At 72.3% G+C, this 47743-nt stretch carries 49 protein-coding genes and 1 pseudogene; 16 read left to right on the plus strand and 34 right to left on the minus strand.

Going from position 1 to position 47743, the window contains the following annotated elements; genetic code table 11:
* A pseudogene (locus ACFOY6_RS12910) lies at nt 1-106 on the minus strand (IMP dehydrogenase); the annotation flags it as partial.
* Between the two features lie 396 nt (nt 107-502).
* Between ACFOY6_RS12910 and rsfS the strand changes: the two are divergent.
* Together rsfS and ACFOY6_RS12920 are read left to right on the plus strand one after the other, a co-directional pair.
* On the plus strand, nt 503-949 hold the full coding sequence (gene rsfS / locus ACFOY6_RS12915) for a ribosome silencing factor (protein ID WP_379651099.1): 447 nt from the start codon (nt 503-505) through the stop codon (nt 947-949).
* A gap of 11 nt (nt 950-960) precedes the next feature.
* Complete coding sequence (locus ACFOY6_RS12920; RefSeq protein ID WP_379651101.1) at nt 961-1413, plus strand: 23S rRNA (pseudouridine(1915)-N(3))-methyltransferase RlmH; 453 nt, start codon at nt 961-963, stop codon at nt 1411-1413.
* Nucleotides 1414-1429: 16 nt separating this feature from the next.
* Here the strand turns inward: ACFOY6_RS12920 and ACFOY6_RS12925 are convergent, their stop codons facing one another.
* Nucleotides 1430-1951, minus strand: a complete 522-nt coding sequence (locus ACFOY6_RS12925; protein ID WP_379651066.1) for a TetR/AcrR family transcriptional regulator — start codon at nt 1949-1951, stop codon at nt 1430-1432.
* A gap of 91 nt (nt 1952-2042) precedes the next feature.
* On the opposite strand from ACFOY6_RS12925, the gene ACFOY6_RS12930 reads away from it, so the two are divergent.
* Nucleotides 2043-2726: an NnrU family protein gene (locus ACFOY6_RS12930; RefSeq protein WP_379635376.1), complete on the plus strand. Its 684-nt coding sequence runs from the start codon at nt 2043-2045 to the stop codon at nt 2724-2726.
* Nucleotides 2727-2833: 107 nt separating this feature from the next.
* Here ACFOY6_RS12930 and ACFOY6_RS12935 read toward each other — a convergent pair whose 3' ends face one another.
* Nucleotides 2834-3949, minus strand: coding sequence for an AbrB family transcriptional regulator (locus ACFOY6_RS12935; protein ID WP_379651068.1), 1116 nt, complete (start codon nt 3947-3949; stop codon nt 2834-2836).
* Nucleotides 3950-4014: 65 nt separating this feature from the next.
* Between ACFOY6_RS12935 and ACFOY6_RS12940 the strand changes: the two genes are divergently transcribed.
* From ACFOY6_RS12940 to lpxK, 3 genes are read left to right on the plus strand one after another with little or no spacing between them, the layout of a single operon-like run.
* Nucleotides 4015-4731, plus strand: a complete 717-nt coding sequence (locus ACFOY6_RS12940) for a lysophospholipid acyltransferase family protein (protein WP_379651070.1) — start codon at nt 4015-4017, stop codon at nt 4729-4731.
* A gap of 4 nt (nt 4732-4735) precedes the next feature.
* The gene (locus ACFOY6_RS12945; RefSeq protein ID WP_379651072.1) at nt 4736-6052 is read left to right on the plus strand and encodes a 3-deoxy-D-manno-octulosonic acid transferase; all 1317 of its coding nucleotides are present in this window, start codon (nt 4736-4738) and stop codon (nt 6050-6052) included.
* Between the two features lie 23 nt (nt 6053-6075).
* Nucleotides 6076-7065 (plus strand): tetraacyldisaccharide 4'-kinase, encoded by a 990-nt coding sequence (gene lpxK, locus ACFOY6_RS12950; protein ID WP_379651074.1) that lies wholly within the window; start codon nt 6076-6078, stop codon nt 7063-7065.
* A 62-nt stretch (nt 7066-7127) separates the two neighbouring features.
* On the opposite strand, the gene ACFOY6_RS12955 is transcribed toward lpxK, so the two are convergent.
* From ACFOY6_RS12955 to ACFOY6_RS13015, 13 genes are all read right to left on the minus strand, one after another.
* Complete coding sequence (locus ACFOY6_RS12955) at nt 7128-8717, minus strand: ABC transporter substrate-binding protein (RefSeq protein WP_379651076.1); 1590 nt, start codon at nt 8715-8717, stop codon at nt 7128-7130.
* A gap of 94 nt (nt 8718-8811) precedes the next feature.
* Nucleotides 8812-10236: a M20 family metallopeptidase gene (locus tag ACFOY6_RS12960; RefSeq protein ID WP_379635384.1), complete on the minus strand. Its 1425-nt coding sequence runs from the start codon at nt 10234-10236 to the stop codon at nt 8812-8814.
* 132 nt (nt 10237-10368) lie between these two features.
* Complete coding sequence (locus ACFOY6_RS12965; RefSeq protein ID WP_379651103.1) at nt 10369-11877, minus strand: carboxypeptidase M32; 1509 nt, start codon at nt 11875-11877, stop codon at nt 10369-10371.
* Nucleotides 11865-12554: an SURF1 family protein gene (locus ACFOY6_RS12970; protein WP_109516647.1), complete on the minus strand. Its 690-nt coding sequence runs from the start codon at nt 12552-12554 to the stop codon at nt 11865-11867. The genes ACFOY6_RS12965 and ACFOY6_RS12970 overlap by 13 nt, the downstream gene beginning before the upstream one ends.
* Nucleotides 12555-12708: 154 nt before the next feature.
* Nucleotides 12709-13560 carry a cytochrome c oxidase subunit 3 gene (locus ACFOY6_RS12975; RefSeq protein ID WP_109516646.1) on the minus strand — a complete coding sequence of 284 codons (852 nt, stop codon included), beginning with the start codon at nt 13558-13560 and terminating at the stop codon, nt 12709-12711.
* 123 nt (nt 13561-13683) lie between these two features.
* On the minus strand, nt 13684-14340 hold the full coding sequence (locus ACFOY6_RS12980) for a cytochrome c oxidase assembly protein (RefSeq protein ID WP_109516645.1): 657 nt from the start codon (nt 14338-14340) through the stop codon (nt 13684-13686).
* A 23-nt stretch (nt 14341-14363) separates the two neighbouring features.
* The gene (locus tag ACFOY6_RS12985; protein WP_181378081.1) at nt 14364-14522 is read right to left on the minus strand and encodes a hypothetical protein; all 159 of its coding nucleotides are present in this window, start codon (nt 14520-14522) and stop codon (nt 14364-14366) included.
* Nucleotides 14519-15475, minus strand: coding sequence for a heme o synthase (locus ACFOY6_RS12990; protein WP_379651078.1), 957 nt, complete (start codon nt 15473-15475; stop codon nt 14519-14521). The genes ACFOY6_RS12985 and ACFOY6_RS12990 overlap by 4 nt, the downstream gene beginning before the upstream one ends.
* A 15-nt stretch (nt 15476-15490) precedes the next feature.
* Nucleotides 15491-17104: a cytochrome c oxidase subunit I gene (gene ctaD, locus ACFOY6_RS12995; protein WP_109516643.1), complete on the minus strand. Its 1614-nt coding sequence runs from the start codon at nt 17102-17104 to the stop codon at nt 15491-15493.
* Between the two features lie 42 nt (nt 17105-17146).
* The gene (gene coxB / locus ACFOY6_RS13000) at nt 17147-18061 is read right to left on the minus strand and encodes a cytochrome c oxidase subunit II (protein ID WP_456316314.1); all 915 of its coding nucleotides are present in this window, start codon (nt 18059-18061) and stop codon (nt 17147-17149) included.
* Between the two features lie 299 nt (nt 18062-18360).
* On the minus strand, nt 18361-18687 hold the full coding sequence (locus ACFOY6_RS13005; protein ID WP_379635391.1) for an ArsR/SmtB family transcription factor: 327 nt from the start codon (nt 18685-18687) through the stop codon (nt 18361-18363).
* Nucleotides 18688-18700: 13 nt separating this feature from the next.
* Nucleotides 18701-19432 carry a class I SAM-dependent methyltransferase gene (locus ACFOY6_RS13010; protein ID WP_379651081.1) on the minus strand — a complete coding sequence of 244 codons (732 nt, stop codon included), beginning with the start codon at nt 19430-19432 and terminating at the stop codon, nt 18701-18703.
* 144 nt (nt 19433-19576) lie between these two features.
* Nucleotides 19577-20458, minus strand: a complete 882-nt coding sequence (locus ACFOY6_RS13015; RefSeq protein WP_109516639.1) for a DMT family transporter — start codon at nt 20456-20458, stop codon at nt 19577-19579.
* A gap of 132 nt (nt 20459-20590) precedes the next feature.
* Between ACFOY6_RS13015 and ACFOY6_RS13020 the strand changes: the two genes are divergently transcribed.
* Nucleotides 20591-21061: an L-2-amino-thiazoline-4-carboxylic acid hydrolase gene (locus ACFOY6_RS13020; protein ID WP_109516638.1), complete on the plus strand. Its 471-nt coding sequence runs from the start codon at nt 20591-20593 to the stop codon at nt 21059-21061.
* Nucleotides 21062-21107: 46 nt separating this feature from the next.
* On the opposite strand, the gene ACFOY6_RS13025 is transcribed toward ACFOY6_RS13020, so the two are convergent.
* Nucleotides 21108-21848 carry an SIMPL domain-containing protein gene (locus ACFOY6_RS13025; RefSeq protein ID WP_109516637.1) on the minus strand — a complete coding sequence of 247 codons (741 nt, stop codon included), beginning with the start codon at nt 21846-21848 and terminating at the stop codon, nt 21108-21110.
* A gap of 176 nt (nt 21849-22024) precedes the next feature.
* On the opposite strand from ACFOY6_RS13025, the gene ACFOY6_RS13030 reads away from it, so the two are divergent.
* From ACFOY6_RS13030 to phnE (ACFOY6_RS13050), 5 genes are all read left to right on the plus strand, one after another.
* Nucleotides 22025-22930 carry a DMT family transporter gene (locus ACFOY6_RS13030; RefSeq protein WP_109516636.1) on the plus strand — a complete coding sequence of 302 codons (906 nt, stop codon included), beginning with the start codon at nt 22025-22027 and terminating at the stop codon, nt 22928-22930.
* Nucleotides 22931-23030: 100 nt separating this feature from the next.
* Nucleotides 23031-23846, plus strand: coding sequence for a phosphonate ABC transporter ATP-binding protein (gene phnC, locus ACFOY6_RS13035; protein ID WP_379635398.1), 816 nt, complete (start codon nt 23031-23033; stop codon nt 23844-23846).
* 96 nt (nt 23847-23942) lie between these two features.
* Nucleotides 23943-24911: a phosphate/phosphite/phosphonate ABC transporter substrate-binding protein gene (gene phnD / locus ACFOY6_RS13040; RefSeq protein ID WP_109516634.1), complete on the plus strand. Its 969-nt coding sequence runs from the start codon at nt 23943-23945 to the stop codon at nt 24909-24911.
* A 192-nt stretch (nt 24912-25103) separates the two neighbouring features.
* Nucleotides 25104-26000: a phosphonate ABC transporter, permease protein PhnE gene (phnE, locus tag ACFOY6_RS13045; protein WP_109516633.1), complete on the plus strand. Its 897-nt coding sequence runs from the start codon at nt 25104-25106 to the stop codon at nt 25998-26000.
* A gap of 1 nt (nt 26001) precedes the next feature.
* Nucleotides 26002-26853 carry a phosphonate ABC transporter, permease protein PhnE gene (gene phnE / locus ACFOY6_RS13050; RefSeq protein WP_245906283.1) on the plus strand — a complete coding sequence of 284 codons (852 nt, stop codon included), beginning with the start codon at nt 26002-26004 and terminating at the stop codon, nt 26851-26853.
* 78 nt (nt 26854-26931) lie between these two features.
* Here phnE (ACFOY6_RS13050) and ACFOY6_RS13055 read toward each other — a convergent pair whose 3' ends face one another.
* The 10 genes from ACFOY6_RS13055 to ACFOY6_RS13100 all read right to left on the minus strand — a co-directional run bounded on the left by ACFOY6_RS13055 (nt 26932) and on the right by ACFOY6_RS13100 (nt 38606).
* Nucleotides 26932-27513 carry a GcrA family cell cycle regulator gene (locus ACFOY6_RS13055; RefSeq protein WP_109516631.1) on the minus strand — a complete coding sequence of 194 codons (582 nt, stop codon included), beginning with the start codon at nt 27511-27513 and terminating at the stop codon, nt 26932-26934.
* A 200-nt stretch (nt 27514-27713) separates the two neighbouring features.
* Complete coding sequence (locus ACFOY6_RS13060; RefSeq protein ID WP_379651084.1) at nt 27714-28700, minus strand: acetamidase/formamidase family protein; 987 nt, start codon at nt 28698-28700, stop codon at nt 27714-27716.
* A 68-nt stretch (nt 28701-28768) separates the two neighbouring features.
* Nucleotides 28769-30652, minus strand: coding sequence for an ABC transporter ATP-binding protein (locus ACFOY6_RS13065; RefSeq protein WP_109516629.1), 1884 nt, complete (start codon nt 30650-30652; stop codon nt 28769-28771).
* 76 nt (nt 30653-30728) lie between these two features.
* The gene (locus ACFOY6_RS13070) at nt 30729-32738 is read right to left on the minus strand and encodes an Ig-like domain-containing protein (RefSeq protein ID WP_379651105.1); all 2010 of its coding nucleotides are present in this window, start codon (nt 32736-32738) and stop codon (nt 30729-30731) included.
* A 218-nt stretch (nt 32739-32956) separates the two neighbouring features.
* Nucleotides 32957-33946, minus strand: a complete 990-nt coding sequence (gene corA / locus ACFOY6_RS13075) for a magnesium/cobalt transporter CorA (RefSeq protein WP_109516627.1) — start codon at nt 33944-33946, stop codon at nt 32957-32959.
* A gap of 49 nt (nt 33947-33995) precedes the next feature.
* Nucleotides 33996-34712 (minus strand): acireductone synthase, encoded by a 717-nt coding sequence (mtnC, locus tag ACFOY6_RS13080; protein WP_379635418.1) that lies wholly within the window; start codon nt 34710-34712, stop codon nt 33996-33998.
* 11 nt (nt 34713-34723) lie between these two features.
* Entirely contained in the window at nt 34724-35263 is a 540-nt protein-coding gene (locus ACFOY6_RS13085; protein WP_109516625.1) for a 1,2-dihydroxy-3-keto-5-methylthiopentene dioxygenase, read from the minus strand.
* The gene (locus ACFOY6_RS13090; protein WP_379651087.1) at nt 35260-35883 is read right to left on the minus strand and encodes a methylthioribulose 1-phosphate dehydratase; all 624 of its coding nucleotides are present in this window, start codon (nt 35881-35883) and stop codon (nt 35260-35262) included. Before ACFOY6_RS13090 ends, ACFOY6_RS13085 begins: the two co-directional genes overlap by 4 nt.
* Entirely contained in the window at nt 35880-37907 is a 2028-nt protein-coding gene (locus ACFOY6_RS13095) for a TRAP transporter permease (protein ID WP_379635420.1), read from the minus strand. Before ACFOY6_RS13095 ends, ACFOY6_RS13090 begins: the two co-directional genes overlap by 4 nt.
* A 420-nt stretch (nt 37908-38327) precedes the next feature.
* Nucleotides 38328-38606: a twin-arginine translocase TatA/TatE family subunit gene (locus tag ACFOY6_RS13100; protein ID WP_099095528.1), complete on the minus strand. Its 279-nt coding sequence runs from the start codon at nt 38604-38606 to the stop codon at nt 38328-38330.
* Nucleotides 38607-38967: 361 nt separating this feature from the next.
* On the opposite strand from ACFOY6_RS13100, the gene ACFOY6_RS13105 reads away from it, so the two are divergent.
* The gene (locus ACFOY6_RS13105; RefSeq protein ID WP_109516621.1) at nt 38968-39948 is read left to right on the plus strand and encodes a TerC family protein; all 981 of its coding nucleotides are present in this window, start codon (nt 38968-38970) and stop codon (nt 39946-39948) included.
* A gap of 39 nt (nt 39949-39987) precedes the next feature.
* Here the strand turns inward: ACFOY6_RS13105 and ACFOY6_RS13110 are convergent, their stop codons facing one another.
* The 4 genes from ACFOY6_RS13110 to ACFOY6_RS13125 form a co-directional block, all read right to left on the minus strand.
* The gene (locus ACFOY6_RS13110; protein ID WP_379651089.1) at nt 39988-40974 is read right to left on the minus strand and encodes a Bug family tripartite tricarboxylate transporter substrate binding protein; all 987 of its coding nucleotides are present in this window, start codon (nt 40972-40974) and stop codon (nt 39988-39990) included.
* A 64-nt stretch (nt 40975-41038) separates the two neighbouring features.
* A complete protein-coding gene (locus tag ACFOY6_RS13115) occupies nt 41039-41512 on the minus strand; it encodes a CHAP domain-containing protein (RefSeq protein WP_379651091.1) in 474 nt (157 codons plus the stop codon).
* Between the two features lie 84 nt (nt 41513-41596).
* Nucleotides 41597-42496 carry a hydroxymethylglutaryl-CoA lyase gene (locus ACFOY6_RS13120; protein ID WP_379651093.1) on the minus strand — a complete coding sequence of 300 codons (900 nt, stop codon included), beginning with the start codon at nt 42494-42496 and terminating at the stop codon, nt 41597-41599.
* Nucleotides 42493-43716, minus strand: a complete 1224-nt coding sequence (locus ACFOY6_RS13125; RefSeq protein ID WP_379651095.1) for a CaiB/BaiF CoA transferase family protein — start codon at nt 43714-43716, stop codon at nt 42493-42495. Before ACFOY6_RS13125 ends, ACFOY6_RS13120 begins: the two co-directional genes overlap by 4 nt.
* 408 nt (nt 43717-44124) lie before the next feature.
* On the opposite strand from ACFOY6_RS13125, the gene ACFOY6_RS13130 reads away from it, so the two are divergent.
* On the plus strand, nt 44125-44493 hold the full coding sequence (locus tag ACFOY6_RS13130; protein ID WP_109516616.1) for a CidA/LrgA family protein: 369 nt from the start codon (nt 44125-44127) through the stop codon (nt 44491-44493).
* Nucleotides 44493-45212, plus strand: a complete 720-nt coding sequence (locus ACFOY6_RS13135) for an LrgB family protein (RefSeq protein WP_379635432.1) — start codon at nt 44493-44495, stop codon at nt 45210-45212. The genes ACFOY6_RS13130 and ACFOY6_RS13135 overlap by 1 nt, the downstream gene beginning before the upstream one ends.
* Nucleotides 45213-45266: 54 nt before the next feature.
* Here ACFOY6_RS13135 and ACFOY6_RS13140 read toward each other — a convergent pair whose 3' ends face one another.
* Complete coding sequence (locus ACFOY6_RS13140; RefSeq protein WP_379635434.1) at nt 45267-46013, minus strand: superoxide dismutase; 747 nt, start codon at nt 46011-46013, stop codon at nt 45267-45269.
* A 123-nt stretch (nt 46014-46136) separates the two neighbouring features.
* Here ACFOY6_RS13140 and ACFOY6_RS13145 point away from each other — a divergent pair, with 123 nt between their 5' ends.
* On the plus strand, nt 46137-46466 hold the full coding sequence (locus tag ACFOY6_RS13145) for a DMT family transporter (RefSeq protein WP_109516613.1): 330 nt from the start codon (nt 46137-46139) through the stop codon (nt 46464-46466).
* Nucleotides 46467-46477: 11 nt separating this feature from the next.
* Here ACFOY6_RS13145 and ACFOY6_RS13150 read toward each other — a convergent pair whose 3' ends face one another.
* Together ACFOY6_RS13150 and ACFOY6_RS13155 are read right to left on the minus strand one after the other, a co-directional pair.
* Complete coding sequence (locus ACFOY6_RS13150) at nt 46478-46873, minus strand: GFA family protein (RefSeq protein WP_379651097.1); 396 nt, start codon at nt 46871-46873, stop codon at nt 46478-46480.
* Between the two features lie 27 nt (nt 46874-46900).
* Nucleotides 46901-47686 (minus strand): ABC transporter permease, encoded by a 786-nt coding sequence (locus ACFOY6_RS13155; protein WP_379636165.1) that lies wholly within the window; start codon nt 47684-47686, stop codon nt 46901-46903.
* Between the last annotated feature and the right edge of the window lie 57 nt (nt 47687-47743).

Genomic DNA, 47743 nt, shown 5'->3' on the forward strand with positions numbered 1-47743 from the left:
CCATGCCGCTCTCGAACTTCTTCACCTGCCGCACCTGCGCGGCCTGGTCTTCCGGCGTCAGGTTCTTGTGGATGACCCCGATGCCGCCGGCCTGCCCTCCCGCGACACCGCGCCCAAGGCTGCCACCAGCCGCACGGCCAAGCCCACCTCACGCACCGGCGCGGCCAAGAGCACCGCGCGCAGCGCCACTCCCCCCGCCAGGGCGCCCCGCGACGCCGCGGCCAGGCCCGCTCCCCGCACCAGCGCGGCCAAGGGTGCCACGCGCGGCGCCGCGCCCGCCGCCAGGGCACCCCGCGCCGCCGCGCCCAAGGCCAACACCGCCCGCGCCACCACCAGCAAGGCCGTGACACCGGCGAAGAAGGCCGAGCCCAAGGCGAAGCCCGCCGCCACCGTGAAGACGCGCAAGCCGCCGAAGCGCACCAAGCTCAGCCCGCCGCAGATCGAGCTGATCGTGCAGAGCGCGGTGAAGAGCCTGGAGGACGACAAGGCGGAGGATGTGGTGGTGCTGGACGTCGCCAGCCGCGCCGCCTTCGCCGACCGCATGATCGTCGCCACCGGCCTCGCCGACCGGCAGATCCAGGCGATGGCGACGCATCTGGAGAAGGCGCTGGCCGAGCACGGCATCCGCCGCATCCGCACGGAGACCTCGCCGGACTGGGTGCTGCTCGATGCGGGCGACCTGATCGTGCACCTCTTCAAGCCGGAGGCGCGTGCCAACTACCGGCTGGAGAAGATGTGGGGCCCCGACAGCCCGCCCGCCGGCGACGCCCCCCTGGCCGGGCCGGAGGAGGCGCCCATCCCCTCCCTCACCGAGGCGGAGTGGATGCAGGACGAGGAGGAGGAGGAGGAGTCCGGCGAGTTGGTGGACGGGCTCGGGGATGACGACATCCTCGACGCCGACGAGGCCGACGAGCCGGACGAGCCGGATGACGGGGAGGCCCGCGGCTGAGCCGCGCGCCCCTGCTCATCGCCGTCGGGCGGCTGAAGCCGGGGCCGGAGGCGGATCTCTTCGCCCAGCACAATGCGCGGCTGCGGCCGCCCCTGCAGGTGCGGGAGATCCCCGAGGCGCGCGGCTCGGCGGCCGAGGTGCGGCGCCGGGAGGGGGCGGCCCTGCTCGCCGCCCTGCCCGAGGCCGCGCTCGCCATCGCCCTCGACCTCGGCGGCCACATGCCGGACAGCGAGGGCCTGGCCGCGCTGCTGGAACGCTGGGAGGGCAGCGGCCGACCGCTGGCCTTCCTCATCGGCGGCGCCGAGGGGCTGGACCCCGCGGTGCAGGCGCGAGCCGAGCAGCGCCTCTCGCTCGGCCCGATGACCTGGCCGCACTTCCTGGTGCGCGGCCTGCTGGCCGAGCAGCTCTACCGCGCCCAGGCGATCCGCGCCGGCCACCCCTACCACCGCGCCTGGCGGCCCTGAGGAGGGCGCCGCCGCCTCAGCCTTCCTCGCGCAGCACCGCCTCGGCCAGGGCGGCGCCCGGTTCCGGCCAGTGGCAATCGGCGCGCAGCTGGGCGATGCCGTGCACCAGCGCCCAGGCGCGCAGCGCGGCGGCGCGGTCCGGCCTGCGCGCCGCCAGGGGTGCGAAGGCCGCCTCGGCGGCGGCGGCCAGCGCGGCATGCGCCGCGCGCGAGGGCCCCTGGCCGAACATCAGCCGGTAGAGCGCCGGGTTCGCCTCGGCGAAGCCGAGATAGGCGCGGCCGAGCGCCGCCATGCCTGCCCCCGCCCCCTCCAGCGCCGCGGCCAGCCGCCGGAAGCCTTCCGCCGCCAGCGCGGCCAGCAGCGCCTCGCGGCTGGCGAAGTGGCGATAGGGCGCGTTGTGCGAAACCCCCGCCGCCCGCGCCACGGCCCGCAGCGAGAGGTCCTGCGGCCCCTGCGCGGCCAGCATCGCCTCGGCGGCGCGCAGCAGGGCCGCGCGCAGGTCACCGTGGTGATAGGGGTCCGGCGCCGATGTTGACATCGCCAACAGACTATCCTCTGATGTTGTCACTGTCACCATCCGGCCCTCCCCCCTGCCTGGCAAGCCCCGGACCGACGAAAGGAGTCCCGCCATGCTGCCCCTGCTCCTGGCCGCACTGCTCTGGCTCGCCCTGCATCTCGGCCTCGCCGGCGGGCCCTGGCGCGGGGCGGTGGCGGCGCGGCTCGGCGAGGGCGGCTTCCGCGCCGCCTTCTCGCTGGCCTCGGTGCTGGCGCTGGCATTGCTGGTGCAGGGCTGGCGCGCGGCCGGGACGGTGCCGCTGTGGTTCGCGCCCGGCTGGCTGCGCTGGCTGATCGTGCTCGGCATGCTGCCGGCCTTCCTGCTCTTCGTCGCCTCCGTGCTGCGGCCGAACCCGACGGCGGTGGGCGGCGAGGCGGCGATGGCCCAGGGCGCGCGAGGCATCCAGCGTGTCACCCGCCACCCCATGCTGTGGTCCTTCGCGCTGTGGGCGCTGCTGCACATGCTGGGCAATGGCGACAGCGCCAGCCTGGTCTTCTTCGGCACGCTGGGCGCCACCGCCCTGGCCGGCATGCCCTCGATCGACGCCAAGCTGGCCCGGCGCGACCCCCAGGCCTGGGCGCGGCTGGCGGCGGAGACCTCCATCCTGCCTTTCGGTGCCATCGCCGCCGGGCGCAACCGGCTGGCCTGGCGGGAGATCGGCTGGCTGGCGCCGGCCCTGGCGCTGCTGGCCTGGGCGGCACTGCTGCACGCACATGGCTGGCTGTTCGGCGTCTCGCCGCTGCCGACGGGCGGCTGAGCCCTAGAGCCTTTTCCGTTCGTACTGGCTCACGGAAAAGGCTCTAGATCATTACTTTTGCGAGCATTTTCACGCGATCAGGCGAAGCAGCCTGCTCGCGATCTGCTCTAGAGCAACCCCCAGCGGCGCAGCAGCACGCTGCAGGGCTGCACCAGCATCGCCGTCAGCGCGATGCGCACGAGGTGGAAGGCCACCACCACCGGCACGTCCAGCAGCAGCGTCTTGGCGGTGATGGACATCTCCGCCACGCCGCCGGGCGCGGTGGCCAGCACCAGCGTCGGCAGGTCCAGCCCGAACAGCGCCGCCAGCAGCCAGCCCAGCAGGGCGCAGAGGCCGGTGAGCAGCAGCACGTGCAGCACCGCCGCCCCCAGCAGCCGCCCGCCGCCCAGGAAGGCCGCGCGCTCGAACTGCACGCCGAGCTGCGCGCCCATCGCCACCTGCGCGATGGCCGAGACCCAGCCCGGCACCCCGGTCAGCGCCTGCCCCGCGGCGGTAAGGCCGAGGCTGACGAACAGCCCGCCCAGCAGCCAGGCGTTGCGCACGCGCAGGCGGATCAGCAGCCAGGTCATCGCCGCGCCCAGCGCCAGCAGCAGCGCCAGCCCCGGCAGCCAGAGCGGCCGCGCCACGAAGCTGGAGGAGATGTGCCCGGAAATGCCCAGCAGCGCGAAGCTGCTCGGCACCAGCACCACCACCCCCACCACGCGGAGCAGCTGCACGATGGCCACCGTGGTGGGGCGGGCGCCATAGGCCTCGCCCAGCACGCTCATCTCGGCCACGCCGCCGGGAATGGAGCCGAACAGCGCGCTGGCGCGGTCCATCCGCCCGAGCCGCGCCAGCAGCGGCGAGAGGGCGACGCCGATGGCCAGCGTCAGCAGCGCCGCGCCCACCACCAGCCAGGCGCGCTCGGCGAGGTGCCGGGCGGCCTCGGGCGTGAAGAACAGGCCCAGCGCGCAGCCCACCACCAGCAGCCCGGCATTGCGCGCCCGGCGCGAGGCCTGCAACCGCAGCCCCATGAGCTGCCCGGCGGCGACGAAGCTCAGCGCCCCCAGCAGCCAGGGCAGCGGCGTGCCCAGCAGAAAGAACAGGCCGCCCCCCAGCCCGGCCAGCAGCAGGCAGAGCAGGAAGGGCGCGGCGCGGCGCGCCAGGGTGGCAGGGCGGGGCATCCGGGCCAGCCTAGCGGCGTGGCGCGGCATGGCAACGCCCGCCATGCTGCGGCGCGTCATGCGCGGGGAATTTCCGCTGCGCGGCCAGCCGTGCTAGGGGCGCTCCCCGACATGTCGCGCACCCCATGCTCCGCAAGCTGATCCGCCATCCCGCCACCCAGGCCGTCCTGGCGCGGCTGCTCAGCGCCTACCTGGCCTTCTGCTACCGCACCACGCGGTGGACGATGGTGGGGCACGAGCACATGGCGCCGCTCGCCGGCCAGGGCCGCCCCGCCATCATCGGCTTCTGGCACGAGCGCCTGCCGATGATGCCGATGCTCTGGACCGCCGTGCACCGCATCTTCCCCGAGGCGAAGGACTGGCAGCCGCATGTGCTGGTCTCCCAGCACCGGGATGGCCGCTTCATCGGCGAGGTGGTCTCCCGCTTCCGGCTGGTGATGGTGCATGGCTCGACCTCGCGCGGCGGCGCCAGCGGCATGCGCGCCCTGCTCAAGGTGCTGCGCGAGGGCAGCCCGGTGGCGATCACGCCCGACGGCCCGCGCGGCCCGCGCCGCAAGGCGGCGGACGGGGTGGCCAGCCTCGCCGCCATCGCCGGGGTGCCGGTGCTGCCCGCCGCCGCCGCCGCCACCCGCCACCGGCTGCTGCCGAGCTGGGACCGGATGATGCTGCCCCTGCCCTTCGGCCGCGCCGTGCTGGTCTGCGGCCCGCCCGTGCATGTCCCGCGCGACGGCACGCAGGCGGCGGTGCCCGCCATCGAGGCGGCGCTGAGCGCGGCCTGCGACATGGCCGATGCCTGGGCCGCAGGCCGCCTGCCGCCGGGCATCGAAAGCCGGGCGCTCTAGCCGCATGAGCCTCGGCGGGGCCGTCACGCACTGGGCCGGCGCCGGGCTGGCGCCGTTGCTGCCCTTCTGGCTGCGGCTGCGCGCCGGCCGCGGCAAGGAGATCCCCGAGCGGCTGGCGGAGCGGCGCGGCGCCGGGGCGGAGCGGCCGGAGGGGCCGCTGCTCTGGCTGCACGCGGCCAGCGTCGGCGAATCCCTCTCGCTGCTGCCGCTGATGGCGGCGCTGATGGAACGCCGGCCCGCGCTGCGGCTGCTCGTCACCACCGGCACCGTCACCGCCGCCACCCTGCTGGCGCAGCGCCTGCCGCCCGACCTGGCCGGGCGGGTGACGCACCGCTTCGTGCCGCTCGACGTGCCGCGCTGGGCGGAGGCCTTCCTCGATGGCTGGCGGCCGGACGGGGCCATCTTCGTCGAGAGCGAGCTGTGGCCGAACATGACGGCGGCGCTGGCGCGGCGCGGCATCCCGGCGGTGCTGGTCAATGCCCGCATGTCGCCCCGCTCGGCGCGGATGTGGCGCTGGGCGCCCGGCCTCGCGCGCGAGATCCTCTCCCGCTTCCGCCTCATCTTCACCCAGACGGAGGAGGATGCGGCGCGGCTGCGCGCGCTCGGTGCCGGCGCGGTGCAGTCCTGGGGCAATCTGAAGGCCGCCGCCGAGCCGCTGCCGGCCGATCCGGTGGAGTTGCGGCGGCTCTGCGCGCTCCTCGGCGGCCGGCCGGTCTTCCTCGCCGCCAGCACCCAGCCGGGCGAGGAGGCGGTGGTGCTGGAGGCGGCGGGCCTCGCCCGCGCCAACCTGCCGGAGCTGCTCACCATCATCGCGCCCCGCCACCCCGAGCGCGGCGCCGAGGTGGCGGCGCTGGCCGCCGGCACCGTGGGAGAGGCGGCCGTCAGCCGGCGCGCCGCGGGCGGCCAGCCCGGCCCCGGCTGCCAGGTGCATGTGGCCGACACGCTGGGCGAGCTGGGGCTGTTCTTCCGCCTGGCGGGGGTGGCCTTCATCGGCGCCTCGCTGGTGCCCAAGGGCGGGCACAATCCGCTGGAGCCGGCGCGGCTCGGCTGCCCCATCCTGTTCGGCCCGCACACCGAGCATGTGGAGGCGCTGGCCGGCGCGCTGGAGGCCGCCGGCGGCGCCATCCGGGTGGCGGATGGCGCCACGCTGGCCGAGGCGGTGACAGACGTGCTATCCACGCCGGGCCGCGCGCAGTCCCTGACCCGCGCCGCGGCGATGGTTGCCGCCGATGCGTCCCACCTGCCGGGAAGGTTGGCCGCGGCGATCCTGGAGATCTTGCCCATCGACGCCGGCGGTCCGCCGGCCGCGCGCGGGGCCTAGGGAGAAGGACAGGTTCGAGCCGAATGCGTGCCCCCGGCTTCTGGAGCGGGGGCAGCGGGGGAATCGCGCCCCTGCTGCTGTCCCCCATCGCCGCGATCTACGCGGCCGCCACCGCGCGCCGCGTGGCCCGCACGGGCTGGCAGGCGCCCGTGCCCGTCATCTGCTGCGGCAACGCCACCGCCGGCGGCGCCGGCAAGACCACCGTGGCGCTCGACCTCGGCCAGCGCCTGGCCAATCGTGGCGTCGGCAGCGTGTTCCTGACGCGCGGCTATGGCGGCCGGGTGAAGGGCCCCCTGATGGTGGACCCCGCCCTGCACGACAGCCAGGCGGTGGGCGACGAGGCGCTGCTGCTGGCCGCCACCCGCCCCACCTGGGTGGCCGCCAACCGCGAGGCCGGCGGCCGCGCCGCCGTGGCGGCCGGCGCCCAGGCCATCATCATGGATGACGGGCTGCAGAATCCGGGGCTGGAGAAGGACCTCTCGCTGCTGGTCATCGACGGCAATTACGGCTTCGGCAATGGCCGGATCATCCCCGCCGGACCGCTGCGCGAGCCGGTGCGCGCCGCCGCCGCGCGCTGCCGCGCCGCCGTGCTAATCGGCGAGGACGAGACGGAGGCGCTGGCCCAGCTCCCGCCCGAGATGACGGTGCTGCGCGCCCGGCTGGTGCCGGGGCCGGAGGCGGAGCTTCTGACCGGCCAGCCGGTCTTCGCCTTCTGCGGCATCGCCAACCCGCGCAAGTTCTTCGCCACGCTGCAGGAGGCGGGCGCCGTGCTCGCCGGCCGCGTCTCCTATGCCGATCACTATCCCTTCGACGCCGGCGACCTGCGCGAGCTGCTGGAGCAGGCCGAGGCGCTGCGCGCCATCCCGGTGACGACGCGCAAGGACTATGTGCGCATCCCCCCCGCCTTCCGCAGCCGCGTGACGGTGCTGACGGTGAAGCTGGAATGGGAGGACCCGGTGGCGCTGGAGACTTTGCTGGAGCCGCTGGCGCAGCGGGTGCCGGTGCCGGCCTAGGCCAGAGAAAGGCCAAGGGAAGGCCAGGGGAAGGAATTCCCCTGGACCCCTTCTTTTTCCTGTCAGTTCTCGCGGCGGATGCCCATCGCCAGGGTCTGCTCGTCCATGCGCGGCTCGTAGGTGAGCGGGCGGCGCGCGGCCCAGGCATTCTTGAACAGGATCATCGGGATCAGCGCCAAGTCGTCCACCGAGGCCTTCACGGCGGCGGCCACGCGCTGCTCGCGCAGGGCCGGGTCCATGGTGGAGAGCGCCTCCGCGATCTGCGCGTCCAGCGCCGCGTTGGCGTAGCGCGTGTCGTTGCTGGCGCCGAGGCGGCGCGGCTGGTCGTAGCTGTGCACGATGTTCAGCAGCACGCTGCCGGCCTCGCCCGTGGAGCTGCCCCAGCTGTTCTGCACGATCGAGTATTCCTGCTTCGCCATGCGCGTCAGGTAGGTGGCGAAGGGCAGCGTCTCGACCGTGGTGGCGACGCCGATGCGGCTCCACATCTGCGCCACGGCCTGGGCGGTCTGCGCGTCGGCCGGGTAGCGGTCGTTGCTGGCGTGCAGCGTGATGCGGAAGCCCTGCGGGTAGCCCGCCTCGGCCAGCAGCGTGCGGGCGCGCGCCACGTCGAAGGCCGGCACCGGCACGGCCGGGTTGTGGCCGAAGGCGCCGGGCGGCATCCACTGGCCGGTGGCCTCCGCCATGCCCTGCTGCACCCGCTCCGCCAGCCCCTGCCGGTTGATGGCGAGGGAGAGCGCCTGCCGCACCTTCAGCTCGCGCAGCGGGTTCGTGGGCAGCGGCTTGCCGTCATTGTCGGTGATGTAGGGCGACTCGCCGGTGCGGCTGAAATCCGGCGAGAGGAACAGCGCGCGCGAGCCCTGCCGCTCGAAGATGCGGATGTTCGCCTCCTGCCGCAGCCGCGGCAGGTCGGAGGAGGAGGGCGCCGCGATCAGCTCCACATCGCCCGAGAGCAGCGCCGCGGTGCGCGCGCCGGGGTTGGGGATGATGCGGAAGGTGACCTTCTCCCAGTCCTGCCGCGGTCCCCACCAGCCATCGAAGCGCGAGACCTCGATGCTGGAGCCGGAAGCGTAGCTGACCAGCCGGTAGGGGCCGGTGCCGATGGCGGCCTTGCCGCTGTTGTAGTCGGCCGTGCTGGCCCCCTCCCCCGCATGGCGGGAGACGATGGCGATGGCGGCGAGGTCGATCGGCAGGTTGGGCGTCGGCGCCGAGGTGGTGATGCGCAGCGTCAGCGGGTCCACCGCCTCCACCGCCTTCACCGTGCGCAGGCTGCCGCCGAAGCTGGCCGGGCTGTTCGGCACGTTCGGCGCGCGGCCGAAGGTGAACACCACGTCGTCGGCCGTGAAGTCGCGCCCGTCATGCCACTTCACGCCGGGGCGCAGCCTGATCTCCCAGAGGTTGTCCTCCAGCGCGGTCCAGGAGAGCGCCAGGTTGGGCACCGGGCGGCCATCCGGCGCGCGCACCACCAGCGGGTCGAAGATGTGCCGCGCGAAGGAGGAATTGGGCGCCGCATTGGCGAAGTGCGGGTCGATCGAGGTGACCGGCGCGGAGAGGCCGACGCGCAGCTCCTGCGCGCGCAGCGGCGCCGGCGCGGTGCCGGCAGCCAGCGCGGCCAGGGGAACGGCCAGCAGGGTGGCGGTGCGGAAGGTGGTCATGGGTCCGGTGTTCCGGTTTCGGGATGGAAGGGCGCGCGGGAACAGGGCTCCGGAGCCGCCCGCCGGGTTGGGCGGCGCCGGAAGGGGCGGCCGGTCAGTGGCCGGCGGCCATGTCGAGCGGCGGCGGCACGTCCTTCGGGATCGGGAAGACGTCCGGCATCTCGGCGGTGCGGGCGGCGTGGTCGGCGCGGGCGCGGGCCAGCAGCTCGGGGTTGGTCAGCACGTCCAGGGCGGTGCCGGCCATCACCTTGGCCACATGCTCCAGCCCCTTGTGCGCGGCCGGCGCCTTGCCCTGCGCCACGAGCTGCCAGCTATGCCCCGGCGTGCCGATGGCATAGGTGGCGCCGCGCGCCTGCACCGTGGGCACCTTCCAGGAGACGGTGCCGACATCGGTGGAGCCCACGCCGGCCGGCTCGGGCGCCGAGAGCGGCACCAGCCGCTCGGCCAGCGCTTCGCCGGGGATGGGGTCGAGACCGGCGCGGCGATAGGCGGCGGTGATCTCGTCCGGCGTCAGCGTCGCCTGGATCTGGCGGGCGAAGGCCTTGTCGTCCTCGTCGAAGCGCGGCGGGCCGAGGCGGAGGAAATTCTCCTCCATGGCCTGCTCCAGCGGCGGGTTGGCCACCAGCTCGGCATCGGCGCTGAGCACGCGGTGGGTGACGCTGGTCTCGGTCATCAGGCTGGCGCCCTGGGCGATCTTCTTCACCCGCTCCAGCAGGGAGAGCACCTCGGCCATGGTCAGCGAACGCACCAAGTAGCGCACCCGCGCCTTGCCCTGCACCACATTGGGGGCGATGCCGCCGGCATCCTGCAGCGCGTAGTGGATGCGCGCATGGCTCGGCATGTGCTCGCGCATGTAGTTGACGCCGACATTCATCAGCTCGACGGCATCGAGCGCGCTGCGCCCCAGATGCGGCGCGGCCGCCGCATGGCTGGAGCGGCCAACAAACGAAAAGTCGACCTCCATGCAGGCCAGCGAGCGCGGCTTGTTGACGCCGGAGAAGGGCGCCGGATGCCAGCAGATGGCCACGTCCACATCGTCGAAGGCGCCGTCGCGGACCATGAAGCCCTTGGCGGACCCGCCTTCCTCGGCCGGGCAGCCATAGTAGCGGACGCGGCCCTTGAGGCCGCGCTCGGCCAGCCAGTCCTTCACCGCCGCCGCGGCCAGCAGCGAGGCGGAGCCGAGCAAATTGTGGCCGCAGCCATGGCCGCTGCCATTGGCCTCGATGGGGCGGTGCTCGGCGACGCCCGCCTCCTGGCTGAGCCCCGGCAGCGCGTCGTACTCGCCGAGGATGGCGATGACCGGGCCGCCCTCGCCCGCCTCGCCCATCACGGCGGTGGGGATGCCGGCGATTCCGGTGGTGACGCGGAAGCCCTCCTCCGCCAGCACCTCGGCATGGGCGGCGGCGGAGCGGTGCTCGGCGTAGTTCAGCTCGGGCGTGGACCAGACCTGGTCCGAAAGCGCGGTGTAGCGGGGGAGCTTGCTCTCCACCCGGCGCCAGATGTCGTCACTGTTCTGCATGGCGGCCCTTCCGCGGCCCCCTTCATTCCGGGGGCCGACTCTCTCTGGCAGCCTTTATGCGCGCGGGGCCAAACCACATAAAGGCCGGAGGGAGAAGGAATTCTCCCTCCGGACCTCCCTCATCTTCTTCTGTCAGTCGGTGAGGTAGCGGTCGTTGAGGTGGGCCATGAAGTCGGAGGGGTCGAGCGGCTTGCCGGTCGCCGCGCGCAGCAGGTCCTGGAAGCCGAGGCGCGAGCCCTGGCCATGCACCTTCTCGCGCAGCCAGCCGGTGAGCGGGGCGAAATCGCCCTTGGCCAGGGCCTCGTCCAGGCCGGGCACGGCCGCGCGCGCGGCCCGCATCAGCTGCGCCGCCGCCATGGCGCCCAGCGTGTAGGAGGGGAAGTAGCCGAAGGCGCCGTCATGCCAGTGGATGTCCTGCAGGCAGCCACGCGCATCGTCCGGCGGCACCATGCCGAGCAACCGGGAAAAGCCCTCGTTCCAGGCGCCGGGGAGGTCGGCCACGGCAAGCCCGCCGCCGATCAGCGCCTGCTCCAGCCGGAAGCGCAGGATGACATGCGCCGGGTAGGTCAGTTCGTCGGCATCGACGCGGATGAAGCCGCGCTCCACCCGGCGCCAGAGCCGCGCCAGGTTCTCCGGCGCATAGGCCGCCGCCTCGCCGCCGAAGCCCTCCGCCAGACGGCCGCCGAGGAAGCCCAGGAAGGCATCCGAGCGCGCCGCCTGCATCTCGATGATCAGGCTCTGCGATTCATGCGCCGCCATGCCGGCGGCCTCGCCCACCGGCTGGCGGGCATGGTGCGCCGGCAGGCCGCGCTCGTAGAGGGCGTGCCCCGTCTCGTGCAGCACGCCGAGCAGCGCCTGGGCCAGGCTCTCCTCCGTGTAGCGCGTGGTGATGCGCACGTCGGTGGGGATGCCGCCGCAGAAGGGGTGCAGGCTCTCATCCAGCCGCGCATGGGCGAAATCCAGCCCGACGCGGCCGGCCATCTCGTGGCACAGCGCCTTCTGCGCCGGCACCGGGAACGGCCCGCGCAGGGCGATGGGCGCCGGGCGGCGGGCCTGGATCTCCTCGGCGCGCGGCAGCGCCTCGGCCAGGAAGGTCTCGTAGGCGGCGAAGATGGGTTCCACGTCGGCGGCGCCGATGCCGCGCTGGTAGCCCTCCATCAGCGCGTCATAGGGGGCGAGGCCGGTGGCGGCGGAAAGGGCCGCGGCATTCTCCCGCTGCAGCCGCACCACCTCGGCCAGGTAGGGCTGCACGCGGGCGAAGTCCGAGGCGGCGCGGGCCTCGCGCCACACCGTCTCGCAGGCGGCGTTGGCGCGGGCGGTGGCCTCCACCAGCGCGCCCGGCAGGGCGGTGGCGCGGGTATGGGCGTGGCGCATCAGCTCGAGGTTGGCGGCGTCCCACTCCCCTTCCGCCGTGGCGGCGGCCAGCTCCTCGGCCACCACGGGGGCCACCAGCAGTTCGTGCGAGAGGCCGGCCAGGGTGGCGAGCTGCTCGCCGCGCGATTCGGCGCCGCCGGGGGGCATCATGGCGGCGGCGTCCCAGTGCAGCATGGCCTGCGCCTCGCCCAGCGTGGCGATGCGGGCGAAGCGCGTCTTCAGGCGCTCATAGGCGGTGCTCGGGGCGGCGGTGCTCACGCGGCGGATTCCTTCAGGCGGGCACGGGCCCAGACGACAAAGACGCCCATCAGCGCCAGCGCCAGCCCGTACCAGGTGATGACATAGCCCAGGTGGTTGTTGGGCGGCTGCGGCAGGCTGCGCGCCGGCTGCGGCAGGGCTTGCGGGGAGAGGCCGGGCGGCGCCAGCGCCACCAGGGCGAAGGGCGCGAGGCCGCGCACATCCAGCGCCGGGCCGATGCGGTTGATGTCGAGCGTGTAGAAGCGGCGGGCCGCCGGGTCGTCCTCGGCGCTGAACAGGCCGCGCGGCTCGTCGGGCCGCACATAGCCCTCGACGCGCACCACACCCTCCGGCCGCGCGATGCTTTGCGGCCGGTCCAGCGGCACCCAGCCGCGGTTGACCAGCACCGGCGGACCATCGGGGCGGGAGAGCGGCGTCAGCAGGTTGGCGCCGAGCACGGTGCCGCGCACCTCCAACCCCAGCAGCGATTCCTGGCTGTGCAGGAAGGTGCCGTTGGTGAAGACCTTGCTCCAGGGCTGCGGCTCCGCGCCGAGCGGGCGCGCGGGGCCGGACTGGGCGGCCGACAGCTCCGCCAGCAGGGCGGTCTTCCAGTGCAGCCGCTGCAACTGCCAGGTTCCGAGGCCGATCAGGATGGCCAGCACGGGCAGGGCGACGAGGATCGGCAGAAAGAGGCGGCGCCAGGGCATCGGGAGGCGACTTTCGCGGCCGCGGCACGGGCCGGTCGGCAAGGCGGCACCCGAATCAGGCCGTGGCGGCTGTTGGTACGAGAAGAAGCGAGGCAGCCCTACGGGCTGCCTCGGGACATGACCCCGCCCGGAAGGGGGCGGGGCCGCGTATCACTCAGTGCTGGGCAATCTCGCCGGCGCCGAGGACATAGATGCAGACGAAGAGGAACAGCCACACCACGTCCACGAAGTGCCAGTACCAGGCCGCCGCCTCGAAGCCGAAATGGCGCTGCGGCGTGAAGTGGCCCTTCCAGGCGCGGAACCAGCACACCGCCAGGAAGATGGTGCCGACGATGACGTGGAAGCCGTGGAAGCCCGTGGCCAGGAAGAAGACCGAGGGATAGATGCCGCCGCCGGAGAAGGCGAACGGGGCCTCAGCATACTCCACCGCCTGGAAGAAGGTGAAGGTGATGCCCAGCAGCACGGTCAGCCCCAGCCCCTGCAGCATGCCCTTGCGGTCGTTCTCCAGCAGGGCGTGGTGCGCCCAGGTGACGGTGCAGCCGGAGAGCAGCAGGATCAGCGTGTTGAGCAGCGGCAGGTGGAAGGGGTCGAAGGTGTGGATGCCGGCCGGCGGCCAGATCGCCTTCTCCGCGCCCGCAACGTGCTCCGGGTACAGGGCGAAGTGGAAATACGCCCAGAAGAACGCCACGAAGAACATCACCTCGGAGGCGATGAACAGCATCATGCCGTAGCGCATGCCGAGCCGCACCACGGGGGTGTGGATGCCCGGCGTCCGGGCCTCGCGCACCACGTCGCGGAACCAGAGGTACATCGAGGCCAGCACGCCGATGAGGCCGACGAAGAACACCCAGCGGGTGCCGTAATGCGCCCAGAGGATGATCCCCAGCAGCATGGCGCCGGCGGCGAAGGAAGAGGTCAACGGCCAGGGGCTGGGATCGACCAGGTGGTAGGGGTGCTTGTTGGGGGGCGGGACGTCCGCTTCCACCGTCAGGTTGCTGCTGGCCATGGGGCTTCCTGGTCTCGACTCAGGGGACTCGAACACTGGGGTTGGGGCAGGCAGGGGCCGGCCCCGGGTCACCCCGTCATACGCGGAGCATCAATCCCCAAAACGGGGTTTGGATCAAGCCTCTCACGGCATTGCCGTGGGGCGGCCATCAGGATCGCGAATGGGCGAGGCATCGCTGCTCTTGCCCACATGGGGGCCGGCCTTGGCCAGGGCGCCGGCGCGCTCGGCATCGGCCAGGGTGCGGAAGAAGGTGTAGCTCAGGGTGATGGTGCGGATATCCCGCGTCGCCGGATCCTGCGCGATCTTGGGATCCACCCAGAAGGAGATGGGCATCTCCACCTCCTGCCCCGGCTGCAGCGTCTGCTCGTCGAAGCAGAAGCAGTGCACCTTGTGGAAATACGGCCCGGCGATCTCCGGCGTCACATTGTAGGTGGAGATGCCGGTGGTGGGCGTGCCGGCATTGCTGCGGGCCGTGTAGAAGGCCATCGCATCGGCGCCGAGCTGCATCTGCATGCTGTTCTGCCCCGGCTGGAAGCGCCAGGGCAGGCCGGGATTGGTGTTGGCGTTGAAGCGCACCGTGATGGTCCGCGCCCCCGCCTCGGCCCCCGGCGCCGCCGGCCCGTTGATCTGGGGCGTGCCGCCATAGCCGGTGACGGCGCAAAACAGCGTGTAGAGCGGCACGGCCGCGAAGGAGAGGCCGAGCATGCCCGCCACGATGCCACCCGCCACGAAGGCGACGCGGCGGTTGCGGCGGGCAAGATCCGGGTCGTTGACGGGCACGGTGGCGCTTCCTGTCGCTGGGCTCAGCCCCGGGTCAGCCGGGCCATGGCGATGAAGAAGAACAGCCCGACCAGCCCGAGCAGGGCGAAGAAGACGGCGTAGTTGCGGCCGCGCCGCCGGCGGAGGAAGGCGGCCTTCTCCTCCGGCGTCATGCCGCCCGGCGCGCCCTTGACGGGGCTCATGCGCCGAACACCAGGCGGTCCGCGGCGAGCGCCGCGAACAGCACGAACAGATAGATGATGGAGAACCGGAACGCCGCCCGCGCGGGGGCGTCGTTGGTCAGGCTGCGGCCCTCGGCGTCCTGGGCGTCGCGCTTCACGCGCCACATGGATTCCAGGAAGAAGCCGCCCAGCACCAGCGCCGCCGCGCCATAGGCCAAGCCCGCCATGCCGATGACGGTCGGCAGCAGGGCCAGCGGCGCCAGCAGCAGGGAATAGAGCCAGATCTGCCGGCGGGTCTCCTTGGGGCCGGCCACCACGGGCAGCATCGGCACCCCGGCGCGCTGGTAGTCGCCATGCGCGAAGAGGGAGAGCGCCCAGAAATGCGGCGGCGTCCAGAAGAAGACGATGGCGAACATCACCACCGCCTCGAGCGAGACCTGCCCGGTGACGGCGGCCCAGCCGATCATCGGCGGGAAGGCGCCGGCGGCGCCGCCGATGACGATGTTCTGCGGCGTCCGGCGCTTCAGCCACATGGTGTAGATGAAGACGTAGAAGCCGATGGACCCCGCCAGCACGGCGGCCGCCACCCAGTTGGTGGCCAGCCCCATCAGCATGACGGAGGCGAGGCTCAGCAGCACGCCGAAGGCCAGTGCCGAGCTGGCGCGGATGCGCCCCGCGGGAATGGGCCGGCCGGCGGTGCGGCGCATGACCGCGTCGATGTCGCGGTCGTACCACATGTTGATGGCCCCCGCCGCCCCTGCCGCCACGGCGATGCAGAGGATGGCGGTGACCGCCAGCACGGGGTGCAGATGCCCCGGCGCGACGAGCAGCCCGACCAGGCCGGTGAATACCACCAGCGACATCACCCGTGGCTTGAGCAGCGCGATCCAGTCGCGCACCTCGCTCAGGTCGATGTCGGTGGATGTGCCAAGGGGGGCAGAAGCCCCCCCCGACTTGATCGCGCTATCGCTCATCAGCCGGTATTTGCCTCAGCGGATGCGGGGCAGTTCATCGAAGGTGTGGAAGGGCGGCGGGGAAGAAACCTGCCACTCCAGGGTCGTCGCACCTTCGCCCCAGGGGTTCGCCTCCGCCTGCTCCTTGCCGGCGAAAGTCCGGTAGCAGACATACAGGAAGACCACGAAGGACGCCACCGAGATATAGGCGCCGAGGCTGGCGATCAGGTTCCAGCCCGCGAAGGCGTCCGGATAATCCGGGTAGCGGCGCGGCATGCCCTGGGCGCCCAGGAAGTGCATGGGGAAGAAGGTCAGGTTCACGCCGACGAAGGTCAGCCAGAAATGCACCTTGCCCCAGAACTCCGGGTACTGCTTCCCGCTCATCTTGCCGATCCAGTAGTAGAAGCCGGCATAGATCGAGAACACCGCGCCCAGGCTGAGCACGTAGTGGAAGTGGGCCACCACGTAGTAGGTGTTGTGCAGGATCACGTCCACCGAGGCGTTGGCCAGCTTCACGCCGGAGACGCCGCCCATGGTGAACAGGAAGATGAAGCCGATGGCGAACAGCATCGGCGTGCGGAAGGTGATGGAGCCGCCCCACATGGTGGCGATCCAGGAGAAGATCTTGATGCCCGTGGGCACCGCGATGATCATCGTCGCCGCCATGAAGTAGGCGCGGGTGTCCACCGAGATGCCGGAGGTGAACATGTGGTGCGCCCACACCACGAAGCCGACCACGCCGATGGCCACCATGGCGTAGGCCATGCCGAGATAGCCGAAGATCGGCTTGCGGCTGAAGGTGGACAGCACGTGGGAGATGATGCCGAAGCCCGGCAGGATCATGATGTAGACTTCGGGGTGGCCGAAGAACCAGAACAGGTGCTGGAACAGCACCGGGTCGCCGCCGCCGGCCGGGTCGAAGAAGGCCGTGCCGAAGTTGCGGTCGGTGATCAGCATGGTGATGGCGCCGCCGAGCACGGGCACGGACAGCAGCAGCAGGAAGGCGGTGACCAGCATGCCCCACACGAACAGCGGCATCTTGTGCAGCGTCATGCCCGGGGCGCGCATGTTGAAGATGGTGGTGATGAAGTTGGCCGCGCCCAGGATCGAGCTGGCGCCCGCCAGGTGCAGCGCGAACAGCGCCATGTCGACCGAGGGGCCGGACTGGTAGGTGCTGTTCGACAGCGGCGGGTACAGCGTCCAGCCGGTGCCGGCGCCACCCACGAACAGGCTCGCCACCGCCAGGATCAGCGCCGGGACCAGCAGCCAGAAGCTGATGTTGTTCAGGCGCGGAAAGGCCATGTCCGGCGCGCCGATCATGATCGGCACGAAGTAGTTGCCGAAGCCGCCGATCAGCGCGGGCATGATGACGAAGAACACCATGACCACGCCATGCGCGGTCACGGCCACGTTCCAGGCCTGGCCGTCGGCGAAGATCTGCATGCCGGGGCTCTGCAGCTCGATGCGCATCAGCAGGCTGAGGCCAACGCCGACGAAGGCGGCGACCACGGCGAAGATCAGGTAGAGGATGCCGATGTCTTTGTGGTTGGTGCTGAAGAACCAGCGCGCCACGAAGCCCGGGGTGTGATCATGGTGGCCATGGTGGTCACCATGGCCATGGTTGTCATGCGTGTGTGACGCGGTCGCCATCTTTGTCCGTCCCGCTCTCGAACCCGTCTCGTGAACGCCGCGTCAGCGGCGAAGCTCCGCCAGAACCGCACCGTCATCCGCGGCCGCGGCCTGGGCCGCCGGCGCCTTGCCGGCGGTGGCCACCGGCTGCGCCGGGCGCTCGCCGCCCTCGGCCGCGAAGCGCTGCCGCGCCCCCGCCACCCAGGCGTCGAACTCGGCCTGCGGCACGGCCTTCACCACGATCGGCATGAACCAGTGGTTGGTGCCGCAGATCTGGTTGCACTGGCCATAATAGGTGCCGGTGTGGTCCGCCCGCATCCAGGTCTCCATGGTGCGGCCCGGAATGGTGTATTTCTGCACGCCCAGGCTCGGCACGAAGAAGCTGTGGATGACATCCTGGCCGTTGGTCAGGATGCGGATGTTCTTGCCCACCGGCACCACCAGCGGCTCATCCACATCCAGGTTGCGCAGCTGGCCGGGCTTCAGGTCGGCTTCCTGCACCGGGTAGCTGTCGAAGGCGAAATTGCCCTGATCAGGGTAGGCGTAATGCCAGTACCACTGCCGGCCGGTCACGTTGATCGTCAGGTCCGCTTCCTGCGTCCGGTCCTGATAATAGATCAGGCGGAAGGAGGGAACGGCGATGACCAGCAGGATCAGCACCGGCAGAACCGTCCAGGCCACTTCCAGCAGGGTGTGGTGGCTGGTGCGCGAGGGCACCGGATTCGCCTCGGCGCGGAACCGCCAGACCACATAGGCCAGCAGCGCGCCGACGAAGACGGTGATGGCGACGATGATCCACAGCACCAGCTGGTTGAAGTCGTGGATCGACTCCTTCACCGGGCCGCCAGCCCGCTGCAGATCGATACCCCAGGGCACCGGGGCGCCCACAATGCCGGAATCCGCGCCGCCCGAACCCTGCGCCAGGGCCGGCGCCCCTTGCAGCAAGGAGATGGCCGCCACCCCAAGGGTGGCGCTCAAGCCCGCGAAGCGCGAAACGATCGACCGCCGCATTCCCTATCCCGTCCGCTCGTAATCCGTTCGCCCGATAAACCTGGGCGCCGGCGCGCACCGCGCCGACCAGCCAAAGCCGCACCGCACGACCTGGCCCTTTTCCCCCCGCGCCCGAACCGACACCAGGGGAAACATTCGCCGGACCATAATCGCCACCACCGGCACCGCACAAGTGATGCCGGGGCAACGATGCGCAAGCGGGGCATCTGTGGCCCGCGCGCACAATGGCCCCGCAGACCTTTCCAGCCCGCCAACGCGGCGCCGAATCAGCCCGCCGGCGCCGAATCCGCCTCCGGCTCATCCTCGATGACGTGATCCACCATGTCGCCCAGCATGGAACGCACATGCGCATCGGTGACGGCGTAGAACACCTGCCGGCCCCGCCGCTCCGCCTGCAGCAGGCGGGCGGCCCGCAGCAGCCGCAGGTGATGCGAGGCGAGACTGCCGGAGATGCCGATCCGCTCGGCCATCTCCCCCACCGGGGCGGGGGCGTCGAGACAGGCCAGGATGATGCGCAGCCGCGTCGGGTCGCTCATCAGCCGGAACATCTCGGCCAGTTCGACGACCTGATCCTCGGCGATGCGCAGCGACACCGCCCGGCGGCCCTCAGGCCGCCACGGCCCGGTCCGGCGCCGCCAGCACGGCCGGCGCGGCGTTGCGCAGGTGCACCAGGGTGAACAGCCCCGCCGGTGGGCAGGACTCCAGCGCCTCCACCTGCACCTTCTCGCGATCGAACAGGTCGCTGAAGGCGAAGTCGGGGTGCCAGCCCAGCACGCGAGAGAGCGGCGCCATGGTGCGCTCGACCCACCAGCGCGGCCCGCCCTCGGCGGCGAAGTGGTTGACGAACAGCAGGTGCCCGCCCGGCTTCACCACGCGGCTCATCTCGGCGAACAGCTTCTTGGCGTCGGGCACCACGCTGGCGGTGAACATCGCCACCGCGATGTCGAAGGCACCGTCCTGGAACGCCATCGACTCGGCGTCCATCTCCAGCAGCCCCTCGACATGGGCGAGGCGCTCGTCGCGCACCCGCTCCTCGGCCTTGAGCAGCATCTCGCGCGAGAGATCGATGCCGACCACGCGCTTCTCCGCGCGGTAGCGCGGCAGGGCCAGGCCGGTGCCGACCCCCACCTCCAGCACCCGCGTGCCGGGCAGGCGGTTCACCGCCGCCACCGCGCGGCGGCGCCCATAGGAGGAGACCCCCCCGAACACCGCGTCATAAACCCCCGCCCAACGGCGATAGGCTTCCCGTACCGAGTGGGCGTCCAGCGCCGCGCGCGGGTGGTCCCGCAGCGCATTGTCAACCGCCTGTTCCCGCGATGTTCCGAGTGTCGTGGCCATTCCCTGTCCTCGCGTCCGCATCCCGCTACCCGCTTGCCGCCCGCCGCGCAAGCGCAAGAGTGCTCGACCGAGTCGCACCCCTCCGGCGGCGGTGTCCGGGGGCGCCCTTCGGTGAATCCAGCAGGGGCAACGCCTGGGCTCCGCCTAGGTTCCGCCCGTCCGGCCCTGCCGCTGCGGCAGAGCCACCAGCACACCCCCCACGGCGATGATGGCGGCGCCCAGCAGCGTGTAGCGGTCCGGCATGTCGCCGAACACCGTCATCGAGGCCAGCACGGCCCAGACGAGCTGGCTGTAGCTCATCGGCGCCAGCAGGCTGGCGGGGGCGCGGGCGAAGGCCAGCACCAGGAAGCCGTGGCCCACCGCGCCGAGCGCGCCCAGCGCCATCAGCCCCACCCAGCCGATCGCCCCCGGCGGCCACTCCCACACGAAGGGCTGCGCCACCGAGGAGACCAGCGCCGCGGCGATGCCGGTGTGCAGGATGGTGGTGCGCGGGTCGTCCACCCCCGCCAGGCGGCGCGTCAGGATCTGGTAGACGCCGTAGAGCAGCGCGGTGCCGAGCGGCAGCAGCAGCGCCCCGTGCGGCATCGGCCCGCCGGTGAGGAAGGGCGGGCGCAGCGCCACCGCCACCCCCAGCAGCCCCACCGCCACCCCCAGCCAGCGCCGCGGGCTCACCGTCTCCTTCAGCCAGATGGCGGCCAGCGCCACGGTGAACAGCGGCGAGGCGAAGTTCACCGCCGTCGCGTCGGCCAGGGGCACATGGGCCAGGGCATGGGAGAACAGGAAGTTGGCCGAGGCCAGGCAGAGGCTGCGCGCCGCCTGCAGCCCGAGCGCGCGGGACCGCCAGGGCAGCGGCCCGGTGAAGACGCGCAGCAGCAGGGCCACGAACAGGATATGGAAGGCGAAGCGCGCGAAGATCAGCTGCGACACGGCGTAGTCCGCCGTCATCAGCTTGATGGTCGTGTCCATCGCCACGAAGAAGGCGATGGCGACCAGTTGCAGGGCGATCCCGGCGAAGGTGGCGGACATGTCGGACGATCATGCCACCCGTCCGGCGCTCCGGGCAGCCCGGGCGGAAGAAAAAAACGCGCCCACCCGCCGCCGCCCTCCCCTCCCGCCGCTACAATGGCCGGCGGGACAAACGGAGCGGGGCAGAACCTTATGTCAATGTCGATCCTGGAGCAGCGGCGCATCGAGGCCGCCTTCGCCAAGGGCATCTACGAGGAGATGGCGGCCGAGCTGGGCGAGGAGGCGGCGCGCCGCATCCTGCGCAACGCCGTGGTCAAGCTGGCCAAGCAGGCCGCCGCCGGCATGGCGGCCGAGGCGCCGGAGCCCTCGCTCGAGCACTTCGTCAGCATCCAGCCGCGCTGGACGCGGGAGGACGCGCTGCGTGTCGAGGTGGTGCGGCAGGATGCGGAGAATTTCGATTTCAACGTCACCCGCTGCCGCTACGCCGAGAGCTACAAGGAGATGGGCCTGCAGGAGCTGGGCGCCATCCTCTCCTGCAACCGGGATGGCGCCTTCTGCCAGGGCTACGACCCCCGCCTGAAGATGACCCGCACCCAGACCATCATGGGCGGGGCCACGCATTGCGACTTCCGCTACCGCTGGGACGAGGCCGCCAAGGCATGAGATGAAGCGGGGCCGGGGTAGGAAACGCCCCGGCCCCCTCGCGCGCTCAGCGGCGCAGCAGGATCTCGGCCGCGGCGGTGGAGGCGACGGCCACCTCCTCGGGCGCCGTGACCGGCGGCGGGGCCGATTCGCGGCGCGCCGCGGTGGACATCGCCATCATCCGCGGCATCGGCACCTCCGGCGCGTCGAGCCGCAGATGCCGGATGCCGGCCACCCGCAGGCCAAGCTGCGCGGCCACCGCCTCGGCCCGCTGCCGCAGCGCCTCGATGGCGAGCTTTCCCGCCTCCTGCCGCGCCGCCGTCTCCGCCTCGCGCGAGAGCCGCCAGCTCAGCTCGCCCATCGCCAGCCCCTGCCCCTGCAGCCGGCCGACCAGCTCCAGCAGCGCCGCGGGCTCGGCGGCGCGCAGGTTCAGCGTCTGCGAGGCGGTCCAGCTGCGGCCCTCCTCGACACGGTTGGTCCAGTAGCCGCCCGTGCTGGCGCGCACGCCGGAGACGCCCTGCGCGGCCGCGAGGGCCTGCTCCATCACCCGGTTCACCTGCGCCTGGACGGCGGCGGCATTGGCGCCGCGCGCCTCGGCGCGCAGGCTGGCGCGCAGCTCGTCGGGCGCGCGCAGCACCTCGGCCGTCTCCGAGAGGCTCAGCACCGTCTCCGGCAGCGTGGCGGTGGAGGAGGCATTGGCCGGGTTCTCCGCCGGTTGGGCCGCCAACGGCGCGGCGCCGCCGAGGCCGGCGATGGCCAGAGCCGCGGCGGCCAGGGCGGTGGCCGGCAGGCCAGGGAATCGGGTCATGCGAAGCTCCTTCACGTCGGTCCGCCGCGGATATCGGCGCGCGGGGCGCGGCGCGGAAGCCCGCGGCGCGCACAGATGCGCGGGCGGGGCAGCCATCCGCATCCGGCACCCCTCCGTGGCTCTACAGCCGCGCCGAGGCTGTCTAACCTGGGAAGCCCTGCCGCCGGAACCCGCGCATGCCCCTCTGGATCGCCATCACGCTGACCGCCGCCCTGCTGCAGACCTGGCGCACCGCGCTCCAGCAGAAGCTGCGCGGGCAGCTTTCGGTCAATGGCGCGGGGGTGGTGCGCTATCTCTACGGCGTGCCGGTGGGGGTGCTGCTGCTGGCCCTCTACGCCCTGCTGATGGGGCATGTGCCGCCCGGCCCCACCCTGCCCTTCCTGGCCTTTGCCGCGCTGGGCGGGCTGCTGCAGATCCTCGGCACCAACCTGCTGATCCTCTCCTTCGGCGCGCGCGGCTTCGCCGTCGGCACCGCCTATGCCAAGACCGAGGCGGTGCAGGGCGCCATCCTGGCGCTGGTGCTGCTGGGCGAGCAGCTCTCGCCGCTGGCCTGGCTCGGCATCGCGGTGGGGGTAGGCGGGGTGCTCTACCTCTCGCTGGCCGGCAAGGCGATGGACGCCGCCACCCTGCTGCGCGCCACCACCCAGCCGGCGGCGCTGTACGGGCTCGGCGCCGGCGCCTGCTTCGCGCTGACCTCCATCTTCATCAAGAGCGCCAACCTGGAGCTGCCGCACCCGGACCCGATCCTGCGCGCCCTCGTCACGCTGGTCGCCGCCAACATCCTGCAAACGGTGATGCAGGGGGGCTGGCTGGCGCTGCGCGAGCCGGCGCAGATGCGCGCCGTGTTCCGCACCTGGCGCACCAGCGCCCAGGTGGGCGCCCTCTCGGCCTGCGGCTCGGCCTGCTGGTTCAGCGGCTTCGCCCTTGCCCCCGTGGCCATGGTGCGCGCCCTGGGCCAGACGGAGATCCTGTTCACGCTGCTGTTCAGCCGCTTCTACCTGCGCGAGACGCTGAAGCGCAGCGAGGTGGCGGGCGCCCTCATCGTGGTGCTCGGCGTGGTGCTGGTGCTGGTGGGGCGCTAGCCGGCCGCCACTTTCCCCGCCGAGCCATCGGCTTGTCATCGGCCCTTCATCGCCCTGTCACGGGCGCCCCCTATAGGCGGCGCAACGCAAAGGGTGGCCGATGCTTGAGCTTCAGAACATTTCCCGCCGCTTCGGCGCGACGCAGGCGGTCTCCGGCGTCAGCCTGAAGGTGCCGGCCGGCCAGATGGTGGGCGTGATCGGCCGTTCGGGCGCCGGCAAGTCCACGCTGCTGCGCATGATCAACCGCCTGACCGAGCCCTCCGAGGGCCGCATCCTGCACGACGGCGTCGATGTCACGGCGCTGCGCGGCCAGGGGCTGCGGGACTGGCGCACCCGCTGCGGCATGATCTTCCAGCAGTTCAACCTGGTGCAGCGGCTCGATGTGCTGACCAACGTGCTGGTGGGGCGGCTGAACCACCGCCCCGGCATGCTCGGCACCGTGGCCACGCTGTTCAAGCACTTCCCCGCCGAGGAGCGGGCCATGGCGCTGATGGCGCTGGACCGCTTCGATCTCGCCGACCAGGCGCTGCAGCGCGCCGACACGCTCTCGGGCGGGCAGCAGCAGCGCGTCGCCATCGCGCGGGCGCTGATGCAGGAATCGCGCATCATCCTGGCCGACGAGCCGATCGCCAGCCTCGACCCGCGCAATGCCCGCACCGTGATGGACGCGCTGCGCGACGTGAACCGGCGCGACGGCATCACCGTGCTCTGCAACCTGCACCACCTGGACACGGCGCGGGAATACTGCACCCGCGTCATCGCCATGCAGGGCGGCCGGATGATGTTCGACGGCCCGCCCGAGGGCCTGACCGCCGCCCGGCTGCGCGAGATCTACGGCGTGTCCGAGGCCGAGTTCAACGCGCAGAGCGCCATGGACCACGCGCCACGCGCCACCGCCGAGGCCCCGGCGGCCTGACGAGCTTCCGGCGGGCAGGCGCCCGGCCACAAGGCCCGCGAACGCCCGCCCGCCCAGAAAGCCCGCGGGCGATGCCCGCCTACAAGGAGAGACAGCATGATCACCCGTCGCACGCTGGCCGGCCTGATGGCCGGCGCCGCCCTGCTGCCCGCCGCCACCCGCGCCCAGCAGGCCGCCCCCGCCATGCCCGCCGCCGGCGAGCGCCCCTGGGCGAAGCAGGTGCCGCAGATCCGCATCGGCCTGCTCGGCGGCGAGAACGAGGCCGACCGCCTCGGCCGCTTCGACGCCTACCGCAAGCTGATCGAGGACACCTTCAAGGTGCCCGTCCGCCTCTTCCCCGCCGCCGACTACGCGGGCGTGATGCAGGCCTTCTCGGCCGGGCAGATCGAGGCCTCCTCGATGGGCGCCTCCGGCTATGCCGGCGCCTGGCTCGACACCAACGGCGCCGTGGAGCCGCTGGTGGTGCCGCTGGAGAATGACGGCTCCTCCTCCTACATCTCGGTGATGGTGACGCGGAAGGATTCCGGCATCACCTCGCTCGAGCAGATGAAGGGCAAGTCCCTCGCCTGGGCCGACCCGAACTCCACCTCGGGCTACCTGATCCCGCGCTCGGAGCTGCGCAACAGCGGCGTGGACATCAACGGCTACTTCTCTCGCACCGGCTTCGCCGGCGGGCACGAGCAGGCGGTGGTGGCGGTGCTGCAGAAGCAGTACGACGCCTGCTGCACCTGGGCTTCCGGCATCGGCGACGAGAGCCAGGGCTTCAGCCGCGGCAACCTGCAGGCGATGGTCTCCAAGGGCATGCTGAAGATGTCCGACCTGAACCTGATCTGGAAGTCGCGCCCGATCCCGAACGGCCCGCTGGTGGTGCGCTCGGCCCTGCCGGCGGCGTTCAAGGAGGATTTCACCGCCTTCCACATGGCGCTGCCCACCGCCCACCCGAAGGTCTACGCCGACATCGAGCGCGGCGGCGGCAAGGGCTATGAGCGCGTGACGCACGCCATGTTCGAGCCGATCGTGCAGCTGCGCCGCGAGGAGGCCGCCGAGCGCCGCCGGCGCTCCTGAGGCCAGATGGCGCCGCCGGCGCTCCTGAGGCCGCTGGCGCCGCCGGCGCTCCTGAGGCCGCTGGCGCCGCTGGCGCTCCTGAAGCAGGTGGCATGAGTTCGGGCAGCGTCACCGGCGCTTCCGGGCGGCCGCCAGCCGGGGGAGAGGATCCACCCTCCCCCGGCCCCTTCCCTTCCCCGCACGAGTAGAGTCATGGACGCCATCGCCGCGCATCTTCCGGTGGTGCGGCGCGGGGAGGCCGCCTTCCAGGCGCTCCGCCGCCAGCGCCGCAACACCACGCTCCTGGGCCTCGGCCTGCTGGCCGCCCTGCTACTGCTGGCCGCCCGCATCAGCGAGTTCTATCCCGCCACCCTGGCCGCCGGCCTGCCGCGCATCGGCGAGTATTTCTGGCGCATCCTGCCCTCGCTGCAGCTCTCCGCCCTGTTCTCCGGCGCGGAGACGGAAGGCAGCCTGGCCTTCTGGCTCTACCGGCTCGATTCCTGGGCGCTGCTGCTGGCGCAGACGGCGCAGATGGCGGCGCTCGCCACCCTGGCCGGCGCGGCCGTGGCGATGCTGCTGGCCTTCCCCGCCGCGCGCAACCTGGGCGCCGGGCGCTGGCTCTCGCCGCTGACGCGCCGCGCGCTGGAGGCCACCCGCACCGTGCCGGAGATCGTCTACGCGCTGATCTTCGTCTGGGCCTTCGGCGTCGGGCCGCTGGCGGGCATCCTGGCCATCGCCATCCACACCGCCGGCGCGCTGGGCAAGCTCTTCGCCGAGGTGATCGAGAATGCCGAGATGCAGCCCTGGGACGGGCTGCGCGCCTCCGGCGCCAACTGGGTGCAGGCCTGCCGCTACGCCATCCTGCCGCAGGTGGCGCCCAACCTGCTGAGCTACGCGCTGCTGCGCTTCGAGATCAACGTGCGCGGCGCCAGCGTCATCGGCTTCGTCGGCGCCGGCGGCATCGGGCAGGAGCTCTACCAGGTGATCGCCTTCAACTACTACGAGGAGATCAGCGCCATCGTCCTGCTGGTCATCCTGGCCGTGATGCTGATCGACCTCGTCTCCGAACAGCTGCGGCACCGCCTCATCCATGTCGTGGGAGGGCGCTGAGATGCGGCCGGACGCGCAGACCGTCACGCAATGGCAGGCCCGCCTGCCCGCCGCCTTCGGCCCCGGCCGAGCCACCCGCGCGCTGCGCTGGGTGGCGGGCGCGGCCTTCCTGCTCTGGCTCGGCTGGAGCTTCTGGCTGTTCGACATCACCCCCGCGCGGCTGTGGAACGGCCTTGAGGGCCTGGCCACCATCCTGCGGCTGATGGTGCCGCCCAGCCCCGGCGAGCTGTGGCTCGACATCCTGAAGGGCATGGCGGAGAGCGTGGCCATGGCCTTCCTCGGCACCTTCCTCGCCGCGCTGCTGGCGGTGCCGCTGGGCTTCCTCGGCGCCCGCAACATCGTCACGGTCACGCTGCTGCGCTTCTCGGTGCGCCGCCTCTTCGACGGCATCCGCGGCGTGGACCAGCTGATCTGGGCGCTGGCCTATGTGCGGGCCGTGGGCCTCGGGCCGCTGGCCGGCGTGCTGGCCATCTTCACCAGCGACCTCGCCGTGCTCGCCAAGCTCTACGCCGAGGCCATCGAGAACGCCGAGAAGCGGCAGAGCGAGGGCGTCATGGCCTCGGGCGGCGGGCGGCTGCACGCGCTGCGCTTCGGCGTGCTGCCGCAGGTGCTGCCGGTGATGCTGGCCCAGGCGCTCTATTTCTTCGAGAGCAACACCCGCTCCGCCGCCATCCTCGGCGTGGTGGGCGCGGGCGGCATCGGCCTGCAGATCGCCGAGCGCATCAAGGTGCGGCACTGGGACGAGGTGGCCTTCATCATCCTCCTGATGGTGCTGACCGTCGCCGCCATCGACACCCTCTCGGGCGCGCTGCGCCGCCGCCTGATCGGCCGCCGCGAGGCCGCCATCACCTGAGCGTCCGCGGATGCCAGACGAAGAAGGCCCGGAGGGTTCCCCCTCCGGGCCTTCTGCGTTGCAGCGGCGGCCGCGCGGTCAGGCGGCGTCGTCGCGCCGGTCGCGGGCCTTCACATAGGCGACCGCAGCGTGCTCGGGGCAGTAGGGCTTCCCCGGAATGGCCTCGCCCGTGCAGAAGCGGAAATCCGGCGTGCCGGGCTCGCCGATCGGCCAGCAGCAGGAGCGGCCGCCCATCCGCTGGAAGGGCCGCACCACGGCCGGCGGCGCCGGGCGGCGGGTGGCCGCCGGCGGGCGCGGCGCGGCCAGCGCTGCCGCCGGGGCGATGGGCTGGGTGGCCGGCGGCAGGGTGGTGAGGGCGGGGCGCACCGGCTCCGGCTCGGGCGCCGGAGGCGCCGCCGCCGGGGCGGAAAGCGGGGGCACCGGAAGCTCGGCCACGGGCTCCGCCATCGCCGGCGCCGCAGGCGCCGCGGCGGGCGCGGCCGTGGCGCGGGGCTCGTTCTCGCGGCGGATGGGGCTGGGGCGCGCGGGCAGGTTCAGGCGGTGCGCCTTGCCCACGACCGCGTTCTTGGAAATGCCCATGCGGCGGCCGATCTCTGCCGTCGAGTGGCCTTCGGCCCAGAGGGCCCGCAGAGCCTCGATCGCTTCCGCTGTCCAATCCATACCCAGGCTCCTGCCTCCACCCCCATATACGGTAGTTAACGCGGGGGTAGCGGCACAAGATGCGGCGCAAACGGCGACTCGCAAAAGTTGTGGAAAAGAGTCCCCCCTCCCGTGGGAAGGGGGACCGGGCGCGGCGGGGCCGCACCGGGCGGCTCTGTTCCCGCGAAACGGCGCCCAATGCAAGGCGCCGTTTCGGCCTCTCAGAACAGCAGGCCCTTGCGCAGCAGGCCGTGCACGCCCTTCTCGCCGTTCACGGTCTGGGTGACGTGGAAATCCACCGCCAGCGAGCAGAACTGGTAGGCGTCCGCCGCCGAGAGGTTGCTGCGCGCGGTGATGAAGGCGATCATCTCGCGCAGCGCCTGCTTCATGGCGATGTCGAGATCCTCGTGCATGCCCATGCTGATGTAGTGGGTCGGCGTCTCGGCGCGGGGGTAGCGCAGCGCCGGGCGGCGGGTGCCGTCGCCCTTCTCCAGGCTGAAGCGGAAATGGCCGGTCAGGCACATCTCCAGCGCGGTGACGCAGACCTCGCCATCGCCCTGCACGCCATGGCCGTCGCCGGCGCTGAACAGGCCGCCGGGGCGGTGCACCGGCAGATAGAGGGTGCTGCCGGCCACCAGCTCCTTGTTGTCCAGGTTGCCGCCATGGGCGCGCGGCTCCTTGGTGGAGATCTGCCCCCACTCCACCGGCGGCGCCACACCCATCACGCCGAAGAAGGGCGCGAGCGGCAGGGTCAGGCCATGGTTGTCCGGGCCGAAGGGCAGGCGGCAGGTGTTGGCCGCGCGGTCCACCGGGATGTGGATGAGGCGGCGATAGGGGAAATCCTCCGGCAGCGTGCCGACGAGCGCGCGGAAATGGTTGTAGCCCCAGTCCGCCCCCAGCTCGACCGCCTCGATGTCGATGCGCAGGCAGTCTCCCGGCTCGGCGCCGGCCACCGCCACCGGGCCGGTGACGAGGTGCGGCCCGAGGCGCGGCATGGCGCCGGCGGCGACCGCCTTGTGGATCTCGGCCAGCGCCGGCGGCACGGCCAGGCCACTGTCCCCGGGCGGCATCACCTCGGCCGGGCCGGAGACGCACTGCATCACCACCAGGTCACCCGACTGGACCGTCAGGACGGGCGGAAAGGCGGCGTCGAAGGCCCCGAAGCGCACCGTCTCCGGCGTCGCGTGCAGATGATGGGTGGCAGGCATGACAGGTCCCTCCTGGCCGCTCACATTCCCGGCGATGCGGCGGCGGGTCAACTCCCGCCGGCGTGCCCTCACCCCTCCAGGAAGCCGCCCGACTGGCGCCGCCACAGCCGGGCATAGGCGCCCTCGCGCGCCAGCAGCTCGGCATGGCTGCCCTGCTCGACGACGCGGCCATGCTCCAGCACCACCAGCCGGTCCATGCTGGCCAGGGTGGAGAGGCGGTGGGCGATGGCGATGACCGTCTTGCCCGCCATCAGCCCGGTGAGCTGCTCCTGGATAGCCGCCTCCACCTCGGAATCGAGCGCGCTGGTGGCTTCGTCCAGCACCAGGATCGGCGCGTCCTTCAGCAGCACGCGGGCGATGGCGACGCGCTGGCGCTGCCCGCCCGAGAGCTTCACGCCCCGCTCGCCGACATGCGAATCATAGCCCTCCCGCCCGCGCCAGTCGCGCAGGGCGGTGATGAAGTCGTGCGCCGCCGCCTGCCGCGCCGCCGCCTCCACCGCCGCCTGGCTGGCACTTGGGCGGCCATAGCGGATGTTGTCGCGGACCGAGCGGTGCAGCAGCGCCGTGTCCTGCGTCACCACGCCGATGGCGCCGCGCAGGCTCTCCTGCGTGACCGTGGCGATGTCCTGCCCGTCGATCAGGATGCGGCCCGATTGCGGGGCGAAGAAGCGCAGCAGCAGGTTCATCGCCGTGGTCTTGCCCGCCCCCGAATGGCCGACGAGGCCGACACGCTCGCCCGGCGCGATGTCGAGGTGGAAATCCTCCAGCACGCCGCGCCCCGTCGCCGCGCCCGGGCCGCCGGCATAGGCGAAGCGCACATGCTCGAAGGTGATGCGCCCCTCCCCCACCACGAGCGGGCGCGCGCCCGCGGGGTCCGGCGCCGTGGGCGGCACGGCGATGCTGCCCGTGGCCTCCTGCACCACGCCGAGATTCTCGAAGATGGCGGCGACGTTGAAGGCCACCCAGCCGGAGATGTTGGCGATCTGCCACGCCATCGGCAGCGCCGCGGCGACGATGCCGAGCTCGATCCGCCCCGCATCCCACAGTCCGAGCGCAATGGCGGCCATGGAGACGAGCATGGTGGCGTTGAGGGTGGAGAGCAGCAGCGCGTTCAGCGTGATCAGCCGCATCTGCCGCTGGAAGGCGGCGGTGAGGCCGAGGATGCCCTCGCGCACGAAGGCGTCCTCGTCCTCGGCGCGCGCGAAGAGCTTGAGCGTGAGGATGTTGGTGTAGCTGTCGACGATGCGGCCGGTGAGCAGGCTGCGCTGCTCGGAGGCGGCGCGGGCGCGCTCGCGCAGGCGCGGCACGATGAAGCGCAGCAGCAGGCAATAGGCGGCGAACCAGACCAGGATGGGCAGCGCCAGCCAGGCATTGGCCGAGGCCAGGTAGAGCACCGCCCCCGTGCCATAGACCAGGATGTACCAGACGGCGTTGACCGACTGCACCACGCTCTCGCGCAGCGCCGGCCCCGCCTGCATGACGCGGTTGGCGATGCGCCCGGCGAAATCCTCCTGGAAGAAGGACCAGCCCTGCCGCACCACGTGCCAGTGGCTCTGCCAGCGGATCATGCTGGTGACACCGGCGTTGATCGCCTGCTGGCCGATCAGGTTCTGCGCCAGGATGGAGGCCGGCCGCGCCAGCAGCAGCACGGCCGCCATGCCGAGCAGCTCCGGCCAGCGCTCCGCCAGCAGCGTGCCGGGCGCCTGCGCCGACAGCAGGCCGACGACGCGGCCGATGAACACCGGGATCAGCGCGTCGAGCAGCGCCACGCAGAGGCCGGCGACGAAGAGCAGGCCGAACAGCGCCCGCGCCTGCCGGATGAAATACCAGTAGAAGCCCCACAGGCCGTCCGGGGGCGGCGCCTCCGGCACGGGGCTGCCGAGGATGCGGCTGGCCTGCTGCCCAGGCGCCGCCACGGGGTCGATGATTCGCTCGAAGATGCCGCTGCCCATGGGGCGGCAGGCAGAACCCGAAGGCACGGCCTGTCAAGCGCGGGGCGATGACAGGCCGTGCCGCGGGCGCCGCGCCTCAGCCGAGGCCGAGGTCGCGCTGCTCGGCGATGCCGAAGTGGAGGTAGTGCTCCAGCGGGTTCATGCCGGCCGCGGCGACATCCGGGTTGGCCGCCAGATAGGCATCGCCCGAGAAGGCGGCGCTGGGGGCGCGGTGCTCCGCCCAGCCGAACTGCAGGTAATGCTCCACCGGGTTGATGCCGGCGGCCGCCACGTCCTGGTTGTTGGCGAGGTAGTAGTCCAGGTCGAACCACGCATTCGGGTCCCGCCCCTCGCGCCAGCCGAACTGGTCGAAATGCGCCTGCGGGTCCATCCCCGCCGCCGCAACGTCCGGATTGTGCGCGAAGTAGAAGGCCTCGTCCATCAGCGGCCCCCGCGGCGCCGTGGCGTGCGGGGTGGCGCCGGCGGTGGCCAGGTCCTGCACCTGGCCGGTGGCCAGGTAGTGCTGCAGCGGGTTGCCGCCGGCGGCCTCCGGGTTCTGCGCCAGGTAGAAGGCGGTGGAGAAGGAGAGCGACGGGTCGCGCCCCTCCATCCAGCCGGACTGCATGTAGTGCTGCAGCGGGTCGATGCCGGCCGCGGCCACGTCGGGGTTCTGGTTCAGGTAGTAGGTGACGTCGAACAGGGCGCTGGGATCGCGCTGCTCGTGCCAGCCGAATTGCTGGTAATGCGCCAGCGCGTCCATGCCGGAGGCGGCGACGTCCTGGTTCTGCGCCAGGTAGAATTCGCGGTCGAAGCCGGGGATGGGGAAGTCGGCCGCGTCCCGCGGCAGGTTGACCACCAGGGTGAGCGTGGCGGAGGGGTCGGAGGCCAGCCCCGCGGCGCTGGTCGCCACCGCCGACACATTGTGCCCGCCGCCGGCCAGGGCCGGGGTGGTGATGCTCCAGTTGCCATCGGTGGCGGTGGCGGTGCCGAGCACCGTCTCGCCATCCGTGTCGTAGAGGGTGACGAGGCTGCCCGCCTCCGCGGTGCCGCGGATGGTGGGCGTGGTGTCGGCGGTGATGCCGTTGCCCGCGACCCCCGTGTCGCTCGCCGCGTCCAGCATCAGCGTCGGCGCCGCCGGCGGCACCGGGTCCGCCGGCGGCTCAACGGGCGGCTCCACCGGAGGCTCCACCGGAGGTTCCACGGGCGGCTCTGCCGTCACCGTCACGGTGGTGGCCTCGGAGGTGGAGACCTCGAAGAAGTGCATCAGCCCGTCATCGGGGCTGCGCTTCGCCTCGACGGTCGTGGCGGTGAAGCCGTAAGTGCCCTCGGCCAGCGGGCCGGTGGTGAAGTGCCAGACGCCGTTCGCATCCGTCAGTGCCTCGCCCAGCTTCGTGCCCGCGGCGTCCTTGATGTAGACGAGGGTGTACTGCTCGTCGGGCGCCGGCGCGTAGATCTCGGCGCGGCCGGTCAGCACCGCCACGGTGCGGCCCTCCGCATCCGTCTCCAGGCGCGGCGCCTCGGTGAGGCTGGCGGTCAGGTCGAAGTCGCGCGCGGTGAAGTCGCCGGCGCGCAGCGCGGTCTTGCCGCGCACGGTGAGCGTCTGCGTCTCCGAGAGACGGAAGACCACGGCGCCATCGGCCTCGGTGGCCGTCGCCAGCAGGCCGGCGAGGCTGCGGTAGTCGAAGCCCGGCAGGCTGATCAGGTCGCCGCCATCATCGCCGGGCTGGAAGCCGAGGATGGTGTCGCTGCCCTGGCCCGCGCGGATGATGAAGGTGTCGCCGCGCGGGACCACGTGGCCGGCCTCGTGCGGGCTGCCATTGCCGATCAGGATGTCGTCGCCCGCGCCGCCATCGAGGATGTTGGGCTGGGCGTTGCCGGTGATGACGTTGTCCAGCGCGTTGCCGGTGCCGGAGGACCAGGCGGTGCCGGTGAGCGTCAGATTCTCGACATTCTCCGGCAGGGTGTAGCTGGAGAGCCAGGTCTGGATGGTGTCGGTGCCGCCATCCGGCGCCTCGTCCACCTGGTCCGCCGGGTCGGAGATCGTGTAGGTGTCGTCGCCGGGGCCGCCGGCGATGATCCTGCCGCCGCTCAGCCTGTTGATTGCCATGCTCAAGGTGAAGCGCCTCTCCCTGCCGGTGCCTGTTCAAGCAGCGCGGCCGTGGCCGCGGCAAGCCGTGCCCCGGGCAAGAAAACGCGAGCAAAATCCGAGCATTACAGCAAGTTTACCTGCCGGACATGCCGGCGGGGCGAAAACCCGGGAAAACCGGGAGATTGAATTCTCCCGGCCGGGATTCCCCGTGCGTTCACAGTTTCCGGCGCGGGCGGCTACAGCCAGCCCTTGCGCTTGAAGTACAGCACCGGCAGCAGGCCGCTCACCACCATCACCAGCAACGCCGCCGGGTAGCCGAAGCGCCATTGCAGCTCGGGCATGGCGGCGAAGTTCATGCCGTAGATGCTGGCCACCAGGGTGGGCGGCATCAGCGCCACGCTGGCCACGGTGAAGGTCTTGATGATGCCGTTCTGGTCGATGTTGATGATGCCCAGCACCGCGTCGAGCAGGAAGTTGGCCTTGTTGTTGAGGAAGGCCGCGTGCTCCACCAGCGAGCGCACGTCGCGCATCAGCGTCTTGATGCTGGGCTTGTTCTCCTTGCGCACGGCGAAGGACTTCTCGGCGCCGACGAAGGTGAGGATGCGCGACAGGCCGAGCAGCGTCTCGTTGGCGCGGCTGGTCACCTCCCCCACCTGGCCGAGGGCGATCAGCACGTCCTTCAGGTCGGCGTCGCGCGCCTTCACCTTCACCTTGTGGGTGCTGCGGGCGTTGCGGAAGGCGGATTTGCTGGCGCGGTCCATGTCGGCGCCGATGCGCTCCAGCACGTCGGCCAGCCGGTCCACCACCGCCTCGAACTGGGCCAGCATCACGCCGTCGGGGCTGGCGAGCTGGGCGGGGGCGCGCAGCACGCGGGCGGCGAACACCGCGAAGGCCTTGGGCGTGGCGTAGCGCACCGTGACGAGGTTGTGCTCGGCCAGCACGAAGGTGATGGCGGTGGAGCCGTACTCCCCCTCATCCACCCCGTAGAGGAAGTTGGCGGTGAGGAAGAGCGCCTCGTCCTCCTTGTAGAGGCGGGAGGAGCTCTCGATCTCCTGCATCTCCTCCCGCGTCGGGATCTCCAGGCACAGCGCCGCCTGGACCGCCTTCTCCTCCTCCGGGCTGGGGTTGAGCAGGTCGATCCAGACCGCCTCGCGCAACGCCTCGGGCGCCGGGATGCCCTCATGGCGCAGGGTCCGGCCCTCGCGCACGGTGTAGGTGGTCATCATGCCGTGCGAACTCCCGGCGATGCGTTGGCGGAAAGGAGGAGGTGGCCCCTCAGGCCGCGGAGAGGCGCGGCACCGGTAGGCCGAAAGCTGCGGCGACGCCAGGGAAATCCTCGGCCCAGGGGTGCCGCCCGCTGGCCACCGTGCCGTCCTGCGCCCGCACCAGCTGGCAGACGCGCAGCCCCGCATGGGCCGCGGCGTCGAGCTCCTCCGCCACGTCGGAGAGGAACAGGATCTCCTCCGGCGGGCGGTGCAGGGCCTGGGCGATGGCGGCGTAGCTGGCCGCCTCGCGCTTGGCTCCCACCGCCGTGTCGAAGAAGCCGCCGAACAGCGGCACCAGGTCGCCGGCGCTGGAGTGGCCGAACAGCAGCTTCTGCGCCGCCACCGAGCCGGAGGAATACACCGCCAGGAACAGCCCGGCGCGCGCCCAGGCACGCAGGCAGGGCGCGACGTCCGGCCAGAGATGCCCCTCGATCTCGCCGCTGACGAAGCCCTGGCGCCAGATCAGCCCCTGCAGCGTCTTCAGCGGGCCGATCTTGGCGTCCTCGGCCATCCAGCGGCGCAGCGCGGCGCGGACATCCTCGCCCGGATGGGCGGCGCGCTCCGCCTCGCGCAGGCAGGCGGCCACCGCCGCCTCCTCGCCATGCGCGTCGAGAAAGCCGTCCAGCGCCCGCTCCGCGAAGGGGAACAGCGTCTCCTTCACGAAGGCGATGGCGCTGGTGGTGCCCTCGATATCGGTCAGCACCACGCCGAGCGGCGCGGCGCTCACACCCGCACCGCTCATCCGGTCACCGCCGGGAAGCGCTCGGAGATGTCGGTGCCGGTGTAGTGCGGCGTCCAGCCCGTGGTGTCGGTGAAGACGCGCAGCGCCGTCACCTTCGGCTCGACGCCGGCGTCGAACCAGTGCTGGGTGTTGGCCGGCACGCTGATCAGGTCGCCGCGCGTGCAGTGCGCGTCGTACACCTTGCCGTCCACATGCATGATGAAGTTGCCGCCGCCCTCGTGGAAGAAGCGGATCTCGTCCTCGGTGTGGGTGTGCTCGGAGAGGAACTTGGCGCGCAGCGCATCCTTCTGCGGGTGGCTGCCGTCCAGCTTGATCACATCCGCCGTGCCGGCGCTGCTGCCGGCCATGAAGGCGTCGAGCTGCGGGCGATAGGCCTCCAGCACGGCCTCGGCCGAAGCACCCTCGGGCAGTTCGGCCACCTGCCAGCGCTCGAAGCGCACGCCGATCGGCGCCAGGGCGCGGGCGATCTCCGCCGCGTCGCCCGTCCGCGTCAGTTCCACGCCGGTGGCGGCGTCCTTGATGGTGAGAAGGCTCATCGGCTCCTCCGCTCCTGCAATTCGCATTCCAGCATGAATTCGAGCGCTTCCAACCGGGCCAGCGCCGCATCCATGTCCCGCGCCCATACATAGACCCCGTGGCCGCGGATCAAATAGCCCGGCGGGATGACAGACATGCCCTGCCAGCGGGAATCGACCGCCGCCTGCAGGCGGGCGATGTCCTGGTCGTTGTCGAACACCGGCACCGCCACGGTCGCGTCGTGGGTGGGCAGGCCGGGAAAGGCCTTCAGCAGCTCGTAGCCCGAGAGGGCGATCTCCTCCCCCGCCAGGCGGGAGAGCACGGTGTTGGGCACGGAATGGCCGTGCAGCACCGCCCCCGCCTCGGGGAAGCGGCGGTAGATGCCGCAATGCAGCAGCGTCTCGGCGGAGGGGCGCGCCCCCGCCTCCTCCGGCCGGCCCTGCAGGTCCACCGCCATCACCGAATCGGTGTCGAGGAAGCCCTTGTGCCGGCCGGAGCGGGTGACGGCGACGCGGCCGCCCGGCAGCCGCACCGAGAAATTGCCGGCCGTGGCGGGCACCCAGTGGAAGCGGTCCATGCGGCGCCCGGCGCCGATGATGGCCTGGATGGCGGCATCGGGGATGGGGGCAGGCAGGCTCATGCGGCGGGCTCCGTTCGGGCGGCGGGATGGATGCGGCGCTGATACAGCACCAGCGCCGCCATGCCAGCCAGGCCGAGCAGGTCCGTGTAGCCTTCCGGCACCATCAGCGAGAGGCCGAGCAGCCCCGCCGCCAGCCGCAGCGGCCAGGGCAGCGGGCCGTTCAGCATCCAGCCCTCGGTGGCGCAGGCCAGCATCCACACCCCGGCCAGCGCCGTGGCCACCGCCAGCAGGATGCCCGGCAGCGGCCCCTGCGCCAGCAGCGCCGGCGAGACCCAGAACAGGAACGGCACGATGAAGGTGGCCAGCCCCAGCTTCACCGCGATCATGCTGGTGCGCCAGAGATCCGCCCCCGCCATGCCGGCGGCGGCGAAGCTGGCCAGCGCCACGGGCGGCGTGATGGCCGAGAGGGTGGCGTAGTAGAAGACGAACATGTGCGCCACCAGCGGCTCCACCCCCATGCGGGTGAGGCCCGGCGCCACCACGGCGGCGGCGATGGCGTAGGCGGCGGTGGTGGGCACCCCCATGCCGAGGATGATGGCCACCCCCATGGCGAACAGCATGGCCAGGAAGGCGGAGGCGCCGGCGATCTCCAGCAGCAGGCTGGCGAATCGCCCGCCCACCCCGGTCAGGCCGATGACGCCGGCGACGATGCCGGCCGTGGCGCAGACGGCGATGAGCTGCATCATCTCCCGCGCGCTGCCGGAGAGCGCGCCGTAGATCGCCCCCGCCGTCTCCGCCACCGCGCCGATGACGGCCGCCACCAGCCCCTGCCGCCGCGCGGGCGCCGCGCCGGGGCCCTCCGGCGGCGCGCCCAGCAGCAGCCGGTGCGCCAGCGCCGTGCCGAGCATGATGGCGATGGTGGCGCCGATGCCCCAGGCGGCGGCGCGGAAGGGCGAGAAGCCGATCACCAGCATCCAGATCAGCAGCACCAGCGGCGCCGCCATGTAGGCGCGGCGGGCCAGCCCCAGCCAGCGCGGCAGCTCCTCGCGCGGCAGGCCGCGGATGCCGGCCTTACGGGCGTTCAGGTCGCAATGGATGTAGTTGGCGGCGTAGAACAGCAGCGCCGGGATCAGCCCGGCCAGCGCGATCTCGGTGTAGGGCACGCCCAGCACCTCGGCCATGATGAAGGCGCCCGCCCCCATCACCGGCGGCGTGATCTGCCCGCCCGTGGAGCTGGTGGCCTCCACCGCCGCCGCCGTGGCGCGGTCGTAGCCGACGCGCCGCATCATCGGGATGGTGAACATGCCCGAGGCCACCACATTGGCCACCGCCGAGCCGGAGATGGTGCCGAACAACAGGCCGGAGATCACCGTCACCTTGGCCGGGCCGCCGCGCGCCCAGCCCACCGCCGCCAGCGCCAGGTCGTTGAAATAGGCGCCGGCGTTGGAGACCTGGAGGAAGGCCGCGAAGGTGACGAACATGGCGATGAAGGTGGCCGAGACCTGCACCACCGTGCCCAGCACGCCGTTGTTGCCGAACACCTCGATCAGCGCCGGCGCCAGTTCGACCCCGCGGTGGTAGAGCGGCCCGGGCATCCAGGGCCCGATGAAGCAGTAGGCCAGGAACACCACCCCGATCGCCGGCATCACCAGCCCGGCGGTGCGGCGGGTGAATTCCAGCACCAGCACGATGCCCACACCCGCCGCCGCGAGATCCTGCCAGTTCGGCCCCATGAAGGAGCGCATCTCGATGCCGTCCGCGTCCAGCGCGTAATGGGCGACGATGAGCAGGCAGGGCAGCATCAGCGCCCAGTCGTACCAGGGGATGCGCGGCCCGCCGCGCCGGCCGGGGGCGAACAGCGCGAAGCCCAGCGCGGCGCCCAGGAAGACATGCGCGGCGCGGGAGACGGTGGGGTCGGCCGGCGCCACCAGCAGCACCCAGAGATGCCAGGCGATGAAGGCGGCGCCCGCCGCCGCCCAGAGCCGCCCCTGCCACCCCGCCAGCGCGCGCCGCGAATTGGCGAATTCCAGATCATCGACCGGCGTCGCCCCGCCAGCCGCCTGCACGGCGCCCGAATGCGTCAAGAACCATCCCCCCTTGCCTGCCGCTGGCCGGCCCTTCTGCCGGGGCCGCCGCGTGCTTCCTGGGTGGCGCGCCGGCGGCACGCCACGTGCCCAGGCTAACGGGCCGGGCGCGCGGCTTTCAACGCCGCGCTGAAGGCCACACGAGGTGCCGCGCCCATCGCCACCCCGGCTGGCGGCGGGACTGGCCCGGCCAGCGGGCGGAGGCGGAAAGGAAGGAGGACAGGAAAGGTCATCGCGCCGCGGTGCGGCACGGTACGGAGCCGGCAGGCGCGGCACCCGGCAGCGGCTTCTGCCGCCTCCGGGCACCGCCCGCCCCCGCGGATTCTCCGGCGGGGAGGACCCTGGCGGGGAGAGCCCTGGGGCACGGAGACCCGTACCCCGGCTTCGCGGGCCGGGCGCGAGGCTCCGGCCCGGGCGGCGTCAGGCCGCGGGGTGGGAAGAGGTGGAGGTGTTCGGCTGCGTGCTCGCGTTGCGCGCCTGGGCCGGGCTGGCCGGGCCGGAGATGTTGCCGGCCGGCGGAGCGGGCGGCGCGTCGGCCGCCATGGAGGCATCCTTCTCGTCGTCCTCCTTCATGTTCTGCTTGAAGGACTTGATGCCCTTCGCGAGGTCGCCCATCAGGCCGCTGATCTTCCCGCCGCCGAACAGCAGCAGGATCACGAGCAGCACGACAAGCCAGTGCCAGATGCTGAAGGAACCCATAGCCACGCCTCGATCCAATTTGGGCGGCCACCGGCCTGACGGGAATGCCCACGCCAGCCGGACCGCGTCTCCTCGCCGTGATGACGGACACTAATGTCCCGTGCACCGTCGCGCAAATCAGGACATGGCGTGAATCGCGTCCGGAAACAACCGCTCTTGCAACCGGATGACATTTCATCCATTAATTCCTCGGATCCGGGCCCCTCTGGCGACCCGGCGGCGTCCATGGCTCGTCCGTGGGCAGCCGCCTTCGTGATGTCGGATCGACTTCTCGTGCAATCCGGGCCCGGTCTGCATTCCCCTGTAGCGACTTCCACGGCCGAATCGTGGCCGGGCCCCTATTCTGAGGAGCCGTCCCTCCGTGGAAGCTTCAATCTGGTTCTGGGTTATCTTCAACGCGGCCGTCATGGGCCTGCTGCTGCTCGACCTCGGCGTCTTCGCCAGGAAGGACGCCAATGGCGACCCGGCGCCGGTGCCGGTCAAGACCGCGCTCATCAAGTCGGCCGCCTATGTCGGCCTCGCCCTGCTGTTCTTCGGCTGGCTGCGCCTCAGCTATGGCCTGACGCCGGAGGAACGCAGCGCCAAGAGCCTTGAGTTCCTCACCGGCTACGTCATCGAGTGGTCGCTCTCGGTCGACAACATCTTCGTCTTCGTGCTGCTCTTCGCCAAATTTGGCGTGCCCGCCGCCTATCAGCACCGCGTGCTGTTCTGGGGCATCCTGGGCGCGCTGGTGATGCGCGGCATCATGATCCTCGTCGGCACCGCGCTGATCCGCGAGTTCGACTGGGTGATGATCATCTTCGGCCTGTTCCTCATCTACAGCGGCTGGGCCATGCTGCGCGCCGCCGACGAGGAGCCGGACCCGACGCAGAACCCCGTGCTCGGCTGGATGCGCCGCCACCTGCCGGTGACGGACACCTTCCGCGGCAAGAGCTTCAGCGTCGTCGAGAACGGCAAGCGGATGCTGACGCCGCTCGCCCTGGTGCTGGTGCTGGTCGAGCTGACCGACCTGCTGTTCGCGCTGGACAGCATCCCGGCCATCTTCGCCGTCTCGACCGACCCGTTCATCGTCTACACGGCGAACGTCTTCGCCATCCTCGGCCTGCGCGCCATGTACTTCGCGCTCGCCGGCATCATCCACCGCTTCAAGTACCTGAAGCACGGACTGTCGATCGTGCTGATGATCGTCGGCGCCAAGATGCTGGCCAACTGGTTCGCCGGCGGCAAGGCGGTGCCGGTGGAATACGCCCTGATGGTGACGGCCAGCATCATCGCCGGCTCCATCGCCCTCTCGCTGTGGAAGACCCGCCACGACAAGGAGGAGCCGAAGCCGGTCCTCTGACCGCGCGCCGGGGGGAGCCCTCCTCCCCCCGGCCGGCCCTCAATCCGCCTTGATGCCCAGCCGCGCGATCATGCCGCCCCAGCGCGCGGTCTCCTCCGCCACCCAGGCGGCCAGCGCCTCCGGCCCGGAGGCGACGATCTCGAACCCCGCCGTGCCGGTGGCCTGCCGCGCCTCCGGCGTCTCCAGCGCGGCCCGCGTCTCCCGCGCCAGCCGGGCGATGACATCCGCCGGCATCGCGGCCGGCGCCACCAGCGCGTTCCAGGCATAGGAGACGGCGCCGGGCAGGCCGGCCTCCACCAGCGTCGGCACCTCGGGCAGCTGCGGCAGCCGGGCCTCGGCGGTCACCGCCAGCGCCCGCACCTGCCCTTCCCGCACCTGCGGCAGGATGCCCGCCACGGTCAGGATCATGGCGTCGATCCGCCCGGCCACGAGGTCCAGCACCGCCTGCGGGAAGCCGCGATAGGGCGCGTGCTCCAGCGCGATGCCGGTGCGCGCCTTGAGGTCCTCCATCGCCAGGTGCCCGCCCGAGCCGGCCCCCACCGAGCCATAGGTCAGCTTGCCGGGGTTGGCCTTGGCATGGGCGACGAAGCCCGCCAGGTCGCGCGCCGGCAGGTCGGGCTTCACCACCAGCACCTGCCCCGCCCGCGCCAGCAGCGAGATGGGCGCCAAATCCTTCACCGGGTCGTAGGGCAGGTGCGGGTAGAGGGCGGGGGCAGTGGCCAGCGGGCCGTTGATGGTCAGGCCGATGGTGTGGCCATCCGTCGCCTTGGCCACGGCGTCGGTACCGATGTTGCCGCCGGCGCCGGCGCGGTTCTCCACCACGAAAGGCTGGCCGAAGATCTGGGCGTAGTGCGGCGTCAGGGCGCGGGCCAGGATGTCGGGCGTGGAGCCGGCGGGGAACGGCACAACGAAGCGCACCGGCCGGGTGGGCCAGGCCGGCTGCGCCCGCGCTCCGCGCGGCGCGGCGAGGGCGGCGCCCGCGAAGGCGAATCCGCTGGCGAGCAGGGTGCGGCGATGCAGTGTCACGGGCCAACCTCCGGCAGGGCTTTTCCCCGCTTGCAGCACGCGCGGCGGGCTTCGTCCAGCCGCGCTAGCGCGCCGCCACCGCCTGCCCGCCATGCACGAAGCCGGCGGCCGGATAGGCCGTCACGCCATAGTCCCGCACCGGCGGGTACCAGACCCGCACCAGCGACCAGTCGTTGCGCGGCGAGACATCCACCACCGGCTGGTCCAGCGCGATGCGCCCCTTGGCGCCGCCACTGGCCCAGTTGGCATGGTCCACCCGGATCTCGCGCGCCGAGAGCACGCGGCTGACCACCGCCACATGCCCGTCCCGCATCCGCCCCGCGGGGCGCAGCACCAGCACGCTGCCGGGGCGCGGCGCGGCGCCGCGCGCGTAGCGGCCCGAGGCGGCCTCCCACCAGGTGCCGGCATCGCCATACAGCTCGATGCCGGAGCGGGCGCGGGCATAGGGCACGCAGGCCACCGGCTCGCGCAGCGCGGCGGCGCCGGTGACGGGGCCGCCGCCGCTTCCGCCGCCGCAGGCGGCAAGGGTCAGGAACAACAGCAGGCCGAAGCATTTGAGAGGGGCGCCGCCCCTCTCAAACTCTCCCCGCCAAGAACCTGAGGTTCTTGGATCTCCCATGCGTCAGGCGGCGCGGGCGGCAGGGACGCCGCGCATCCGGCCGCCCGGCGTGCCGCCAGGGACAGCGGCGCAGAGATCGGCCGCCACCAGCAGCTTCGGCCAGTCGAGGCCGGTCGCCACGCCCATGCGGGCGAACATCCAGGCGAGGTCCTCGGTGGCGGTGTTGCCGGTGGCGCCAGGGGCGAAGGGGCAGCCGCCAAGGCCGCCCGCCGCGCCGTCGAACACCCGCACGCCCGCCTCGTAGGCCGCCAGCGCGTTCGCCACGCCCATGCCGTAGGTGTCGTGGCCATGGAAGGCGAAGGGATTCTCCCAGGAGGCGATGGTGTGGCGGAACACCGCCGCCACCTGGTCCGGCGACGCATTGCCGGTGGTGTCGGCGATGCCGATCTCCATGCCGAGGTCGAGGGAGAACACCTTCTCCACCATGTCCACCGCATCGGCCACCGGCACCACCCCCTCGAAGGGGCAGTGGAAGGCGCAGGAGAGGTTGAAGCGCATCTTCACCCCCAGCCGCGTGCCCTCGCGCACCAGCTCGGAAAGCTCGGCCAGGCTGTCGGCGCGGCCGCGGTTGAGGTTGGCGCGGTTGTGCGCCTCGGTGACGGACATGAAGAAGCCCAGCCGGTCCGCCCCCGCCGCCAGGGCGAGGTCGAAGCCCTTGCGGTTGGGCACCAGCACCGTGCACTCGAGGCCGGGCAGCGCCTTGGCCACCTTCAGCACCTCGGCCGTGTCGGCCATCTGCGGCACGGCGCGCGGGCTGACGAAGCTGCCCACCTCCATCCGCCGCACGCCCGCCTCGTAGAGGGCGCGCACCATGGCCACCTTGGTCTCGGTGGGCACGAAGGGACCGATGGATTGCAGCCCGTCGCGCGGGGCGACCTCGCTGATGGTGACGCTCTCGCTCATGCTTCAGCCTCCTCGCCCAGCCATTCGCCGAACACCCGCGCGTTGTGCGCGCCCGCCGCCGGCCCCGTCCAGCGCACCATGTCGCGCGGCGCCACGCCGTCGAAGCGGAAGGGCGCCGCCGGGTGCAGCACGGGGCCGATCAGCGGGTCCTGCACCGTCATCACCGAATCCCGGGCGCGGAAATGCGGGTCCTCGGCGATGTCGCGGATGTCGTAGAGGCGGGAGCAGGGCACGTCCACCGCCTCCAGCGCGTCCTGCGCGTCCTTCGCCGGCAGGGTGCGCGTCCAGGCGGCGATGGCGGCATCCAGCTCGGCGGCGTTGGCGCAGCGGCCGGCATTGTCGGCCATGCGCGGGTCGGCCGCCAGCTCGGGGCGGCCGATGGCGCCCATCAGCCGGCGGAAGATGAGGTCGGAATTGCCGGCGACGCAGAGCCACTTGCCATCGGCGCAGGGGTAGGTGTTGGTGGGCGCGGCGGTGGGGATGGCGGCGCCCGCCGGCTGGCGGATCTTCCCCGTCAGCCCGTATTCGGGGAGCATCCCCTCCATCAGGCTCATCACGCTGTCCACCAGGTTGATGTCGATGATGCGGCCGCGCCCCTCCGGCCCCGCGCGGTCCCGCCCCCAGCAGGCGGAGACCACGGCCATGGCGGCGTACATCCCCGCCAGGTCGTCGCTGATGGAGATGCCGCAGCGCGGCGGCGGCAGCTCGGTCTGGCCCGGGTTGGCGGTGAGGTGGCGCAAGCCCCCCATCGCCTCGCCGATGGCGCCGAAGGCCGGCTTGTCCCGGTACGGCCCGTCCTGCCCGTAGCCGGAGACGCGGGCGATGACGAGGCGCGGATTCTCCGCCTGCAGCACCTCCGGCCCCAGCCCGATGCGCTCCAGGTAGCCGGGGCGGAAATTCTCCACCAGCGCGTCGGCGCGGGCGGCGAGCTTCACCAGGCGCGCCTTGTCGCGCGGGTTCTTCAGGTCGAGCGTGACGGAGAGCTTGTTGCGGCCATGGATGCTGAACCACACCGGGTGGCCCTGCGCCTTGCTGCCCCAGCCGCGGATGGGGTCGCCCTCGGGCGGCTCCACCTTCACCACCTCGGCCCCCATGTCGGCCAGCAGGCGGGTGGCGAAGGGGCCGGCGATGTAGTGCCCCAGCTCCAGCACCCGCAGCCCGGCCAGGGGCAGGGCGCTCTGGGTGGGGCCGGATTCCGGCGCGGTGCGTGCCGTGCTCATGCGCGTGTCTCTCCCCGGTTCATGGCGGCAGCCTTGGCGAGGCGGGGGCCGCCGGCAAGAGGGGCGCGGATTTTTTGCGGCGCGCCGGTGCCGAAAACCAAACCTCAACCATCTGCCCGGCATGATGCGCCCGGGCCATGAACCCAGGCCCTGTCTCTCCCGATGGGGTGCCGGTCCCCGAATACCTGCCGGCATCCTCCGCGCCACCTAACCTCCCCGGCGCGGGATCACTTCAGGGGCGGGCCTTCCCCCGGAGGTCCGCCCCGCTTTTTTTGCAAGGCCATAGGGCTGGATCGTGCCCGCGCCGGGGCCGATCATGGGCGCCCCCCTTCCCGCCTCCGAAGGAGCCCCGCCCATGCGGCCCGCCCTCCACCCTGCCCTGCCCGCGAAGCGGCGGGGAGCCACGGCATGATCAACGGCCTGACCCTGCTCCTCCTCTGCCAGCTCTGCGGCGAGGTGCTGGCGCGTGCGCTGCACCTGCCGGTGCCGGGGCCGGTGATCGGCATGGCGCTGCTCTTCGCCGGGCTGCTGCTGCGCGACCGGCTGCGCGGCAGCCCGGCCGAGGCGCCGGGCGCCCCCGGCCTCGGCCAGACCGCCGACACGCTGCTGATGCATCTGGGCCTGCTCTTCGTGCCGGCGGGGGTGGGCGTGGTGGTCTACCTGCCGCAGTTGGCGCGGGACTGGGCGCCGCTCTCGCTGGCCGTGGTGGCGGGCACGCTGGCCGGCATCGCCTTCACCGGGCGGCTGGCGCAGGCGCTGATCCGGCGGCTGGGCTGATGGTCGATCTGGCGCAGATCTGGGTCTACCTGGCGCGCGACCCGCTGGCGGCGCTGACCGCCACGCTGCTGGCCTGGATGGCCGGGCTGCGGCTGGCGGCACTGTGCCGCTGGCACCCGGCGGCCAACCCGGTGCTGTTCGCGGTGGCGCTGCTGGCGGCGGCGCTGCTGCTCACCGGCATCGACTACCGGCAGTATTTCCAGGGCGCGCAGTTCGTCCACTTCCTGCTCGGCCCGGCCACGGTGGCGCTGGCGGTGCCGCTCTACCGGCAATGGCAGCATGTGCGCCGCTCGGCGCTGGCGGCGCTGCTGGCGGTGATCGCGGGCGGCGGCGTGGCGGCGGCGGTGGGGGTGGCCTTCGCGCTGATGCTGGGCGCGGCGCCCGAGATCACCGCCAGCCTCGCGCCGCGCTCCGTCACCACGCCGGTGGCGATGGGCATCGCCGAGCAGATCGGCGGCCTGCCGGGGCTGACGGCGGCGGTGGTGCTGGCCTCCGGCGTCACGGGCGCGACGCTCGGCCCGATGACGCTGAACGCCATGCGGGTGCGGGACTGGCGCGCGCGCGGACTGGCCATGGGCACCGCCGCGCACGGCCTCGGCACGGCGCGGGCCATCGCGGTGAACGCGACGGCCGGCGCCTTCAGCGGCATGGCGATGGGGCTGAACGCCCTGGCCACCGCCCTGTTGCTCCCCCTGCTCTGGCGCCTGGTCTTCGGCTGACCGCGCCGGGCGGGGTGGGAAGCCCGGGGGAAAGAGCCTTCCCCCCGGCCCGCCTCAGATCTTCAGCGTGCCCGCCTTCGCGGCCGCGTAGCGCTCGCCCACCTTCGCCCAGTCGACGACGTTCCACCACGCGGCGAGGTATTCCGGCCGCCGGTTGTTGTACTTCAGGTAGTAGGCGTGCTCCCACACGTCGTTGCCCATCAGCACGCGCTGGCCTTCCATGACTGGCGTGTCCTGGTTGGGCCGGCTGGCCAGCGCCAGCTTGCCGCCCTGGTCCACCGTGACGAACACCCAGCCCGAGCCGAAGACGCGCCCGCCCATGCCGTTGAAGTCGGACTTCATCTTGTCGAGCCCGCCGAGATCGCGGTCGATCGCCTGGGCCAGCTCGCCGGAGGGGCTGCCGCCCTTGCCGCCCATGATCTGCCAGAACATGGCGTGGTTGGCGTGGCCGCCGCCATTGTTGCGCAGCGCCGTGCGCACGCTCTCGGGCGCCTCGCCGATCTTCGCCAGCAGCTGCTCCAGCGGCATGGCGGCGAGCTGGCCGTGGTCCTTCAGCGCGGTGTTGAGGTTGTTCACATAGGCCGCGTGGTGCTTGCCGTGGTGCAGCTCCATGGTGGCGGCGTCGATATGCGGCTCCAGCGCGTTGGCGGCATAGGGCAGCGGCGGCAGGGTGTAGGGGCCGGAGGGCGCCGCCGACTGGCCCAGGCCACGGCGCGGCGTGGCGAACAGGCCGGTGGCGAACAGCGTGGCGCCGGCGGCCAGCATGCCGCGCCGGGCGAGCATGGGGGTGGTGGTGGTCATGGCGTCTGGGTCTCCCTTGTCCCGTGGATGCGAGTGCAACACGGCAGGTGGCCCCGGGATGCGGCGCTGGTAAGAGCCGCCGCGCGCTTGACAGCACGCTTTCGCAACGGCACGGGCCGGTGCATGGCCACGCTGCACCTCGCCCTCGCCATCCTGCTCGAAGTGATCGCCACCTCCGCCCTGGCGGCGACCCAGGGCTTCACCCGCCTGCTGCCCTCGGTGGTGGTGGTGCTGGGCTATGGCGGCGCCTTCTACTTCCTGTCGCTGGCGCTCCGCGCATGGCCCGTGGGCATCGCCTACGCACTGTGGTCCGGCATCGGCGTCGTGCTGGTCTCGGCGGCGGGGTGGCTGCTCTACGGCCAGCGGCTCGACGCGGCGGCGGTGCTCGGCATCGGGCTGATCCTGGCCGGGGTGCTGGTCATAAACCTGTTGTCAGGCAGCGCCGGGCACTGAGGCCCCCCGCCCTACTCCGTCCGCCAGCCGGGGATCCGCGGCAATCCGTCCTCCAGCGCCAGCCAGGAAAGGCGGCTGGCCGCCTGGGTGTGGTCGGCCGGCGGCACCGCCTCCGGCTCGTCCAGGCTGGCGATGGTGACGTCGATCTCCTCCGGCGTGGCCAGGCCGCGCCAGGTGAGGGTGGTGCCGCAATCGGCGCAGAAGCCGCGCTCGGCCTTGGCGCTGGAGGCGAAGAAGCGGGGCCGGCCCCGGGTGAAGCGCAGCCGCGCCGTGGCCACGCTGAACCAGGCCACGCAGGGCGCCCCGGCGGCGCGCCGGCAATCGGCGCAGTGGCAGATCGTCGGGTGGAAGGGTTCGCCCTCCGCCACGTAGCGCACCGCGCCGCAGAAGCATCCGCCGTCCAGCATGGCCCTCTCCCGGGTTCGCACGTGCCTTCAACGCGGGCGGCGCAGCAGCGTCACCGCCAGCAGCAGCAGGCCGGAGATCAGCACCAGCACCATGGCCGCCGCCATGATGGTAAGGCTGATCGAATCGTTCAGGCCGGAGAACATCTGCCGCGGCAGGGTGCGCTGCGCGGGGCCGGCGATGAACAGCGCCACCGCCACCTCGTCGAGGCTGGTGGCGAAGGCGAAGACCGCGCCCGCCGCCACGCCGGGAGCGATCTGCGGCAGGCAGACGCGCCAGAAGGCCCGCACGGGCGAGGCGCCGCAGGCCGCCGCCGCGCGCAGCTGCGTGGCGTCGAACTGCTGCAGCGCCGCCAGCACCGTCACCACCACGAAGGGGGCGCCGAGCGCGGCATGGCCCAGGATCAGCCCGGTGAAGCTGCTGGTCAGGCCGACCGGCCCGAAGGCCAGCAGCAGCGCCACCGCGACGATGATGGCCGGCACAACCATCGGCGCCAGCAGCACCGCCATCACCACCGCCTGGCCGGGGAAGCGCCAGCGCCACAGGCCGAAGGCGGCCAGCGTGCCCAGCACCCCGGCCAGCAGCGCGGCGGCGGCGCCGACGCGCAGGCTGTTCCACAGCGCGGGCAGCCAGAAGTCGGAGCTCCAGAAATCGGCGTACCAGCGCAGCGAGAGGCCGGGCAGCGGGTAGTGCAGGAAGGACCCCGCGGAGAAGGAGAGCGGCAGCACCGCCAGCACCGGCGCCAGCAGGAACAGGATGGCCAGCACGCCGAAGGCCCAGAGCAGGATGCGCCCCGGCTTCAGCGGGGCGCGCATCCGCGCGGGCGTGGGCGGCGCGGCCGGCGGCGGCGAGGGCGGCGGCGCGGCGGTCGG

The sequence above is a fragment of the Teichococcus aestuarii genome, from assembly GCF_042651065.1.
Classification (GTDB): domain Bacteria; phylum Pseudomonadota; class Alphaproteobacteria; order Acetobacterales; family Acetobacteraceae; genus Pseudoroseomonas; species Pseudoroseomonas aestuarii.

What these genes read in the sequence shown, in the direction of transcription:
- ACFOY6_RS12925 (WP_379651066.1), bottom strand. Translation starts at nt 1,951, where the DNA reads ATGTCAACATCGGCGCCGGACCCCTATCACCACGGTGACCTGCGCGCG.
- ACFOY6_RS12930 (WP_379635376.1), top strand. Translation starts at nt 2,043, where the DNA reads ATGCTGCCCCTGCTCCTGGCCGCACTGCTCTGGCTCGCCCTGCATCTC.
- ACFOY6_RS12935 (WP_379651068.1), bottom strand. Translation starts at nt 3,949, where the DNA reads ATGACGCGCCGCAGCATGGCGGGCGTTGCCATGCCGCGCCACGCCGCT.
- ACFOY6_RS12940 (WP_379651070.1), top strand. Translation starts at nt 4,015, where the DNA reads ATGCTCCGCAAGCTGATCCGCCATCCCGCCACCCAGGCCGTCCTGGCG.
- ACFOY6_RS12945 (WP_379651072.1), top strand. Translation starts at nt 4,736, where the DNA reads ATGAGCCTCGGCGGGGCCGTCACGCACTGGGCCGGCGCCGGGCTGGCG.
- lpxK (WP_379651074.1), top strand. Translation starts at nt 6,076, where the DNA reads ATGCGTGCCCCCGGCTTCTGGAGCGGGGGCAGCGGGGGAATCGCGCCC.
- ACFOY6_RS12955 (WP_379651076.1), bottom strand. Translation starts at nt 8,717, where the DNA reads ATGACCACCTTCCGCACCGCCACCCTGCTGGCCGTTCCCCTGGCCGCG.
- ACFOY6_RS12960 (WP_379635384.1), bottom strand. Translation starts at nt 10,236, where the DNA reads ATGCAGAACAGTGACGACATCTGGCGCCGGGTGGAGAGCAAGCTCCCC.
- ACFOY6_RS12970 (WP_109516647.1), bottom strand. Translation starts at nt 12,554, where the DNA reads ATGCCCTGGCGCCGCCTCTTTCTGCCGATCCTCGTCGCCCTGCCCGTG.
- ACFOY6_RS12975 (WP_109516646.1), bottom strand. Translation starts at nt 13,560, where the DNA reads ATGGCCAGCAGCAACCTGACGGTGGAAGCGGACGTCCCGCCCCCCAAC.
- ACFOY6_RS12985 (WP_181378081.1), bottom strand. Translation starts at nt 14,522, where the DNA reads ATGAGCCCCGTCAAGGGCGCGCCGGGCGGCATGACGCCGGAGGAGAAG.
- ACFOY6_RS12990 (WP_379651078.1), bottom strand. Translation starts at nt 15,475, where the DNA reads ATGAGCGATAGCGCGATCAAGTCGGGGGGGGCTTCTGCCCCCCTTGGC.
- ctaD (WP_109516643.1), bottom strand. Translation starts at nt 17,104, where the DNA reads ATGGCGACCGCGTCACACACGCATGACAACCATGGCCATGGTGACCAC.
- ACFOY6_RS13010 (WP_379651081.1), bottom strand. Translation starts at nt 19,432, where the DNA reads ATGGCCACGACACTCGGAACATCGCGGGAACAGGCGGTTGACAATGCG.
- ACFOY6_RS13015 (WP_109516639.1), bottom strand. Translation starts at nt 20,458, where the DNA reads ATGTCCGCCACCTTCGCCGGGATCGCCCTGCAACTGGTCGCCATCGCC.
- ACFOY6_RS13020 (WP_109516638.1), top strand. Translation starts at nt 20,591, where the DNA reads ATGTCAATGTCGATCCTGGAGCAGCGGCGCATCGAGGCCGCCTTCGCC.
- ACFOY6_RS13025 (WP_109516637.1), bottom strand. Translation starts at nt 21,848, where the DNA reads ATGACCCGATTCCCTGGCCTGCCGGCCACCGCCCTGGCCGCCGCGGCT.
- ACFOY6_RS13030 (WP_109516636.1), top strand. Translation starts at nt 22,025, where the DNA reads ATGCCCCTCTGGATCGCCATCACGCTGACCGCCGCCCTGCTGCAGACC.
- phnC (WP_379635398.1), top strand. Translation starts at nt 23,031, where the DNA reads ATGCTTGAGCTTCAGAACATTTCCCGCCGCTTCGGCGCGACGCAGGCG.
- phnD (WP_109516634.1), top strand. Translation starts at nt 23,943, where the DNA reads ATGATCACCCGTCGCACGCTGGCCGGCCTGATGGCCGGCGCCGCCCTG.
- phnE (WP_109516633.1), top strand. Translation starts at nt 25,104, where the DNA reads ATGGACGCCATCGCCGCGCATCTTCCGGTGGTGCGGCGCGGGGAGGCC.
- phnE (WP_245906283.1), top strand. Translation starts at nt 26,002, where the DNA reads ATGCGGCCGGACGCGCAGACCGTCACGCAATGGCAGGCCCGCCTGCCC.
- ACFOY6_RS13055 (WP_109516631.1), bottom strand. Translation starts at nt 27,513, where the DNA reads ATGGATTGGACAGCGGAAGCGATCGAGGCTCTGCGGGCCCTCTGGGCC.
- ACFOY6_RS13060 (WP_379651084.1), bottom strand. Translation starts at nt 28,700, where the DNA reads ATGCCTGCCACCCATCATCTGCACGCGACGCCGGAGACGGTGCGCTTC.
- ACFOY6_RS13065 (WP_109516629.1), bottom strand. Translation starts at nt 30,652, where the DNA reads ATGGGCAGCGGCATCTTCGAGCGAATCATCGACCCCGTGGCGGCGCCT.
- ACFOY6_RS13070 (WP_379651105.1), bottom strand. Translation starts at nt 32,738, where the DNA reads ATGGCAATCAACAGGCTGAGCGGCGGCAGGATCATCGCCGGCGGCCCC.
- corA (WP_109516627.1), bottom strand. Translation starts at nt 33,946, where the DNA reads ATGATGACCACCTACACCGTGCGCGAGGGCCGGACCCTGCGCCATGAG.
- ACFOY6_RS13085 (WP_109516625.1), bottom strand. Translation starts at nt 35,263, where the DNA reads ATGAGCCTTCTCACCATCAAGGACGCCGCCACCGGCGTGGAACTGACG.
- ACFOY6_RS13090 (WP_379651087.1), bottom strand. Translation starts at nt 35,883, where the DNA reads ATGAGCCTGCCTGCCCCCATCCCCGATGCCGCCATCCAGGCCATCATC.
- ACFOY6_RS13100 (WP_099095528.1), bottom strand. Translation starts at nt 38,606, where the DNA reads ATGGGTTCCTTCAGCATCTGGCACTGGCTTGTCGTGCTGCTCGTGATC.
- ACFOY6_RS13120 (WP_379651093.1), bottom strand. Translation starts at nt 42,496, where the DNA reads ATGAGCGAGAGCGTCACCATCAGCGAGGTCGCCCCGCGCGACGGGCTG.
- ACFOY6_RS13125 (WP_379651095.1), bottom strand. Translation starts at nt 43,716, where the DNA reads ATGAGCACGGCACGCACCGCGCCGGAATCCGGCCCCACCCAGAGCGCC.
- ACFOY6_RS13130 (WP_109516616.1), top strand. Translation starts at nt 44,125, where the DNA reads ATGATCAACGGCCTGACCCTGCTCCTCCTCTGCCAGCTCTGCGGCGAG.
- ACFOY6_RS13135 (WP_379635432.1), top strand. Translation starts at nt 44,493, where the DNA reads ATGGTCGATCTGGCGCAGATCTGGGTCTACCTGGCGCGCGACCCGCTG.
- ACFOY6_RS13140 (WP_379635434.1), bottom strand. Translation starts at nt 46,013, where the DNA reads ATGACCACCACCACCCCCATGCTCGCCCGGCGCGGCATGCTGGCCGCC.
- ACFOY6_RS13145 (WP_109516613.1), top strand. Translation starts at nt 46,137, where the DNA reads ATGGCCACGCTGCACCTCGCCCTCGCCATCCTGCTCGAAGTGATCGCC.
- ACFOY6_RS13150 (WP_379651097.1), bottom strand. Translation starts at nt 46,873, where the DNA reads ATGCTGGACGGCGGATGCTTCTGCGGCGCGGTGCGCTACGTGGCGGAG.
- ACFOY6_RS13155 (WP_379636165.1), bottom strand. Translation starts at nt 47,686, where the DNA reads ATGCGCGCCCCGCTGAAGCCGGGGCGCATCCTGCTCTGGGCCTTCGGC.